Annotated in this window: 48 protein-coding genes and 1 pseudogene (2 of these 49 running past the window's edge); 33 read left to right on the top strand and 16 right to left on the bottom strand. The window is 62.6% G+C overall.

What is annotated here, in order from left to right; genetic code table 11:
* The 5 genes and pseudogenes from B0G73_RS13910 to B0G73_RS13930 form a co-directional block, all read right to left on the bottom strand.
* Positions 1-1,200, bottom strand: partial view of an FAD-dependent oxidoreductase gene (locus B0G73_RS13910; protein WP_106281616.1) — the 5' portion only. The gene continues 531 nt to the left of window position 1, outside the view; 1,200 of the gene's 1,731 nt are visible here — the first part of the coding sequence; its start codon is at positions 1,198-1,200; its stop codon lies off the left edge, out of view.
* Positions 1,201-1,290: 90 nt separating this feature from the next.
* Positions 1,291-2,283, bottom strand: a complete 993-nt coding sequence (locus B0G73_RS13915; RefSeq protein ID WP_106281617.1) for a DedA family protein/thiosulfate sulfurtransferase GlpE — start codon at positions 2,281-2,283, stop codon at positions 1,291-1,293.
* 340 nt (positions 2,284-2,623) lie between these two features.
* On the bottom strand, positions 2,624-2,875 hold the full coding sequence (locus B0G73_RS13920; protein ID WP_007178686.1) for a hypothetical protein: 252 nt from the start codon (positions 2,873-2,875) through the stop codon (positions 2,624-2,626).
* A gap of 274 nt (positions 2,876-3,149) precedes the next feature.
* Entirely contained in the window at positions 3,150-3,758 is a 609-nt protein-coding gene (locus B0G73_RS13925; protein ID WP_106281619.1) for a DinB family protein, read from the bottom strand.
* 257 nt (positions 3,759-4,015) lie between these two features.
* Positions 4,016-5,697 (bottom strand): annotated as a pseudogene (locus B0G73_RS13930) (methyl-accepting chemotaxis protein).
* Positions 5,698-6,004: 307 nt separating this feature from the next.
* Between B0G73_RS13930 and B0G73_RS13935 the strand changes: the two are divergent.
* Positions 6,005-9,568, top strand: coding sequence for an ATP-binding protein (locus tag B0G73_RS13935; RefSeq protein WP_106281620.1), 3,564 nt, complete (start codon positions 6,005-6,007; stop codon positions 9,566-9,568).
* A gap of 22 nt (positions 9,569-9,590) precedes the next feature.
* Here the strand turns inward: B0G73_RS13935 and B0G73_RS13940 are convergent, their stop codons facing one another.
* Together B0G73_RS13940 and B0G73_RS13945 are read right to left on the bottom strand one after the other, a co-directional pair.
* On the bottom strand, positions 9,591-9,992 hold the full coding sequence (locus B0G73_RS13940; RefSeq protein WP_106281622.1) for a RidA family protein: 402 nt from the start codon (positions 9,990-9,992) through the stop codon (positions 9,591-9,593).
* 102 nt (positions 9,993-10,094) lie between these two features.
* The gene (locus B0G73_RS13945; RefSeq protein ID WP_106281624.1) at positions 10,095-11,495 is read right to left on the bottom strand and encodes a GntP family permease; all 1,401 of its coding nucleotides are present in this window, start codon (positions 11,493-11,495) and stop codon (positions 10,095-10,097) included.
* Between the two features lie 311 nt (positions 11,496-11,806).
* On the opposite strand from B0G73_RS13945, the gene B0G73_RS13950 reads away from it, so the two are divergent.
* The 20 genes from B0G73_RS13950 to B0G73_RS14045 all read left to right on the top strand — a co-directional run bounded on the left by B0G73_RS13950 (position 11,807) and on the right by B0G73_RS14045 (position 36,545).
* The gene (locus tag B0G73_RS13950; protein ID WP_106281626.1) at positions 11,807-13,288 is read left to right on the top strand and encodes a sigma-54-dependent Fis family transcriptional regulator; all 1,482 of its coding nucleotides are present in this window, start codon (positions 11,807-11,809) and stop codon (positions 13,286-13,288) included.
* 87 nt (positions 13,289-13,375) lie between these two features.
* A complete protein-coding gene (locus B0G73_RS13955) occupies positions 13,376-13,636 on the top strand; it encodes a hypothetical protein (protein WP_106281628.1) in 261 nt (86 codons plus the stop codon).
* A gap of 423 nt (positions 13,637-14,059) precedes the next feature.
* Positions 14,060-14,263, top strand: coding sequence for a hypothetical protein (locus B0G73_RS13960; RefSeq protein ID WP_106281630.1), 204 nt, complete (start codon positions 14,060-14,062; stop codon positions 14,261-14,263).
* Positions 14,264-14,502: 239 nt separating this feature from the next.
* Entirely contained in the window at positions 14,503-15,702 is a 1,200-nt protein-coding gene (locus B0G73_RS13965) for a serine hydrolase (RefSeq protein ID WP_106281632.1), read from the top strand.
* 134 nt (positions 15,703-15,836) lie between these two features.
* Positions 15,837-16,127 (top strand): H-NS family nucleoid-associated regulatory protein, encoded by a 291-nt coding sequence (locus tag B0G73_RS13970; RefSeq protein ID WP_106281634.1) that lies wholly within the window; start codon positions 15,837-15,839, stop codon positions 16,125-16,127.
* Between the two features lie 614 nt (positions 16,128-16,741).
* A complete protein-coding gene (gene fae / locus B0G73_RS13975; protein WP_106281878.1) occupies positions 16,742-17,266 on the top strand; it encodes a formaldehyde-activating enzyme in 525 nt (174 codons plus the stop codon).
* 88 nt (positions 17,267-17,354) lie between these two features.
* The gene (locus tag B0G73_RS13980; RefSeq protein ID WP_106281635.1) at positions 17,355-18,392 is read left to right on the top strand and encodes an aldo/keto reductase; all 1,038 of its coding nucleotides are present in this window, start codon (positions 17,355-17,357) and stop codon (positions 18,390-18,392) included.
* Positions 18,389-19,828 carry an NAD-dependent succinate-semialdehyde dehydrogenase gene (locus tag B0G73_RS13985; protein ID WP_106281637.1) on the top strand — a complete coding sequence of 480 codons (1,440 nt, stop codon included), beginning with the start codon at positions 18,389-18,391 and terminating at the stop codon, positions 19,826-19,828. The genes B0G73_RS13980 and B0G73_RS13985 overlap by 4 nt, the downstream gene beginning before the upstream one ends.
* Before the next feature lie 122 nt (positions 19,829-19,950).
* Positions 19,951-21,333, top strand: a complete 1,383-nt coding sequence (locus tag B0G73_RS13990) for an MFS transporter (protein WP_106281639.1) — start codon at positions 19,951-19,953, stop codon at positions 21,331-21,333.
* Positions 21,334-21,770: 437 nt separating this feature from the next.
* Positions 21,771-22,331 carry a fimbrial protein gene (locus B0G73_RS13995; protein ID WP_106281641.1) on the top strand — a complete coding sequence of 187 codons (561 nt, stop codon included), beginning with the start codon at positions 21,771-21,773 and terminating at the stop codon, positions 22,329-22,331.
* Between the two features lie 96 nt (positions 22,332-22,427).
* Complete coding sequence (locus tag B0G73_RS14000; RefSeq protein ID WP_106281880.1) at positions 22,428-23,150, top strand: fimbria/pilus periplasmic chaperone; 723 nt, start codon at positions 22,428-22,430, stop codon at positions 23,148-23,150.
* A gap of 131 nt (positions 23,151-23,281) precedes the next feature.
* Entirely contained in the window at positions 23,282-25,924 is a 2,643-nt protein-coding gene (locus B0G73_RS14005) for a fimbria/pilus outer membrane usher protein (protein ID WP_106281643.1), read from the top strand.
* Between the two features lie 339 nt (positions 25,925-26,263).
* Positions 26,264-27,415: a fimbrial protein gene (locus tag B0G73_RS14010; RefSeq protein ID WP_106281645.1), complete on the top strand. Its 1,152-nt coding sequence runs from the start codon at positions 26,264-26,266 to the stop codon at positions 27,413-27,415.
* An 8-nt stretch (positions 27,416-27,423) separates the two neighbouring features.
* Positions 27,424-28,404, top strand: coding sequence for a fimbrial protein (locus B0G73_RS14015; protein ID WP_146144176.1), 981 nt, complete (start codon positions 27,424-27,426; stop codon positions 28,402-28,404).
* Between the two features lie 847 nt (positions 28,405-29,251).
* Positions 29,252-29,821 carry a fimbrial protein gene (locus B0G73_RS14025; RefSeq protein ID WP_106281650.1) on the top strand — a complete coding sequence of 190 codons (570 nt, stop codon included), beginning with the start codon at positions 29,252-29,254 and terminating at the stop codon, positions 29,819-29,821.
* Between the two features lie 90 nt (positions 29,822-29,911).
* On the top strand, positions 29,912-30,655 hold the full coding sequence (locus tag B0G73_RS14030; protein ID WP_106281652.1) for a fimbria/pilus periplasmic chaperone: 744 nt from the start codon (positions 29,912-29,914) through the stop codon (positions 30,653-30,655).
* A gap of 226 nt (positions 30,656-30,881) precedes the next feature.
* Positions 30,882-31,946, top strand: a complete 1,065-nt coding sequence (locus B0G73_RS41760; protein WP_308706136.1) for a fimbria/pilus outer membrane usher protein — start codon at positions 30,882-30,884, stop codon at positions 31,944-31,946.
* Positions 31,910-33,493: a fimbria/pilus outer membrane usher protein gene (locus tag B0G73_RS41765; RefSeq protein ID WP_308706142.1), complete on the top strand. Its 1,584-nt coding sequence runs from the start codon at positions 31,910-31,912 to the stop codon at positions 33,491-33,493. Before B0G73_RS41760 ends, B0G73_RS41765 begins: the two co-directional genes overlap by 37 nt.
* 213 nt (positions 33,494-33,706) lie before the next feature.
* The gene (locus B0G73_RS40015) at positions 33,707-34,756 is read left to right on the top strand and encodes a fimbrial protein (RefSeq protein WP_146144177.1); all 1,050 of its coding nucleotides are present in this window, start codon (positions 33,707-33,709) and stop codon (positions 34,754-34,756) included.
* A 187-nt stretch (positions 34,757-34,943) separates the two neighbouring features.
* Positions 34,944-36,545 carry a peptide chain release factor 3 gene (locus tag B0G73_RS14045; RefSeq protein ID WP_106281655.1) on the top strand — a complete coding sequence of 534 codons (1,602 nt, stop codon included), beginning with the start codon at positions 34,944-34,946 and terminating at the stop codon, positions 36,543-36,545.
* Between the two features lie 123 nt (positions 36,546-36,668).
* Here B0G73_RS14045 and B0G73_RS14050 read toward each other — a convergent pair whose 3' ends face one another.
* Positions 36,669-37,538, bottom strand: a complete 870-nt coding sequence (locus tag B0G73_RS14050; RefSeq protein WP_106281657.1) for a LysR substrate-binding domain-containing protein — start codon at positions 37,536-37,538, stop codon at positions 36,669-36,671.
* A gap of 390 nt (positions 37,539-37,928) precedes the next feature.
* Here B0G73_RS14050 and B0G73_RS14055 point away from each other — a divergent pair, with 390 nt between their 5' ends.
* Positions 37,929-40,295, top strand: a complete 2,367-nt coding sequence (locus tag B0G73_RS14055; protein WP_106281659.1) for a GNAT family N-acetyltransferase — start codon at positions 37,929-37,931, stop codon at positions 40,293-40,295.
* A 115-nt stretch (positions 40,296-40,410) separates the two neighbouring features.
* Here B0G73_RS14055 and B0G73_RS14060 read toward each other — a convergent pair whose 3' ends face one another.
* Positions 40,411-40,956, bottom strand: a complete 546-nt coding sequence (locus tag B0G73_RS14060) for a hypothetical protein (protein WP_106281660.1) — start codon at positions 40,954-40,956, stop codon at positions 40,411-40,413.
* 131 nt (positions 40,957-41,087) lie between these two features.
* A complete protein-coding gene (locus B0G73_RS14065; protein WP_106281662.1) occupies positions 41,088-41,876 on the bottom strand; it encodes an IclR family transcriptional regulator in 789 nt (262 codons plus the stop codon).
* A gap of 273 nt (positions 41,877-42,149) precedes the next feature.
* Between B0G73_RS14065 and B0G73_RS14070 the strand changes: the two genes are divergently transcribed.
* From B0G73_RS14070 to B0G73_RS14110, 9 genes are all read left to right on the top strand, one after another.
* Complete coding sequence (locus B0G73_RS14070) at positions 42,150-43,199, top strand: sugar ABC transporter substrate-binding protein (protein WP_106281664.1); 1,050 nt, start codon at positions 42,150-42,152, stop codon at positions 43,197-43,199.
* 8 nt (positions 43,200-43,207) lie between these two features.
* Positions 43,208-44,728 (top strand): sugar ABC transporter ATP-binding protein, encoded by a 1,521-nt coding sequence (locus tag B0G73_RS14075; RefSeq protein WP_106281666.1) that lies wholly within the window; start codon positions 43,208-43,210, stop codon positions 44,726-44,728.
* 49 nt (positions 44,729-44,777) lie between these two features.
* Positions 44,778-45,773 carry an ABC transporter permease gene (locus B0G73_RS14080; protein WP_241975011.1) on the top strand — a complete coding sequence of 332 codons (996 nt, stop codon included), beginning with the start codon at positions 44,778-44,780 and terminating at the stop codon, positions 45,771-45,773.
* A gap of 25 nt (positions 45,774-45,798) precedes the next feature.
* Positions 45,799-46,131 (top strand): UxaA family hydrolase, encoded by a 333-nt coding sequence (locus B0G73_RS14085; protein WP_181196545.1) that lies wholly within the window; start codon positions 45,799-45,801, stop codon positions 46,129-46,131.
* 42 nt (positions 46,132-46,173) lie between these two features.
* Positions 46,174-47,493, top strand: a complete 1,320-nt coding sequence (locus tag B0G73_RS14090) for a UxaA family hydrolase (RefSeq protein WP_106281670.1) — start codon at positions 46,174-46,176, stop codon at positions 47,491-47,493.
* A 117-nt stretch (positions 47,494-47,610) separates the two neighbouring features.
* The gene (locus B0G73_RS14095) at positions 47,611-48,651 is read left to right on the top strand and encodes an aldo/keto reductase (protein WP_106281672.1); all 1,041 of its coding nucleotides are present in this window, start codon (positions 47,611-47,613) and stop codon (positions 48,649-48,651) included.
* A 7-nt stretch (positions 48,652-48,658) separates the two neighbouring features.
* Entirely contained in the window at positions 48,659-49,489 is an 831-nt protein-coding gene (locus B0G73_RS14100; protein WP_106281674.1) for an amidohydrolase, read from the top strand.
* Positions 49,490-49,533: 44 nt separating this feature from the next.
* A complete protein-coding gene (locus B0G73_RS14105; protein ID WP_106281675.1) occupies positions 49,534-50,277 on the top strand; it encodes an SDR family oxidoreductase in 744 nt (247 codons plus the stop codon).
* Between the two features lie 56 nt (positions 50,278-50,333).
* Positions 50,334-51,182: an ureidoglycolate lyase gene (locus B0G73_RS14110; protein ID WP_012428702.1), complete on the top strand. Its 849-nt coding sequence runs from the start codon at positions 50,334-50,336 to the stop codon at positions 51,180-51,182.
* 243 nt (positions 51,183-51,425) lie between these two features.
* On the opposite strand, the gene B0G73_RS14115 is transcribed toward B0G73_RS14110, so the two are convergent.
* From B0G73_RS14115 to B0G73_RS14125, 3 genes are all read right to left on the bottom strand, one after another.
* The gene (locus B0G73_RS14115; protein ID WP_106281677.1) at positions 51,426-52,778 is read right to left on the bottom strand and encodes a pyridoxal-dependent decarboxylase; all 1,353 of its coding nucleotides are present in this window, start codon (positions 52,776-52,778) and stop codon (positions 51,426-51,428) included.
* A gap of 58 nt (positions 52,779-52,836) precedes the next feature.
* Positions 52,837-53,139 carry a helix-turn-helix transcriptional regulator gene (locus B0G73_RS14120; RefSeq protein WP_106281679.1) on the bottom strand — a complete coding sequence of 101 codons (303 nt, stop codon included), beginning with the start codon at positions 53,137-53,139 and terminating at the stop codon, positions 52,837-52,839.
* Between the two features lie 121 nt (positions 53,140-53,260).
* The gene (locus tag B0G73_RS14125; RefSeq protein ID WP_012428699.1) at positions 53,261-53,695 is read right to left on the bottom strand and encodes a PaaI family thioesterase; all 435 of its coding nucleotides are present in this window, start codon (positions 53,693-53,695) and stop codon (positions 53,261-53,263) included.
* Positions 53,696-53,964: 269 nt separating this feature from the next.
* On the opposite strand from B0G73_RS14125, the gene B0G73_RS14130 reads away from it, so the two are divergent.
* Complete coding sequence (locus tag B0G73_RS14130) at positions 53,965-55,587, top strand: methyl-accepting chemotaxis protein (RefSeq protein ID WP_106281680.1); 1,623 nt, start codon at positions 53,965-53,967, stop codon at positions 55,585-55,587.
* 112 nt (positions 55,588-55,699) lie between these two features.
* On the opposite strand, the gene B0G73_RS14135 is transcribed toward B0G73_RS14130, so the two are convergent.
* Complete coding sequence (locus B0G73_RS14135) at positions 55,700-55,903, bottom strand: cold-shock protein (protein ID WP_007178724.1); 204 nt, start codon at positions 55,901-55,903, stop codon at positions 55,700-55,702.
* 218 nt (positions 55,904-56,121) lie between these two features.
* Here B0G73_RS14135 and B0G73_RS14140 point away from each other — a divergent pair, with 218 nt between their 5' ends.
* Positions 56,122-56,397 carry a hypothetical protein gene (locus B0G73_RS14140; protein ID WP_106281682.1) on the top strand — a complete coding sequence of 92 codons (276 nt, stop codon included), beginning with the start codon at positions 56,122-56,124 and terminating at the stop codon, positions 56,395-56,397.
* 86 nt (positions 56,398-56,483) lie between these two features.
* On the opposite strand, the gene B0G73_RS14145 is transcribed toward B0G73_RS14140, so the two are convergent.
* Both B0G73_RS14145 and B0G73_RS14150 read right to left on the bottom strand, forming a co-directional pair.
* Complete coding sequence (locus B0G73_RS14145) at positions 56,484-56,807, bottom strand: HNH endonuclease (protein ID WP_106281684.1); 324 nt, start codon at positions 56,805-56,807, stop codon at positions 56,484-56,486.
* Positions 56,808-56,870: 63 nt separating this feature from the next.
* A protein-coding gene (locus tag B0G73_RS14150) for an AGE family epimerase/isomerase (RefSeq protein ID WP_106281686.1) crosses the window boundary here: on the bottom strand, positions 56,871-57,671 show its 3' portion. The gene runs 309 nt beyond the window's last position; only the last 801 of its 1,110 coding nucleotides appear in the window; the start codon falls outside the window, past its right edge — the gene reads right to left on this strand; the stop codon is at positions 56,871-56,873.

Genomic DNA, 57,671 nt, shown 5'->3' on the forward strand with positions numbered 1-57,671 from the left:
GCCCACCAGCACGACTTCCTGGCGCTTGCACAGCTTGGCTTCCACCGGCGAAGCCCAGTAATAGACGCCGCGCCCTTCGAAACGGTCGAGCCCTTCGAGCGCAGGACGCCGGTAGACCGCGCCGCTCGCGATCACAATCGCGCGCGCCGTGATGTGTCCGCCGCACTTCAGTTCCAGCCGATGCGGCCGGTCCGCGCAATGCAGCGCCTTCACATTGACCGGAATCGCGACGTGCGCGCCGAATTTCTGTGCCTGCACGAACGCGCGGCCCGCCAGCGCCTGGCCGGAGATGCCGGTCGGAAAGCCGAGGTAGTTTTCGATCCGCGAGCTCGCGCCGGCCTGGCCGCCCGGCGCGCGGCTGTCGAGCACGATCACCGACAGGCCTTCGGATGCCGCGTACACCGCAGTGGCAAGCCCGGCCGGTCCGGCGCCGACGATCGCGACGTCGTACACATGCGCATCGTCGAGATCGGGCAGCAAACCCAGGCACGTGGCGAGTTCCGGCATGCTCGGGTGCCGCAGCACCGAGCCGTCCGGACAGATCACCAGCGGCATGTCTTCTTTTTGCGCGGCGAATTGCTCGATCAGACGCAGCGCGTCTTCGTCGCGTTCGTCGATCACGGAATGCGGATGGCCGTTGCGCGACAGGAAGCCTTGCAGCATGACGAGCCGCGCGTCGTTGCTGTTGCCGATCAGAATCGGCCCGCCCGCGCCCTTTTCGATCAGCGACACGCGCCGCAGGATCAGTGCGCGCATGATGCGCTCGCCGAGTTCCGCTTCGGCAACGATCAGCGCGCGCAGCCGCTCCGGCGGAATCAGCAACGCTTCCACCGGACCGATCGCCATGCCGTTGACCAGCGCGGGCCGTCCCGACAGTTGACCGACTTCGGCAAGGAAATGCCCGGCGCCATGTTCGTTGATCAACACTTCGCGCCCAATGCCGTCGCGCTGATACACCTTCACGCGTCCTTCGAGCACCACGAACATGCCGGGACCGGTGCGGCCGGTCTCGAACAACAGTTCACCGGACTTCCAGTGGCCGATCTCGCCGAACTTGCGCAGACGGCCGATTTCGGCGCACGTGAGCGCGGGGAACATCTGATGCATGCGCGTCGAGAGCGACGAAAACGGCGCGTCGGCGACGACGTCTGGTTGTGGCACGTCCGGTTGCTGCACTTCAGGTTCTTGAGTCGAAAGCATTGAACCGCTCCTTCGGTGTTCATTGATGGATCGAACGAGAGGCGAAGCGGCGCGGCGCCCGAAGGCGCGAATCACGATGCGCTGCTTGCGCTACACGGCCTTCGGCGCGACGCCTTCGACCGCCACTTCGGGCGGCGGCATGTCGGGCAGCGATTCCACCGGCTTGCCCGAGTCGCGCCAGGCTTCCATGCCACCGCGCAGCGGCAGCACGTCGGAGAAGCCGGCTTCGTTCAATTGCTTGGCCATCCATGCCGCGGAAATCTCATTCGGGCAGGAACAGTAGATCACCAGCTTCTGATCGTGCGGGTAGGTCGCGACGATCTCGTCGAGTTGCCGCTCGTCGGCGAATTGCGAGCCCGGAATGATGAACGGATCGAGCGCGCGCTTCTCGTGCGAACGGATATCGAACAGCACCGGCGTTTTGCCGGCCGTCACGAGCGACGCCAGTTCGTCGACTTCGATGCGCGCGGTCGCGAGCTTCGAAATCAGCTGACGCCGGCGGATCCAGCGATACGCGGCATACGCCAGTAACAGGCCGACGGCGACCAGCGCGGCTGTGCGCCCAAGGCGTCCGGCGAGCGCAAACAGCATGTCGATCTGCTTGGCGAACAATGCGCCGATGATCAGGCCGGTGCCCGACCACAATGCAGCGCCGATGCTGTCATACGTGAGGAAGGTGCGGTAGCGCGTGCCCATGGCGCCCGCCATCGGAATCGACACGATCGACAGTCCCGGCACGAACTTGGCCACCGCCAGCACGCGCACGCCCCAGCGGCCGAAAAAGCGCTCGGTCTTTTTCACGCAGGTGTCACGCGAGAGCGACAGCCGGCAAATCGTTTTGAGCGTATTGCCGCCATACATGCGGCCGGCCAAATACCACGCGCTGTCGCCGATCAGCGTGGCGAATATCGACAGGATGAGCACCGGCGCCAACTGCGTGCCCACAGAACCGGGATGCATGGCGGCCATCGCCCCGAACAGCACGAGCGACGGCATGGCCGGAACCGGCAGCCCGATGGAGGCGGCGAGCACGTTTACGAACACGAGCGCCGGCCCATATTGCTCGACGAGATCATGTAGCATCGGCTTACATCCGCGGCCCTTTCGGGCGCGGCGCAGGTAGGAAATGCAAAGGAGAATGCAAGGATTATGGACGCATTTTCAAGACGTGCAAACGCCCTGAAAAGTAGCCCTTTACTTGGGTATGGAAAGCGCTATCTCAAGTGCACTGAGCCACCTGAAAGACGCATTGGCACCGCGACCTGAACAAACCGAAATAGATGGGAATGTCGCGCGGTATGCGGGAGCGGAAATAATGCCCGATTGACGTCCGCAGACGCCAGCCCAGCAAGCAATTGGAGAACGGCGATGCTAAGGCGTCACGCGGCATTCGCACCAGAGATGCAATGCCGCGTGACGGATTTCATTGACGATGATTGTGCTGTTCGCCCGGCAACTCTGCGCCGTGTGCGCGAATGGCAGCAATCAGTTCGGCCGGCGTGATTTCGTAGCGCACTTCGCGGTGTATGCCTGGCTTGCGCTCATCGACTTCGATCAAAAGAATGCCTTTGCCGTCTTCTGTCGATTCGAGGCGCAGCGAGCGAAGTTCGCGCGCCGTTGCGTCGTCGTATTCGGTGAGCAGGGCCATTGACCCGGAAGACCCGGTAGTGCGCATCGAAGTTGTCCTCGTTCCGTTGATGATCGAACTATTGTACGGGCAGGATAGGGCGGCGTCTGTCGCGCCGCAGTCACGTTTGCCCGTTCGCCTGCCTGCATGGCTTGCGCCGCCGAGCGCGTTGACTGGCGCGGCGCTCCCGGCAGCGCCCATCGTGACGTGCTGCCGTGACAACCAGTTTAACGCGACTCTCCGTAACGACGGATGCATTTTTCGTGCCCCGTGCCGGTGCGAATCTTCTCCCTGACTGTCACGCAGTTGACGCGCGTTCCGGTTAGGGGAATTCGGCGCGGGGCGGCGCGGTTTGCGACTCGCGCATCGTGTCCAGATCGCCGAGTTCGGAAACGCGCAGCGGTGCGTCGGCGGCGAGAAAGAACTCGTCGAGCTGCGGCGGGGCGGCCTCTGTGCCGCTCATCATCGCGTGAGCTTGTCCGCGATGATGAATCTGATGGACGAAAACATGCGGCAGTACGCTGCCGATCTGCTCGCGTTGTATCCCAACTGACGGTCCCCGGTCGATCCGGACTTCGCGTGGCAGATCGTCGTCCGTCAACGATTCGCAGAAGGCCAGCAGTTGCTGATCGCTCCGCGCCTGTGCATCCCACAGGTCGGCTGCGCGCGGATAGGGCAGTTCGTTATCGAAAATGGTGAGACCTGCGCCGCCGCCGATCAGCGCGTCGAAGTAGTAACGGTCCACTAGCAGGATGTGATTCAACGTGAGCTGCAATGACGGGAAGAAGCTCACCCTGCGTGCGGCGAACGCTTCGTCGGTCAATGTGAGGCAGGCGCGGTAGAGACGCAGGTTCGACCATGCGTTGTTGCGCGCCATGGCGGTGAGGTGCGAAGACAGCGGATTGATGCGTGGCGGGTCGGAAGGAATCACGTCGGCCTCCGGTGGTGGGAATCGGCATGGGAGGACGCGCTTGCGCGTCTTCGTGGCGGCACGTAACGCGTGACTCAACTACGTATATACCAGCGCGCTAGCGCCAGCCCAAAAAAAATAGGCCCGTCCACAGAGGGGGCGGGCCGCTAAACGCCGTTGTTACTCGGGTCAGCCTGCCCTTGCAAACAACTGGGCGCTGACGGTGCCATCGTGCTGCGTCAATACTGGACTGTCGAGGTGGGAGTAACGCCGATCTATCAGATCAATGTGGCTTCTTCCTGCTCGGCATCGTCTGCGATGACTGGCGCGCGGTGTCGTTTGATCTCAGGCGCGGGCGTCGGCGCTGCATCGACGGTGAACGCCTGACGCTTTGTGCCGGCGGCGCGTCGAGCCGGCGCTGCGTCGGCGACGGTGAACAGCCGCACGGCTTCATCCAGCACGTCCGCCTGTTCCGCCAGGCGCTGCGCCGTGGCCGCGGCCTGCTCGACGAGCGCGGCGTTCTGCTGCGTGGCGCCGTCCAGATGCGAGACCGCCTGATTGACCTGGCGAATCCCGTCGGCCTGTTCGCTGCTCGCGTTCGCCACGTCGACGATGATCGACGACACGCGACCCACTGCCTCGTCGATTACGCGCATTTGCGAGGTTGTCCGTGCAACCAGTTCGGTGCCGGCCGCGACTTCGGATGCGCTTGCTTCGACCACGGACTTGATTTCCTTCGACGACGCCGCGCAGCGCTGCGCCAGCATGCGCACTTCGCCCGCGACGACGGCAAACGAACGACCTGCTTCGCCCGCTCGCGCCGCTTCGACGGCGGCATTCAACGCGAGGATATTGGTCTGGAACGCAATGCCGTCGATCACGCCCGCGATGCCGCGGTGATGCCCGCCATGGTCTGCTCCACCTGGCCGGCAATCTTGCCGCCGGCCGCGGCGGCTGCTTGGGCCTCTCTCGCCAGATCGAGCGCGCGCACGGTGGCATCGGCGTTGGCCTGGACGGTCGTGGTCAGTTCTTCCATGGTAGCGGCGGTTTCTTCGAGCGACGCCGCCTGCAATTCCGTGCGTCTCGCAAGATCGACATTGCCGCTGGATATCTCGCGCGCGTTGTCCAGTATGCCGGTGATCTGGGCGCGCACGTCGTAGACGATTGCCGCGAGATTCGCTTTCAACTGATTCAGCGCCTGTAGCACGTCGCCGAGGTCGTCGTGGCGCGCGACCTGCAGATCGGCCGTCAGATCGCCGGCGGCGAGACGCGTGGCGAATCCCGACATGTCGTTGATTGGCGCGGCGAGTTGCCGCGTCAGCATCCGCCACGAGGCGATACTCAGCGACGTGGCGACGCCGAACCCGATCCAGAACGGCGCGGGCGGCGCGCCTTGCCATGCGGCGAGGCCGGTCAACAGCAGCGCCAGCGGCGTGATCGCGTAGCCGATCGCCGCGCGCGTCGCGACCGGCAGACGCATCAGCGCCTCCAGACGCCCCAGCACGCCGGTGCGGACCATCACGCCGCGGCGCAACTGCACGCCGCGAGACTCGCCGCGGCGCATGCGTGCGTAGAGCGCCTCAGTGGCGCGCACCGCGGCGCGCACCGGTTTCACGCGCACGCTCAAATAGCCGACGACCGCGCCTTTCTCGACCACCGGCGTGACATTGGCGTGCACCCAGTAGTGATCGCCGTTCTTGCGACGGTTCTTCACGAGCGCAGTCCAGGGACGGCCGTCGCGTATCGTCGCCCACATGTCGGCAAAGGCTTCGCGCGGCATGTCCGGATGGCGGATCAGGTTGTGCGGCTGGCCGATCAGTTCGTCGCGCGTAAAACCCGAGACCGCGATGAAGGCCGGATTGCAGTACTGGATGCGACCGGTCAGGTCGGTCGCCGAAACAAGCATGTGTGACGACGGAAATTCGTACTCGTGCCCGCTGACAGGCTGGTTGTTGCGCATGGCTTTCCTTGCTGAGCTAGCCCGCGCGTGGGCGCGGTGCTTACATGTTTGCAAGGAATAACGGCAATTGACCCCTTGCCCTTGAGGGTTTCCCAGTAAACCACTCAGGTTTAGGCAGGCCGACGCCGTTAATACAGGGTTGTTTGACGCGTCGTGGATGGCGGCGTGAAACAGTGCCGGATGCGTCGCGCTATACCTTCAAAAGGACTACACTGCGCCGGTATAAGGACTGCGGACGCATCCAGTCCCGGTTTCGCAGCGGTCTGCCTGCGCGAATTTGCCACCCACGCGCCACACTCGCGAGCTGATGCAGAAAATCCTCGACCGTACTCAAGAGTCATTGGCGCAGGCTTTCGCCACGCTCGCGCAGAGCGCGAAGCGCCAACAGCGGCTCTACCTGGCGACGATCGGTTCGCTGATGCTGCTCGTGCTGATCTTCGCGCTGGTGCTGACTGTCGTCGCTGGGCTCAAGCAACTTGAGTATCGCCGGGTCCTCGCGTCGCAGAACGCCACCGACATCTCTCTGCTCATCCACCAGGAGGAGTCGTTCCTGCGGCGCGACGCGTTGACGCTCGACTATTACTATGGCCCATCCGGCGGGCGGAGCGCCCCGGACGCCATACAGCAGGCGATCCTGAAGACCGGCGTGGCGCTCGGCAAGACAGACGGTGTCGACTCGAATTTCGACATCGTGGTCGGCGAAACCACGCGCAACGCCTGGGGCTCGCAATTGAGCGAAAAACTCGGGCGCCTCTACGAAGCGGCGCAATCGACGCTCGTGACCCAGCAGGCTTTTGAAATCCGGCAACGGGCAACGCTGATCGGGCTGAATGAAGACTACGCAGCCATTCTGCCTTCGCTGACCCATCCGCTCGCGGACCCGGCCAGCGGGCACGACCAGGCCGCAATGCCAGCGCCGCAACCGCCGATCGTGAGCTTGCTGCGCGAGACGCTCGAGCGTCAGATCGAGGCGCAGACCGGCAGGCGCGTGCCGGCAAAAGGCGAGCGTATCTGGCTCGGACCGTACCGTGATCCGCTGCAGAATCGCCAGGTGGTTTCCGTGGTGAGCGCCTACTATGACGGCGACACGCCGACCGTGCTGATCAGCACGAGCCTTCCGCTGGACGCGCTCGCGTTGCGTATGGCGCCGCCTGACCACGAGGGCGTGAATCTGCTGATGACGGCGGACCACCGCGTCGTCGTGTCGTCGATGCCGCTAGACGCATCGATCATCAAACTGGTGCAACAGGCAGCCGCCGCGACTCCCACCCGGATCTTTCACTACGGCCGCGAGGGCGTGATTTTTCACGAGCCACTGGGGCTGGGCTTCGGCCTTCTGGTCGGCTACGTGCCGTGGGGCGCGCTGGCCGCCGCGCTCGGCTGGCAACTGACGGTGCTAGGCTGCCTGACAGCGCTCATCCTGATAGCAATCGTGCTGACGGCTCGCTATTTCGGGCTGCGGTTGCTGCGCAATTCGTTTGCGGAGACTTCCCGCGCACTGCAAAGCGAGATGCTCAACCACATTCTGGTTAGCGCGACGCCGGTCGGCTTGTGCATTGTCCGGCAGAGCGACTATTCAGTCCTGACCACCAACGCGCTGGCGATCGAGTTGCTCGGGATCGAGGCCGACGGCAGCCGGCTCCCGCGGCATATCGTCGGCGAATTCCTGGTTCAGGCGCCGGATCAGCCGTCGGCCATGTCGTTTGCGCGAGTCGCTGCCTTCGTCGTGCCCGCGCGGCCGGTGCAGATATCGCCTCAGATGCCGCCTCAGTCTTCGCATCCATCCACAACGACGCAGCGAAACGAGCCACAAACCTCGCCGCCGCCAGATCAGGACGGCGGCGCGTCCTCACGGTTTCTGCAATTCATTTATGCGCCGGCACGTTACGCTGGCGAGAACGTGCTGTTTTGCGCGATTCTCGACGTGACCGCGCAGACCATGCTCGAACAGCAATTGCGGCAAGCACAGCAAACGTCCGAGGCACTGATGCGTGCGCGGACGAATTTCTTCGCCGCCATGAGCCACGAAATCCGTACGCCGTTGAACGCGCTGCTCGGCAATCTTGAACTGTTGGCTCGCACGCCGGGCCTCGAGGCGCATTCGCAACGGCTCGCAACGCTGGGCCTTGCCGGGGGTGCGCTGCGCCGCGTCGTCAACGACATTCTCGACTTTTCGAAGATCGATGCCGGCGCGATGTTGCTGGTCACGGAGCCGTTTTGTCTGATCGACGATTTCGAAAGCATTGCGCTCTCCTACGCGCCGATGCATGGGAATCGCTCGATCCGTTTCTATGCGATCTTCTCTCCGACCCTTGAGCAGACGTTGATCGGCGATCGCATGCGCATCGCGCAGATCGTCAACAACTTGCTGAGCAATGCGTTCAAGTTCACCTCAGCGGGCAAGATCACGCTGCGCGCCGAAGTAACCGACGATTCGCCGGACCGCGCGGTATTGGTTTGCCGGGTCTCGGATTCGGGCGCCGGGATGGACGAGCAAACGCTGGCGCGGCTCTTCAAACCGTTTGCGCAAGGGGAGCAGAGTGCTTCGCGGGGAGCGGACGGCACGGGTCTTGGCCTGGTGATCTGTGCGCGCCTGTGCGCGCTAATGGGTGGGCAGATTACCGCTGAGAGTGTGTCCGGCGTGGGCAGCGCATTTCGCATATCGATTCCGCTCGCCAAGCCTCCCATCGATTCGCGAGCGCCGGCAACGGTTCGCGAGGAGCACGGAACGATGCTCATCCTGTCCGTGGAGCAGGAAGTCGGTGAAAACCTCAACTGCTGGTTCCAGCGCGAGGGTTGGGCAAGACACCTCGTGTTCTCATCGGCCGCCGCGCAGGCGTGGTTGCGCGCGAACCGGCCGGACGTGTTAGTCGTCACCGGCGAATACGATCTCGATGTGATTGCCGCTCTGCGCGCGCTGCAGCCGGTCGGCGTCGTGTGGATCACGCGTGGCGGTCCGCACCATCCCGAGGCGCGCGGCGACGGCGTGTTCGAGGTGACTGAATTCAGCCGCTCGGCGATCCGGTCGGCGGTCGATCTGGCGCGCGGGGACACGATTGCCGTTGCCGCTCCAACTCCGGCGTCCGCAATGGGCGATTCGGCGGGGATCTATCCGGCGCTGCGAGGTCTGCCCGTTCTCGTCGCGGAAGACAACCCCTTGATCCAGAATCTGATCGACGAACAACTGGTCGAGTTGGGGTGCGCGCCGACGATCGCGCACGACGGTAAAGAAGCACTGAGAATGTTCCAACAGGGAAGTTTCGAAGTGGTGCTGACCGACATCCACATGCCGGAGATGGATGGCTACGAGCTGCTGGCCGCCTTGCGCAAGTTGAATGCGACCGTTCAGGTGCTGGCCTTCAGCGCCGTGGCCGAACATGAAGAGGCGCGCAATTGGCGCGAGCACGGCTTTAGCGGATATGTACCCAAGCCGGCGTCGCTCAGCGAATTGCAAGCCGCGTTGCTGGCGGTGGCGCCGGCGCCGGCGGGGGCACAGGCATCGGCGCCGGCTGTACCCGAGAACTTAGCGCCAGCCGAACCGATGGTTCCCGCTTCCAGCGCCGCGAGCACGCTCAGCACGGACGACAGGGCGCGCTACCGGGCGATGCTCAAGGAGCACTTGCAAAAAGATCTGCCCAGGCTGCTTGCGATCGTCGAAGCGGAAGACGTGCAGGCGTTGGCCGGCTGGGCGCATAGCGCGAGCGGCGCGTTTGTCGTCGTGCAGGAACCTCTGTTCGTCGACCAATGCCGGCGGCTGCAGCGGCTATGCAGCGACAGCGGACGCTGGACCACCGAGATGGACGAACTCGCAATCTCGCTGCACGACGCCTTATCCGATCACTACGGACTCGACGAGGAGTCGACACATTGACACGCCATTCGGCTCGGCGCGCTCAGCCCGGCCGGTTGGCGATGAAATCGATCTCGACCAGCGCATCGCGCGCAAGCCCGGTGACGCCAATACAGGTTCGTGCCGGCAGCGCACCGGCAGGAAAGTAGGCGCGGTAGATCTCGTTCATCGGCGCGTAATCGCGTTTGAATTCGGTCAGGAAGATGCGTGCCGCCACCACGTCTTGCAGTCCGAGGCCCAGCCCCTGCAGCACCAGCACGAGATTGTCCATCACACGCTTGGTCTGGGCGACCACGCCTTCGGGAAGCGGCGCGGTGTCGTCGGTCGGGCAGGTCGGCATCTGGCCGGTCAGGAAGACCCAGCCGTCGGCCTCGGCAGCATGCGAGAACGGGCCGACCGGCGTGGGTGCTGTGGGAATCATCCAGAAAGAGGGCGCTGAGCTCATGACAGGGTGTGCTGGGTAAGAACGGTTGTCGGGATGACAAGGTAACCGATCAAAAGTCAGGACGCCGGCGCGTTGCCGGCAGCCTGCCCAACACGCGCCCGCTCAGACCAAACCAGTCGCGTAATAAACCGCGATCACAAAGAACACCGCCATCGTCTTGATGACCGTGACCGCGAAGATGTCGCGATACGACTGTCGATGCGTCAAGCCCGTCACCGCCAGCAGCGTGATCACCGCGCCGTTGTGCGGCAGCGTGTCCATGCCGCCGCTCGCCATGGCGACGACCCGGTGCAGCACTTCCATCGGAATATGCGCCGCTTCCGCGCCCTTGATGAAGGTGTCCGACATGGCCGCGAGCGCGATGCTCATGCCGCCCGACGCCGAACCCGTGATACCCGCCAGCGAGCTCACCGACACGGCTGCGTTGACGAGCGGATTGGGAATGCTCTTCAACGCGTTGCTGACCACCAGAAAGCCCGGCAACGCGGCGATCACGCCGCCAAAACCGTATTCCGACGCCGTGTTCAACGAAGCCAGCAGCGCGCCCGCCACCGCAGCCTTGGTGCCGATCGCGAAGCGTTCGCGCACGCGGTTGAACGCCGTCACGACAACCATGATGATGCCGACGAGCAGTGCGCCTTCCACGGCCCAGATGGCGACCACGGCCTTGATCGTCGTCGTGACCGGTGCGTGAATGCCCGGCAGAATGTCCGGCGCAACCGTGTACGACGCGCCGTACCAATTCGGAATCCAGCGGGTCAGCAGGAAGTTCGCGACGCCCACCAGGACCAGCGGCGCAACCGCCAGCAACGGATGCGGCAGTTGCTTCGATTCCACGCGATCCGGCTCGTTGACGAGTTCCGTGCCGTAGCCTTCGCCGGTCGCCATCGCCGCACGGCGGCGCCATTCCAGATACGTCAGGCCGACCACGATGATGAACAGCGAGCCGATCACGCCGAGTGCGGGCGCAGCCCACGACGTCGTCTTGAAGAAAGTGGTCGGGATGATGTTCTGGATCTGCGGCGTACCCGGCAGCGAATCCATCGTGAACGAGAATGCGCCGAGTGCGATCGCGCCGGGCATCAGGCGCTTCGGAATATTGCTCTGGCGGTACAGCTCGGCGGCGAACGGATAGACCGCGAACACCACCACGAACAGCGACACGCCACCGTAGGTGAGCAGTGCGCATACCGCCACGATCACCGCATTGGCGCGCGAGCGGCCGATATAGCGGATCGCGGCAGCCACGATCGACTCCGAGAAACCCGACAGTTCGATGACCTTACCGAACACGGCGCCCAGCAGAAACACCGGGAAATAGAGTTTTACGAAGCCGACCATCTTCTCCATGAAGATGCCGGTGAAAACCGGCGCGACGGCTGCCGGATCGGTCAGCAGAACGGCGCCGAGCGCGGCGATCGGCGCAAATAGAATGACGCTGTAGCCGCGATAGGCGGCAAACATCAGAAACGCCAGCGCGGCGAGGACGATGACAAAGGACATTGAGTCTCCAAAGCTTGGTTGTTCTACATGGTCGCCGTCTCGAAGGTGCGGCGGCACGGCGCCCGCAAACGCAGGTTCCGTGCCATATCGGCGGCAACGGCCAGCCGCCTGATTTCGCACACCGAAGTTCAAAACGTGATCGCGGCGATTGTACCCAAACGTCTCTAAAACGGGACGCAAAATAGCTGAAATTGTGCCAAACCGAGGTTAAACCCTTATGCCGTGGGCTTGCTGGCGATCTCGTCGATGAGATAAGCTTGTCTACGAAATGAGACAAGCACAATAAAACGATAGCCGGAGACAGCGACAGCATGATGAACGACTGGGCGGGCTTGCCTGCCACTTACGGCGACGTACTGCGCCGGGCGATGGATTCGCTCTTCCGCACGTTCGAAAATTTCAGCGAAGGGACGTTTATCGTCGATGCCGACGCGCGCGTGGTCTGGATCAACAAACGCTACGCGGCGCGCTTCGGTTTTTCGGACCCGGACCAGGCCATCGGCCGCGATTGCGAAGCGGTGATTCCGAACAGCCTGATGCGCGAGGTCGTCAACACCGGCAAACCGATTCTGCTCGATATTCTGGAAACGGACCGCGAACCGCTCGTCGTCACGCGTTTGCCGTTGAAGGACGATGCGGGCGCCACAGTCGGCGCCGTTGGCTTTGCGCTCTTCGACGAACTGAAGGCGTTAACGCCGCTCTTTTCCCACTACTCGCGTGTGCAGGAAGAATTGATCGCGACGCGCCGGTCGCTCGCGCAGGCGCGGCGGGCCAAATATACGTTCGGCAGTTTCGTCGGCACGAGCGCGGCCAGTCTCGAAGTGAAGCGCCAGGCGCGCCGCGCCGCGCAGCTCGAATCGCCGGTGCTGCTGCTCGGCGAAACCGGCACCGGCAAGGAGTTGCTTGGGCATGCCATCCACGGCGGCTCGGCGCGCGCGAATCAGCCGCTCGTGACGGTCAACGTCGCGGCGATTCCCGATACCCTACTCGAAGTCGAATTCTTCGGTGCGGCGCCGGGCGCCTACACTGGCGCGGATCGCAAAGGGCGCGTCGGCAAGTTCGAGCTGGCGAACGGCGGCACGCTGTTCCTCGACGAAATCGGCGATATGCCGCTGCCCTTGCAGGGCAAGCTGCTGCGCGTGTTGCAGGACAAGGAGTTCGAACCGCTCGGCTCGAACCGGATCGTGCGCGCCGACGTCCGGATCATTGCGGCGACCTCGGCCGATTTGCCCGCGCTGGTCGCGGCCGGGCGATTCCGCGCTGACCTGTTCTATCGGCTGAACGTGCTGACGATCCATGCGCCGCCGTTGCGCGAACGGACCTCGGATATCGAGGCGCTGGCTTACGCCATGCTTGAAGATTTGTCGACCCAGGCGCGAGGCGCCAGTCACTTCGAATTGCAGGACGACGCGCTGAGGTTGCTGTGCTCGTACGGCTGGCCGGGCAATGTGCGCGAGTTGCGCAACACGCTGGAGCGTGCGGTGATGCTGTCCGACAATGAGCGGATCGATGCGCGGGCGCTGGCGCCGTTTATTGGCGCGGCGCACGGCGGCGGCGCGTACCGTCTGAATGCGCCCTTGCCCGAGATGGCTTCGACAGCGCATGCGGCAAACGCGCAGGCTAGTGCGCCTCAACCGGCCTCATGGAGTGAGGCGATGGCGGCCTTCGAGAAGCGCTTCCTGAGCGACGCTTTGCGCGCCAACGGCGGCCGCGTGATCGAGACTGCAAACCAGATCGGCATGGCTCGCGCGACGCTCTATAAGAAGATCGCGGCGTACGGCATCGACGTGTGACAACGTTCCGCGACAGCGATTGACGCAGCGTAATTGACGCGTGGCACAATCCCGTGATCGAAAAACAAGACGTGATCGGGGTTTCAAATGAAATGCAATCTCTCCTTCTACGCGCGGCGGGCCTGCGCCACGCTGGCGGCCGGCGCCATGGTCGCGATGGGCGGTTGCAGCAGCAGCGCGCCGCTGTTTTTGCCGGACGGCCGCGCGACGACGCTGGTGCAGTGCCCTGCCGGTTCTGACTCCTGCTCGCAGCAGGCCAGCGCGAGTTGCGGCGGCGCGTTCGATGTCGTGCGTCAATCCACTGAGAACGGCACGCTCAACCTGATCTACGCCTGCCGGGGGAAATAAGGGTTCGCCGGCGCAAGGCCGGCTCGACCAGCGCCTCAAGCTTTCTTCCTCAGTCGCGCTAAAAGCGTATGGCCGTCGTAAAGGCCTGCATCTGATGCAGGTTCTATCCGCGGTTATGATGCGCAATGGATATTAATACCGCGCTTCATCTATTCCTTGTCGCCGGACGCAATTAAAAACATGCGGATTCACGTCGAATAGCCAGGTCGGTGCGGCACCTAACGGAACGCGAAGTTGAGCGGCAGTATTGTCTTTTCAGTGGCCCAAGATTCAAGCAGCAGGCAGCTTTTGCCGGTTTCGCCGTCTATGCGGAAAGTGCCAGGAAGGATTTTCCGTTTAGACCGAAAACCGAAAATAGTGCGGCACGCTTTGTGCTTCGCGTTACGCATTGAAAATAGTTCAACGAGTAATCCGGGGAAAGCAATGAATCATCACCAACTCGAAAAAGATATTGAACATCTTGAACACGTAATCTCGCATATCTCCGCGGCAGACCACATCCCGCTCTCCTATTGGCGAAACCGCATCGATTCCGTATCCGGCGCGGCGCTGGTGCCGGCGCAGGCGAACCGGGTCAAACGGCTCAACGCCGCCCTCTCGGCTCTCGAGCAGCGCCTGAAAGCCTGAACGCCCGGTGCAGTGGATGGCTGTGACGTACCCTTCTGGTAACGTTTTTTGCAAAAATGGGGAAACGTGACGGCCATGGCCATGTAAGCGGCACGGCGCAGCGCGACGTCTCGACAGGATGGCGAGCCACGTCATTTTGTTGCGCACGCGCTGGCGCCGCTTTACGCTCACGGGGCCGCGCGGACTGATGGCGCGCGTCAGGTGAACAGGCCGCCATTCCCTCCACGATCAGGACAAACATGCAACGAGCAGGACTTTCCGCGTCTCGGCTGACGGCACTGACCAACGCCATGCAAGGCTATGTGGAACGCGGTGAAGTGGCGGGCGTGGTGTCGATGGTCTGGCGGCGCGGCGAGATTGGCTATTTCGAGCCGCTCGGCTGGCGCGACGACGCGGCGCGGTTGCCGATGGAGCGCGATACGCTGTTCCGCATTGCGTCCATGACCAAGCCGGTCACCAGCGCCGCGATCCTGATGCTGATCGAAGAAGACCGGCTCGCCCTCGACACGCCGATCTCACTCTGGTTGCCGGAATTGTCCGCGCCGCGTGTGCTACGTGATCCCGCCGGCCCGCTCGATGAAACCGACCCCGCCAGAGCGTCGCTCACCGTGCTGGACCTGCTGACGCACCGCGCCGGCTTCGCCTACCACTTCACCGCGACCGGGCCCCTTGCCGAGGCTTACGCCGCCGCTTTCAACGGATTCGAAGCGCGCATGAACGGCAACGCCTGGCTTGCCCGCATCGCAAGTTTGCCGCTCATGTTCCAGCCCGGGTCACGCTGGCACTACGGCGTTGCCACCGACGTGCTCGGCGTGCTGATCGAACGGGTGAGCGGCATGCCGCTCGGCGAGTTTTTCCGGACGCGGATCTTCGAGCCACTCGGCATGCGCGATACCGCTTTCTGGGTGCCCGACGCGCAACTCGGTCGGCTGGCCACGGCTTATGGCGTCGAACAGGGCTCAGGGCAGCGAATCATCGAGGACCATCCGTCGTCGAGCCGATGGGCGGATCCGGCCCGCTTCCAGAGCGGCGGCGGCGGCCTGGTTTCCACAGCGCACGACTATCTGCAATTCGCGCAACTGCTGCTCGGCCGCGGACGAGTCGGCACGACGCGTTTGCTGTCGCACCGCTCAGTCGATCTGATGCGCTCCAATTTTCTGACGCGCGACCAGCGCCGTGTGTCGGCTTTCGGTCATGCGCTATGGGCAGGCCAGGGGTTCGGCCTCGGCTTGTCCATCGTCGACGATCCGGCACAGCAGTTGCCGCTTGGCTATCGTTCGATGGGCTCGTTCGGCTGGCCGGGTGCGTATGGCACAAGCTGGTTCGCCGATCCGGTGGAAGATCTGATCGGTCTGATGCTGATTCAAAGGCGCTCCGTCGAACCGTTCTCAATGACAGTGGATTTCGAACGCCGCGTGTACGATGCAATTGACGATTGAGCGAACCGGCCGCGTCCGGGCCGGCTTCTTTTAAGCGTGTTACCCGCTCGCGGCGTCGGGCTTCTCTATCCGGCAATTTATTCGTCTGATAGTGTCCGCACTTCAGTTCTCGTCTAATGATCGGAGCACCCGTCATGGCCTCGTACAAGCAGTTGACCGCCCAGCTAGAAAAACTCCACAAGGAAGTCGCGGCGGCGCGCGAGAAGGAAATCGCGCAGGCGATCGCCGAGATCAAGCAGAAAGTAGCCGAATACGACCTGACGGCGGAAGAACTGGGTTTCACCAGCAAAGGCACGACGGCCCGCAAGACGCCTTCGGTCGCCAAGTATCGCAACCCGAAAACCGGCGAGACCTGGAGCGGCCGCGGCCGCTCGCCAGCGTGGCTCGTGGGCAAGAATCGCGAGCGCTTTCTCATCGAAGGTTGAAGTGCGTTGGCGCATGACGTCTCCACCCGTCATGTGCCGGATTATTTAAAGTGATGTCGCGTGCGGAGTTTTTCGCACCTTTCGCGCGCGACGAGGCAAGTCCCGAAAACACTCACCTTTCGCGTGGACCTGGCGCGTGAACCATAGGCGCGGATGCGCGGCTCGCGACGGACCGGTTGTTTCGGTCAGCCTGGTTTTCTCGAATCACGCACCTTGCGACAAGCTTGCTACCGCAGGCCGCGGTGACTGATCCATTTCCTCCGAAACCCGCGCTAGCCCTTGCTGGTAGGGGTTCCCAGGCTGTACGAAGAATCGCTGCAGCCATCGCTTGGGCCTCTTTTAGTCGCGTCTGGTGCGTACGTCGCTGTGCGGAGTGTCGCGGCGCAGGTGCGCGCCCGTTCGTCGATACGCTCACCTTTCGCAGCGATTCCACAGTGCTGCCGTGATAGTCCCGAAAACCCTCACCTTTGCGCGCCTCGCTACCCGCGAGCCACTGCGCTCGGGGCTAACCCGGAGTTGAGTTCCTCTCATACCCCGCATCAAAACTCATCGATACATGGTCGCGGATGCCGAACCTCACAATCGGCCATCCACTCAACCTCGACGGAAAGACCATGAGCGCATCGACGGACAAACAACTCTTTATCGGCGAAGGATTCGAAGGCCCCGGCGTCAATCTCGCGCACATCAACGTACTGGTTGGCCCGCGCAACGGCCCGGCTGGGCAGGCGTTCGCCACCGCGTTGGCCACGCCCTCGGCGGGTCACGCGCCGTTCGTCGTGATCGCGCGTCCGGGCGTGCCGACCAAGCCGCTCACGCTCTATGTGAACAAGGCGCAGATCGGCAGCGACTTCCACGGCAACGCGACGTGGGGCGCTTCGCAAGCCGGTATCGCGAAGGCGGTGGCCGAGTCGCTGGAGAACGGCACGCTGCCGCCTGAAGCGGAGAACGACTGGGTGGTGGTATCGGCGAACTGGGTCAACCCGTCGACCGACGATCTCGACGCCGTCTTCGACAACAACTACCGCGCGTGCAAGAACGCGATCCTCGCGGCGATGAAGGGGCTGCCGCATCGCGATGAAGTCTTCGCCGCCGCGCGCGACGTATCGAACCCGTTCTACACACCGAAACAACGTTAATGCAGGCAGCGCGGGTCGGTCGCGCGCCCTGCAATGCGCAACTAACCGTCCGCGCCGCTGGTTTTCAGGAAGGAAGGAGACACGCACTATGGAATACATTCGCCTCGGCCAATCCGGTCTGAAGGTTTCGCGTCTGTGCCTCGGCACGATGAACATGGGCACGCCGCAATGGAAGCCGTGGATTTTCGACGAAGCGCAAAGCGAGCCGATCGTTCGTCATGCGCTCGAAGCCGGCGTCAACTTTATCGACCTCGCCGATTTCTATTCGACCGGCGTCGGTGAAGAGGTGGTGGGCCGAATACTGAAGCGTCTCACGCGTCGCGAGGAAATGGTCGTGGCCACCAAGGTCGGCTACGACATGGGCGCGTATCAGAACGCCGGCGGTCATTCGCGCAAGCACATCATGGACGGCATCGACGGCTCGCTGACGCGTCTCGGCATGGATTACGTCGATATCTACATGCTGCATTTTTTCGACGTGAATACGCCGGTCGAAGAAACCATGGGCGCGCTCAACGATATCGTGCGCGCCGGCAAGGCGCGCTATATCGGCGTGTCGACCATGTACACGTGGCAGTTCGCCAAGATCATGCAGGTCTGCGAGCGCAACGGGTGGCACAAGCCGATCAATATGCAGTTGCAGTTGAACCTGGCATACCGTGAGGAAGAACGCGAAATGATTCCGTATTGCCAGGATCAGGGCGTCGGCGTGTCCGTGTTCAGTCCGTTGGCGCGTGGCCTGTTGACCTGCGATCCGAATTCGACGCGCAATCAGACCGACTTCTTCACCGAGCAAATGTATGGCGATGTGGCTTCGCGTGAAATTGCCGCGTCGGTGGCTCGCGTGGCCGCGCGGCGTGGCGTTTCCGCCGCGCAGATCGCGCAAGCTTGGGTGCTGAATCACGGCGGTGTTGCAAGCATGCTGGTCGGTGCGGATACGCCGGCGCAGTTCGACAGCGCGCTCGCCGCGCTCGGCACGACGCTTTCGGCGGATGAACTGTTCGAGCTCGAACGCAACTACACGCCGTGCGATCTGATCAACGACTACACCGCAGGCAAACGCATCGCGCGCGAACCGCGCCTTGCGCAGGGCATGTTCGTCGAAACGCTGGAGAAGGCCGCATGAACGAATTTCTCCGCACCGGACATTACATTGGCGGCGAATGGTACGAAGGCGCCGACACGTATGCTGTTTTGAATCCCGCGACCGGCGAGGTCGTCACGCGAGTGGCCAAAGGTGGCGCGGCCGAAGCGGCACAGGCCATCGCGGCGGCCGAGCGCGCGTTTCCCGCATGGCGTGCGCTGACCGCGAAAGAACGCAGCGCCCGCGTCAAACGCTGGGGCGAGTTGATGCTGGAGAATCGCGACGCGCTCGCCGAACTGCTGACGCTTGAGCAAGGCAAACCGCTTGCCGAAGCGCGCGGCGAAGTCGGTTACGCGGCGAGCTTCTTCGAATGGTTCGCGGAAGAAGCGAAGCGGGCCTACGGCGACGTGATTCCGAGTCCAAATCCAAACGCGAAAATTATCGTGACGAAGGAACCGGTCGGCGTGGTCGCGGCAATCACACCGTGGAATTTCCCGCTCGCCATGATCACGCGCAAGGCCGGTCCCGCTCTCGCGGCCGGTTGCACGATGGTGCTCAAGCCATCGGAAGAAACGCCGTTGTCCGCGTTCGCTTTGGCGGTGCTGGCCGGGAAAGCGGGCATTCCACCCGGCGTGTTCAATATCGTCTCCGGCGACGCCGTGGCGATCGGCGGCGCGCTCACGGAATCCGACGTGGTGCGCAAGTTGTCGTTCACCGGTTCGACGCGTGTCGGCAAGCTGCTGGCGAAGCAGTCGGCGGACACGCTGAAGAAGTTGTCGCTCGAACTCGGCGGCAACGCGCCTTTCATCGTGTTCGACGACGCGGACCTCGATGCCGCCGTGCAAGGCGCGATGGCTTCGAAATTCCGCAACACCGGGCAGACGTGTGTGTGCGTCAACCGCTTCTACGTGCAGGACGGCATCTACGATGCGTTTACGTCCGCGTTGACGCAAGCAGTGCGCAAGATGCGCGTCGGCAACGCGTTGCAAGGCGAGGTCGAACAAGGTCCGTTGATCAACCAGGCTGCGTTGAAGAAGGTCGAAACGCACGTGGCCGACGCGTTGCAAAAAGGCGCGAAGGTGCTGACCGGCGGCAAGCCGCACACGCTCGGCGGCACTTTTTACGAGCCGACTGTTCTGGTCGACGCCAACAGCTCGATGCTGATCGCCGGCGAAGAAACCTTCGGACCGGTTGCCGCGTGTTTCCGCTTCAAGAGCGAAGCGGAAGCGATTGAAGCGGCCAACGACACACCGTTCGGCTTGGCGGCGTATTTCTACACGCGCGATCTGGCGCGCGCGTGGCGCGTCGGCGAAGCGCTGGAAAGCGGCATGGTCGGCATCAACGAAGGGATTGTGTCCACGGAAGTCGCGCCGTTCGGCGGCGTCAAGCAGTCGGGACTCGGCCGCGAAGGCTCGAAGTACGGGCTCGATGAATACACCGAACTGAAGTACATGATGATGGGCGGCCTCGGACGCTGATCTTCACACCGCGCGTCCGCGCCGTACGTCATGCCCATGCATGACGCACAGGCGGACGACGCAATCGGTGCGCGGCGGCATGCCGACCGCGCCCGGCGATCCATACTAACGAAGGAGACAGCGTGAGCAATCAGGATATGCAGGCGGCCACTCTCGGCCTCGCCCCCACTTTGCCGGCGTCAGCGGCATCCGCGCACGGCCCCATTCCTCTCGACGACGTTCCGCTGAACGCCTTTCACGTCAAGATCGCCGGGCTGACGTTCGGCGCGCACTTCACAGAAGGTTTCGCGCTCGGCACGATCGGCTATGCGCTTGCGTCGCTGAATCGGCAGATGCCGCTCGACGCCTTCTGGATGGGCATGATCGGCAGTTCCGCGTTGATGGGCATCTTTATCGGCAGTCTGGTTTTCGGCTGGCTGTCGGATCGCATGGGACGGCAGAAGATTTTCCTGCTGAGCTTCATCATCATCACAGCGGCTGCGTTCGCGCAGTTCTATGTGCGTTCACCGCTCGAGTTGTGTTTGCTGAGGGTGTTGATCGGCTTCGGCATGGGCGGCGACTTTGCGGTGGGGCATGCGATCCTCGCGGAGTTCTCGCCGCGCAAACATCGCGGCACGTTGCTTGGCTCGTTCAGCGTGGTGTGGACCGTCGGGTATGTGGTGGCGAATGTGCTCGGCATGCACTACGCCGATGCATCGCCAGATGCATGGCGCTGGCTGCTGGCGTCGGCGGGTGTGCCGGCGTTGATCGTTCTCGTGCTGCGCATGGGCACACCGGAGTCGCCGCGCTGGCTGCATGGCAAAGGACGCACGGCGGAGGCGAAATCGATCGTGCTGAAGCACTTCGGTGCGAACGTCACTCTGGACGGCGGCCACGACGAGCACGCGCAAACGGCGGGCGGTTTCATGCGTCTATTCAAGGCTGATCTGATTCGCCGCACGATTTTCAACTGCGCGTTCTTCGTGTGTCTCGTCATTCCGTACTTCGCTGTTTATACGTTTCTGCCGACTATTCTGAAAGCGATTCACTTGAACAATGACTCGAGCGCGGATTTTCTGTTGAACGGATTTCTCGTGCTTGGCGCGTTGATCGGCATCTGGCTCACGATCAAACTTCCGCGGCGCACGTTCTTGATCGGCTCGTTCGCGGTGACTTGCGTATCGCTGATTGCGTTGAGTGTGCTGCCGGAGTCGGCGACGCTCGGCATGATCGTCGCTTTCGGAATTTTCACGCTCACCATGTCGGCGTTCTCGAATCTCGTCGGCGTGTTTCCGCCGGAGTGCTTTCCGACCGAAGTGCGCGCGTGCGGCGTCGGACTCGCGATTGCGTGCAGCCGGCTTGGATCGGCCGTCGGCACGTTTCTGCTGCCGCTCGGCATCGTGCATTTAGGCTTCCATATCACGATGATGGTGCTCGCCGCGGTGTTGCTGATCGGCATGGTGGTGTCGATCGCGTGGGCGCCGGAAACGAAGCATTTGACTTTGAACGAAGCGAGCGGCGCCTAGTTCGCTGGAACGTTGAAGAGAACCCGCCGCGTCGGCAACGATGCGGCGGGTTTTTGTTTTTGGGCTTGAAACCATGGCACTAGTCGGCATGGCACGGCATTCGGCGATGGCTTCCGTGGTTATGATGTCTTGCGTGGCCGATTGCCGCGCTCTGTCAACGCGTCACCACCGGTTGACCGGCATTGCGCGCCTCAAAAGCTCGCAATGCCCGCACTCTCGCCCGTTCTCGACGCGCCATGTCTCTCGGTCGAATCCGAAAAGAGGCGATTTGTCCCAGATACTTCTTATCTAGGAAGCCTTAATATCCTAACTCGTCTTAACGAAGCAAAGTGAGAACCATATAAATGGTATTTGCTTGGCTAGGAAATAGGAATCCTTGGGTAACTCCAAGATCTCCGTTGAATCCCGTTTTTTTGTAATTGTTAGGAATAGAAGCAATGAAATCAATGATCTCCGCAACCGCGATCGCCGCCAGCGGTCTGTTCTGTCTGGTACCGCTCTACGCTAATGCGGCGGACGGCACGATCACCTTCACTGGCAATGTTACGGACACGACCTGCTCGATCAACGGAAACGCAAGTGGCACACCGGCAGACAAGACGGTCACGCTGGCTGATGTTCCGACCGGGTCGCTCACACAGGTAGGCAACACGGCTGGTACAACGAATTCGGCCGATCTGCAATTTGTCCTGACGGGCTGCAGCGGCACGGCTACCAAGGTGATTGCCGGCTTCGAGAACGGCCCGACAGTCGACCAGGCGACGGGTTTTCTGTCGAGCAGTGGCACTGCGAAGAATGTGGAGGTCCAACTCCTCAACGCACAGATGCAGGTCATCAACGTTACGACGGGCGCGAACAACGATATCGGCTCGAACGGCGTGACCATCGATGTCGACGGGGCGACGACTCTGCAGTATTACGCGCGGTATTACGCGACGGCCGCTGCCGCGCCCGGCACGGTCATCTCATCGGTTCAGTACACGATGGAATACCAGTAAGTGTGGGTCTCGGGCGCTCGCCATGCGAGCGCCTTTTTGCACGCTTATTTTGAGAAATTTGACGGGCCGATCGTGATAACGCTGTTCAGAAATTCGATGATGGGAATCGGCCTTGCCTGTGTGCTACTGGCTGGCGATGTACGGGCGAGCGTGACGATTGGCGGCACGCGCGTGGTGTATCCGCTTGAGCAGCGCGAAGTCACGGTGAAGCTGGAAAACGACAGCCGCTCGCCCTCGCTCGTGCAGGTCTGGATCGACGACGGCAAGGCGGATGCCAAACCCGGTGAGGTCAAGGTGCCGTTCGTGATTACACCGCCGATTTTTCGCATGGATCCGAAGAAGGCGCAGACGTTGCGCGTGATGTACACCGGCGAGCCGCTGCCGCAGGATCGCGAGTCGGTCTATTGGCTCAACGTCCTGGACATTCCACCGAAGGCAAAGACTGCCGCGGACGTCAATACCCTGACTCTGGCCTATCGCACCCGTATCAAGGTTTTTGTACGACCCGGCAAGCTGCCTGGCGAGCCGGAAGACGCACCCGCGCAACTTAGCTGGGAGATCGCCGCGTCGACGGACGGCAAGGATCAGGCCGTCAGCGTTTCGAATCCGACACCGTACTACGTGTCGTTCAGCGAGATTCACGTGGAAAGCGGTGGCCATACCTTCAGCAGCCAACGGGGCGGCATGGTCGCGCCGCATGCGTCGGCGGTCCTGCCGATCGCGAAGATGAACGCCGTCGCGGCCGGCGCGAAGGTGCACTACGTCGCGATCAGCGACTACGGCGGTCCGATTCGCGGTGACGCCGCACTCGGCGACTAGGCCACCACGTCTTCAATCGGGCGGCAAGCTGCCGCCCCTGGCTAACCCATTCTCGTACAAGGCGTGCGTTGCGCTGACAACGCACAGGGACGACGCACGCCTGTTGCAGGATATTGAACACCGCTCAGAACATGAAAGCTTCATTCCGTCGCGCGTCGTCTGTTCGCGTAGGCGAACTCTCCGGTGCGTTCAGGCTGCACCCCATCGCGGCACTTGCAGCAGTGGCGTTCGCGATGTCAGGGGCTCAGCCAATAGACGCGCAGGCGTCCGAGCAAGGCGGACCGGCGGCGGTGGAGTTCGACACGACCTTTCTGCGGACCGACGCGAATGCAACGGTGGACGTGTCGCGCTTCGCGCGCGGCAATCCGGTATCCGAGGGTGTGTATTCCGTCGATCTGTTCGTTAATGGCATTCGCGTTGCACGCCAGCATGTGCGTTTTGTGGCCGCGCGCGGTACGGTCGACGCGCGTCCTTGCTTCAACCGGGCCATGCTGGAGAAGCTAGGCGTCGATTTCGCCAAGGTTGCCGCGAGCGATGGGGCCAAGACGGCGGATGCCGGAGCGCCGGATGAATGTGTCGACCTCGCGGCAACCGTGCCCGACTCCACGATGGACTTCGACTTTGCGGACCAGAAGATCACGTTAGGCGTGCCGCAAAAGTATATGCGCAATGTAGCGCGCGGTTACGTCCCCCCTGAGATGTGGCAAAACGGCGTCAACGCAGCTTTCCTGAGCTACAACGCCAACGCGTATCACAGCGGCGGATCGGGCTTCGAGTCGACCCAAAGTTACCTTGGACTGAATGCCGGCGTGAACATCGGCGCGTGGCACTTTCGTCATCAGTCGTCTGCGACCCAGCAAACCGGCGCACCCACCCAGTTCGACAACATTGCCACGTACCTTCAGCGTGACATTACCGCGCTGAAATCGCAGTTGACGGTCGGCGACGGCTACACGACCGGCGATGTATTCGACAGCGTGCAATTCCGCGGTGCGCAGATTGCCACCGACGATCGCATGCTGCCCGAATCGCTGCGAGGCTATGCGCCGATCGTGCGTGGCACGGCGGAATCGAACGCACGCGTGACGGTTCGTCAGAACGGCCAGGTGATCTATGAAACCACCGTCTCGCCGGGCCCGTTCGAAATCAAGGACCTTTACGCGACCGGCTACGGTGGCAATCTGGATGTCACGGTGACCGAAGCCAACGGCCGCGCGAAGAGCTTTACTGTGCCTTACGCCTCGGTTGCCCAGTCGTTGCGGCCTGGCACGACACGGTTTTCAGTTACCGCCGGTGAGCTTCGTACCTCCGCGCTCGAGAACAGCCCGTATTTCGCGCAGTTCACCTTGCAGCGAGGACTCACCAATCTGATCACCGCATATGGCGGCGGCGTGGCCGCCAACGACTATCTCGCTGCGGATGTGGGCGCGGCGCTGAACACGAAGTTCGGTGCGCTCTCAGCCGACGTGACGGCTGCACAGACCCAGATTCCCGGTCAAGGTACATCGCGCGGCACCAGTTGGCGTATCGGTTATAGCAAGTTCATCGACCCGACCAACACGAATATTGCCATCGCGGCATATCGGTATTCGACGGCCGGCTACATGAGCCTCACTGACGCCGCCACGCTGCGTGACCGCGCAATGCGCGGCGACGATCTGAACTCGGTTTATCGGCAGCGCAGCCGTTTTCAGATCACCCTCAATCAGAATTTCAAGCTATACGGTACGGTCTTTTTGAACGCTTCCGCGCAACAGTATTGGAATCGAAGCGGTAACGATCTGTTCTACCAGGCAGGTTACACCAATAGTTTCAGGTACGGCACGTACAGCATCAGTGCGGGACGCACGCGCAGTTCGGACGGTTCGATGTCCGACCAGATCATGTTGAGCACCACGTTGCCGCTCGGCCGCGGCCGCTATTCGCCGCTGATGTCGACGAACTTCAGCAGTTCGGGCGGAAACACCAGCCTCCAGGCCAATGTGAGCGGCTCGCTCGGCGAGCGCAACCAGTACTCGTACAACGCGTATGGGACGTATGGCGCGGCTCAAGGCAACAGCACGCTGAGCACGGGCGCCAGCGGCGCCTATCGTGGACCGTATGCCCAGTTGACGGGATCGGCTAGCGCGGGAACGAGTTCGAGCCAGATCTCCGCCGGCGTCAGCGGCTCGATCGTCGCGCATCCAGGCGGTGTGACTTTCTCGCAGACGGTGGGCGACACGTTCGGCGTCGTCGAAGCGCCGGGTGCGGCGGGCGCCAGCGTGACCAACTCGCCCGGCGTCAAGCTCAATGGTCGAGGCTTCGCTGTGGTGCCGTATCTGACGCCATACGGCATGAACACGGTGGAAATCGATCCGAAGGGTACATCGACCGACGTCGAGTTCGAGTCGACTTCGGAACAGGCGGTGCCGCGATTGGGTTCAGTGGTGCTGATCAAGTACAAGACGGTGAGCGGCCGCGCCGCGTTGATTCGCGCGCCGCAACTTGGCGGCAATGCGCTGCCGTTCGGCGCGGACGTGGTCGATGCCAACGGGCGCACGGTGGGTGTGGTTGCCCAGGACAGCCGGATATTCGCGCGCGGCCTCGATGATAACGGCACGCTTTTCGTCAAGTGGGGTGCGGTTGGGGCGGAGCAGTGCAAGATTGATTATGTGTTGCCGAAGCCGAGCGGTAAGGCGGGCGCGGTGTATCTGTCGGTGGAAGGGCATTGCGCGGGCGGCATTCAGTCGACGCAGGACGACGCACGCTTGGACCAACCCAATCAAACGAATTGAGAAGGTGAACAGATGTTCGGGATGAGATCGACCAGGTATGAGCCCAGTGACGGAGATATCTCTGGCGAGCAGGCGGCAAGTGGCGTTAGTCAATGCGGCGGCCAGTCGTCGGTTGGGCGGATGTCGGTGCATGTTGCCCATCGCCTGCGGCCCGGATTCAGCCGAGCAGGGCATTGCACGCCGACAAATGGAGCTGTCGGCGCAGATTCAGATGCGCTCGCGCCGTATCTGACGCCTCATGGCATGAACACGTCGGGTACTGATCCGAAGGGTTCATCAACCGGCGTTGAGTTTGAGTCGGCGCCCGAGCATGCAATAACGCGGTGTGGGGCGGCGGCTATGCTGAAGTACAAGACGGCGACAGGACGGGCGGCGCTGATTCGCGTGCGGTGCCCGGACAGAGAAGCGCTGCCGTCCGGCGCGGAGGCGCTGCATGCCAACAGCAATCATGTCGGCGTGGTTGCAGAAGCGACGAGATGCGATCAGGCCAAAAAGTCGCCGGTAACCGGCTTTGTCAGCCGGTACTTGAAATCGCCGACGGCTGCGAGCATGTGGATGTTGCTCGTGTCGAGCTTATGCATGTCAGAGGCGAAGGCCGACTGTTCGTGGTTAAACGGTCAGACCACCGAAAATTACACGTTTAACATTCCTGCCCTGACCGTCTCGCGCGACGCCGCCGAAGGCCGGGTCCTTTACACCAGTGAGCAGTATGCGTCTCCGTCGACTCAAAGTTTTGCAACCTGTTCGGGAAACACGCCGGCTAATCGGACAGTCACAGGCGGGGCGCAGGTGAGATCCAATCCCTATACGTTTGCAACCAATGTGCCGGGTATCGGCATGCGGTTTTTTCACGACGCGGGCGGCTCAAAAAGCTATTGGGGAGCCGGCAATCAGGAATACTTTAATGGATCGTGGGGGTGGAGCGGGGCGATGTTGGGCGTTGAGGTGGTAGTTACCGGCCCGGTAGCTGCCGGCACCATCGACGGAGCGCTGGTTGGGACGTTTCGGCTCGGCTCGTTGACCGTGGCAAATCTTAGAGTGACGCCTGCCAGCGTCGCGGCTTCCACCTGTAGTGTGGTCACGCAAACTTTGCCCGTGACGCTCCCCACCGTCCGTCCGAGGACTTTCCTGGGAATTGGTTCAACGGCTGGTGCGCAAGTCTTTTCGATTGACCTTGACTGTACCGGGCCGAACGCAGCGGTCTTCGTAACGCTAACAGACAACACTTCGCCTACCAACCGGTCAGGCATCCTGTCGCTCACGCCGGAGTCAAGTGCTCAGGGGGTTGGATTGCAGATCCTAATCCGCGGGAATCCTGTAAGTTTTGGTGCCGATTCTGCGGTTGCGGGCAATCCCAACCAGACGTTCGCCGGTACGGCAGGTGTTGGGCTATTGAACATTCCGCTGATAGTCCGCTACATGGCGACAAGTATGCCTGTCGGTGCGGGGACGGTAGGCGCGGTTGCTACTTTTACAATGTCCTATCAGTAAAGGTGGACATGATGCGTAAACAGATTTTTGCTCCCCATTGGTTGATGCGCGTCCTTGTCTTATTGGCATTGGCGGCTGGGTGGTCGGTGCATGCGTATGCCGAGTGCCCGACCTCGTCGGGCTTGCCTGCGACATTCACGTATGGCTCGATAGCCGTCTCCGACTCAGCCGCCGTGGGCGATGTGATTCCAGGGACGGTTCAGAGCTTCACCTTCATCGGAAAGTGCTCGGCGAGTTCGCTTTTCAACCAACCGATAGTCGCGTGCCCAGCCAGCGGCACAGCAGTGCCCGGTATGACGGGGGTTTATCCGACGAACGTTGCGGGAGTCGGTATGCGGATGCGCGATGCAAACGGCAAGCCGATGGTAGGAACGGGCTCCTGCTCCACCGATTCCCAGATCGGAACCACTGGCGCCGATGGTAGCTTCAATGTTTCGGGAACGTTTGAGCTTGTCAAAACGGGACCAGTCACTGGCGGGTCAATTACGGGCGCGTCCTACAACAGCGGCATCCTGAGGACCGGCACCACACTCAACAACGACGCGGCCACGCTGTCGGTCGCGAACAACACGCCCGTGCGAGGTGTCACGTGCTCGGTGACGTCCGCAAGCGCTAACCAGACAATTCCGCTCGCGACGACCAGTCCGGCGGCGTTTCCGACGGGCGGCTCGGTCGACGCCAAAACACCGTTTTCTCTGGGTCTCAACTGCCAGTCCGGGGTTAAGGTAGCAGTGACATTTAGTTCGACGTCCGGCAATTCAGGCGTCGCGTCAGTTTTGGCAAACGCAGGTTCGGCGACGGGCATCGGTGTGCAACTGCTGGACGCGTCGCAGTCGCCGCTCGCGCTGGATGCCGCTCTTTCGCTTACGTCGAGCACGACAGGTAACATGTCGTTTCAGTTTTTCTCACAGTACTATCGGCTGGGGGGCGCGCCTGTGGTTGCCGGAACGGTTCGGGCGACCGCTATCTTTACGATGAGTTATCAATAGGTGCAAAGAAGTGGCTCCGAGAATTCGGACAATTCGTTAGTTCAGGTCGCGATGCCGGCGGCCAGCAACCGGCAACACTCCATTAAACGTGCGGCTCGGTTGTGATGCGGGCCTGCGTGTCTACGCGACCGTGTCGGTTAGCAACACGATTTCGACGTTGGCCTTGACGCCGGATTCGACCGCACAAGGCATCGGTTACCAGATTCTTTACTCAGCGAACGCTATCGTCTTCGGACCCGATTCCGCCGCGGCTGGACATGCCAATCCGTTCGCGGTTACCGCGGGCCAGACAGACGGCGGCATCGTGGATCGTCCCTCACAGCACGTTGCTTCCGATCCGGGAACGTGAGCGTCGGTTCAGCGAATGCGAAGGCGACGCTCACCCTGTCGTATCAATGACTTCGTTGGCTCTATGCGGCTGGTCTCAATCGTCCGGTGGCGCTACGACGACGGCGTGAGCAACCTGCTCGTCACCCGGGCTTCGGCACCATTTCCCGCATCTTTCCTGCTGAACGTCCACGCTTTTTTTCAGGCCTAGGAGTCTAGGACTGTTCTTAATTGAGCATGCGTGACTCGTCGCAAAAAAACCTTTGTGAACCCCGCGAAGCCATGCCAGGCATGGGAAAGCGTCGGCGTCGAGTTATTAACCGTATCTCAATAATTTAAGACTCGTCTGAGCGACTGCCAGAGCGCACTTTTTTAAGATTCTATTCATGGTGATCGAAGCTTCAGTGGATGCAAACACGGAGTCAAGCGAAAGCAACGATAACCGCAGCGGTTCGACGTGACGACACGAAGTGACCGCTGATTTCGAAACCTTCAATGAATTGAATCTCAGGAGCATTAAATGAAACAACGTTTTATTTCCGGACTTTTCGTGGTTGCTGTCGGCGCAGTCGCCATGCTGTCGATGAAGGCCCATGCCGCGGACGGCACGATCACGTTCACCGGCAGCGTCTCCGACACGACCTGCTCGATCAACGGCGTGTCCTCCGGTAACCCAGCCGATATCGCCGTCACGTTGCCGCCGGTTCCGGCAGGTGCGTTGGCATCGGCAAACGCAACAGCCGGCACGACTAGCGCCGGCGCCATCCAGATGAAGTTGACTGGCTGTTCCGGTGCTGCAACCAAGGCTGTCGCGCGCTTTGAAAACGGTCCGACGGTCGATCAGGCGAGCGGTTATCTGGTGAACCAGTCGACGATCACCCCGTCACAGAACGTCGAAATCCGCTTGCTGAATGCGAACATGCAACCGATCAACATCCTCACCGGCGCCAACAACGACATCAGTGCCAACGGAGCACCCATCTCGGCAGGCAGCTCTACGGTGAACTACTTCGCTCAGTACTTTGCAACCGGCAAGGCGCAACCAGGCTCGGTGACGTCGTCGGTCCAGTACACGATGCAATATCAATAAGTAGCAAAGAAACGGCGTTTGTTGCGGCAAACGTCATTTTTATGGACTAGTTTTAAGATTAGTCGTCGTCAAGCTTGAAAAGGAACGGTGATGAAAACGATACGTCGATGGATGACAGTGGCGGGTCTTGTTAGCGCGTTGTTCGCGGGCGCGGCGCACGCGAGCGTAACGATCGGCGGCACGCGGGTCGTGTATCCGTTGGATCAGCGGGAAGTGACGGTCAAGCTTGACAACGATAGCCGCAACCCGTCGCTCGTGCAGGTGTGGATGGACGACGGCAACGCCGACGCGAAGCCCGGCGAGTCCAAGGTGCCGTTCGTGATCACGCCGCCTATCTTCCGGATGGACCCGCAGAAGTCGCAGACGTTGCGAGTGATGTACAGCGGCGAAGCCTTGCCGCAGGACCGTGAGTCCATCTATTGGCTGAACGTTCTGGATATTCCGCCCAAAGCCGCGCACACCGCTGATGCCAATACGCTCCAGTTCGCATTCCGCACGCGGATCAAGGTCTTCGTGCGACCGCCGAAGCTGCCAGGCCGGCCCGAGGAGGCGCCGCGTCAACTCGACTGGAAGGTCGTCCCCGCGCCGGTCGGCAAAGGGCAGGCGCTAGCGGTGTCCAATCCGGGCGCTTACTACGTGTCGTTCAGCGCGATCGACGTAACGGCCGATGGTCACACCTACAAGAACGACAATGGCGGCATGGTCGCGCCGCACGGCACGCAGATCATTCCCGTGCCGCAGATGGCCGGCGTGCAGGCCAGCGCCAAAGTGCACTACGTTGCTATCAGCGACTTCGGCGGCCCGATTGAGGGCGATGCGACGCTGAGCCAATAACGCGAGGCTTGCCCTCGTGTCCTTCCAGGGCAGCTTCACGCTGCCCGATCCCTTTCCAGTTCGAGCTTCTCCCTATCGCGCAAGCCGCGATACGCGTCAACGCGCGCGGCCTCATTTCCTTATCTCGTAATTCAGAGCCGTCCTAGGGATTCCTATCTCGTAAATCCATAACATCGACTTGTACCTCATCAAGAGGCCGAAGTTTTCTGCAAGCGGTGTTACGGACATGAAATCCTCGCGTCAAATCCAATCGAATTCTCACTTCAACGACGATCACGGTTCGTTCGGTCTCAAGCCGGTCACTGCCGTCGTGCTGTCGGTCTTTGCGGCGTTGGGTTATATGGCGCAGGAAAGTGCCAGCGCGAAGGATGCAACTCAAGCATCCAGTGCCGTCACGTTCGACACGACGTTCCTGCAGACCGACGCGAAACAGACCGTCGATGTCTCGCGCTTTGCGCGCGGCAACATCGTGTCGCCCGGCGTGTATTCCGTCGACGTGTTGATCAACGACGTGCGCGTTGCCCACGACAACGTGCGCTTCGTCGCGGCGCGAGATGGCGAGAGCGCGCGTGCGTGCTTCGATCGCAAGACGCTCGAAGGCTATGGCATCGATTTCGCGAAGGTTGACGCCGAGCACAAGGACGGCGCCACGAAGTCCACGGCGAGCGATTGCATCGACGTTGCGGCGACCGTCCCTGAGGCGAGTATCGAGTTCGACTTCAGCGAGCAGAAGCTCGCGATCACCGTCCCGCAGAAATACATGCGCAACTCGGCACGCGGTTATGTGTCGCCCGAGCTATGGGAGAACGGCGTGAACGCGGGCTTTCTCAGCTACAACGCGAACGCCTATCAGTCGAACAGCAACGGCACGCATTCGACGCAGGAGTATCTCGGCCTGAACGCCGGCGTGAACATCGGCGCGTGGCACTTCCGTCACCAGTCGTCAGTATCGGCGGCGACGGGTCAGGCGACGCAGTTCGACAACATCGCCACTTACGTGCAACACGATGTCGCGAAGCTGCGCTCGCAGGTGACGCTCGGCGATGCGCAAACGACGGGTGACGTATTCGACAGCGTGTCGTTTCGCGGCGCCCAGATCGCAACCGATGACCGCATGTTGCCGGAATCGCTGCGCGGTTACGCGCCGATCGTACGCGGCACGGCGGATAGCAATGCGCGCGTGACGGTGCGGCAGAACGGTCAGGTGATCTACGAGACGAGCGTGTCGCCCCGGGTCCGTTCGAGATCAAGGATCTGTACGCAACCGGCTATGGCGGCAATCTCGATGTGACCGTCACCGAGGCGGACGGCCGCACGAAGAGCTTCACCGTGCCCTACGCAGCGGTGGCACAGTCGCTGCGGCCGGGCACGACGCGTTTTGCGGTGACGGCCGGCCAGTTGCGCGACGAGTCATTGCAAACGAAACCTGCTTTCACCCAGTTCACGATGCAGCGCGGCCTGACCAATCTGGTCACGCTGTATGGTGGCGCAATTGCATCGAGTGGATACATGGCCGCCAACATGGGTGCGGCATTCAACACGAAGTACGGCGCGATCGCCACCGATATCACGGCCGCGCGCACCGACGTGCCCGGCCACGAATCGCTGCATGGCAATAGTTTGCATATCGGCTACAGTAAATTCATCGATCCGACTTCGACGAATATCGCGCTGGGCGCTTACCGCTTTTCCGACTCGGGCTACTTGAACTTCGCGGACGCCGCTTCATTGCGCGACCTCGCGGAGCACGGCCGTAACGCGAACGCAGCCGACCGCCAACGCGGCCGCCTGCAATTGACGGTGAATCAGAGCCTGAGCAATAACCACGGTTCGGTGTTTTTGACGGCGTCGTCGCAGCATTACTGGAACCGGCCCGGCAGCGATGTGTTCTATCAGGCCGGCTATTCGAACGGCTTCAAGTTCGGCACATACAGCGTGACGGCGGGCCGCACGCGCAACTCGGACGGCACGTTGTCGAACGAGATCATGCTCAGCACGACGATTCCGCTTGGCCACACGCCGCACGCACCGGTGCTGACGACGAACCTGAACGCGGGTAACGGCGCAGCCACGATGCAGGCGAATATCAGCGGATCGGCGGGCGACCACAACCAGTACTCGTACAACGCGTATGGGACGGCTGGGCAGGGTTCGTCGTCGGGGGCGAATGTGAACGGCGGTGTGAGCGGCGTGTATCGCGCGCCTTATGCGCAGATGACGGCGTCGGCGAGCGCGGGAGCCAACTCGGCGCAGGTGTCGGCAGGCGTGAGCGGCTCGATCGTCGCGCACCCGGGCGGCGTGACGTTCTCGCAGACGGTCGGCGATACGTTCGGCATCGTCGAAGCGCCGGGTGCGGCGGGCGCGACGGTGTCGAGCGCGACGGGGGTGAAGGTCGATCGTCGTGGCTATGCCGTGGTGCCGTACCTGACGCCGTATGGCATGAATACGGTGGATATCGATCCGAAGGGCTCATCGACCGATGTGGAGTTCCAGTCGACGTCCGAGCATGCGGTGCCGCGGCTGGGGTCGGTTGTGATGCTGAAGTACAAGACGGTGACGGGGCGGGCGGCGCTGATTCGCGCGCCGCGGCTGGGTGGTGAAGTATTGCCGTTCGGCGCGGATGTGCTTGATGGCAATGGCAATCATGTCGGTGTGGTTGCGCAGGATAGCCGGATTTTTGCGCGCGGCCTTGAGGATAAGGGGACGTTGACTGTCAAGCTGGACGAAGTGGCGGGACGCGAGTGCCGGATTGAGTACATGTTGCCGAAGTCGGCAGCCAGAACGGATGCAGCATATGCGTCGGTAGAAAGCCACTGTCTTTCGGTCGCGACAGACTAACAGACGCAAGAGGTTAATAGCAGTTGATCCTGAGGTGGGACCAGTAAGAGGGGCATCTACTATGCATGCCAGGCATTCGCAGTGTCGCTCGATGGGTCCGCGAGAGGATGAGGTCAATTCTGACCGAAGTGGGGCTATATGGTGGCTAGAATGCAGGAGCGGTACCCGTCGGCAGTGGCAAATTATCAGGAACTCGCTTGAAGGAGGCGTGCGATGCAAACTGTCCGTCATTTAGAAGCTACCAGAACCGGTTCGGTTAGAACATCTGCGGTGACTGGCTTTATGAGTCGACATTTGAGGTCACTGACGATTGCGACCGCCTGGGCGTTGCTTCTGTCAGGCATGTGCGCATCAGAGGCGAAAGCCGACTGCTCGTGGTTGAACGGCGAGACCACCGAAAATTACACGTTTAATATTCCAACCCTGAGTATCTCGCGTGACGCCGCCGTCGGCACCGTCGTTTATGCGGCCCCTGTCCAGCCCGCAAATCCGCCGAGCGCTAACTTTGCGACATGTTCGGGAAATGTACCGGCTAATCGCACTGTCACCGGTGGTGCGCAGGTGTCCGCCAATCCCTATACGTTTGCGACCAACGTACCTGGTATCGGCATACAATTTTTTGACGAATACGGCGGCGCGAGACGCTTCTGGGGAGCCGGTAGTCAGGAAATCTACAATGGACAGTGGACGTGGGGCGGAACGATGTTGGGCGTTCAAGTGGTGATTACCGGCCAGGTAGCTACCGGCACGATCAGCGGCGCGTTGGTTGGCACGTTCAAGCTCGGCTCGTTGACCGTGGCAAATCTTAGAGTAACGTCTGCCAGCGTCACGGCCTCCACCTGTAGTGTGGCCACCCAAGCTTTGGCCGTGACATTGCCGACCGTCAGTCCGAGCGCTTTCCAAAACGTTGGCTCAACGGCCGGTTCGCAGCCCGTTTCAATCAGCCTTAACTGCGGCGCGTCGAACGCAAGGGTGTACATAACGCTAACAGACAACACATCGCCTACCAACACGTCAAGCATCCTGTCGCTCAAGCCGGGATCAAGTGCTCAAGGTGTTGGATTGCAGATCCTGAGCGGCGGAATCCCTGTAAATTTCGGTGTTGATTCTGCGGCTGCCGGCAATCTCAACCAGTGGTTTGTCGGTACGGCAAGTGGTGGTTCAATGAACATCCCGCTGACAGTCCGCTACATCAAGACAAGTACGCCTGTGAGTGCGGGGACTGTGGGCGGCGTGGCTACTTTTACGATGTCATATCAGTAGCTCGGCGTTGTTACGGACATCCGGGCGAATATTTGCTTTTAATACTTGTGTCGAATGACGTGTATCATCGCCACTTCCTTGGGGTTTTGCCGGCTGCGACGCCCCCGTCCTACCCCAATAATTCGGCAAGCGGCGATCAGGGTGTTCCCAGAACGCGAGTGTTTGCCACGGCCTTTTTCAGCAACCGATGTCAGTCTCCGAACTCAAACGCCGCCGCACGTTCGCGGTCATTTCCCACCCGGACGCGGGTAAGACCACGCTCACGGAAAAGCTCCTGCTGTTCTCGGGCGCGATCCAGATCGCCGGCACCGTGAAGGGCCGCAAGAGCAACCGCTACGCAACGTCCGACTGGATGGAAATCGAAAAGCAGCGGGGCATTTCGGTGGCGAGCTCGGTGATGCAGTTCGAGTACGGCGACGCCGTCATCAACCTGCTCGACACGCCGGGCCACGAAGACTTCTCCGAAGATACGTACCGCGTGCTGACCGCGGTCGACGCCGCCGTCATGGTGATCGACGGCGCGAACGGCGTCGAAGCGCAAACGCTCAAGCTGCTCGAAGTCTGCCGCAGCCGCAAGACGCCGATCGTCACCTTCATCAACAAGCTCGACCGCGAAGTGCGCGAGCCGCTCGAACTGCTCGACGAAATCGAGCAGCATCTGGGCGTCGCCGCCGTGCCGTTCACGTGGCCGATCGGCATGGGCAAGGACTTCCAGGGCGTCTACGATATTCAGCGCGATCAGGTGCGCATTTTCCGCGCGGGACAGGATAAGGCCGGCGGCGAAGTGGAAACGCTGCAAGCGCCGAGCGACGAAGAAGGCGAGCGCCGCTTCGGCCACGCCTGGATCAAGGCGAAGGAAGAGATCGATCTGATCTCCGGCGCGTCGCCTGATTTCCATCGCGAGCAGTTCCTTGCCGGTCAGCAATCGCCGGTGCTGTTCGGCTCGGCGATCAACAACTTCGGCGTGAAGGAAATTCTCGACGCGCTGGTCGACCTGGCGCCGCCGCCGTCCATGCGCATGACCGTGCAGCGTCCGGTCATGCCGGACGAGCCGAAATTCACCGGCGTCGTGTTCAAGGTGCAGGCGAACATGGATCTGGCGCACCGCGACCGCGTGGCGTTTATCCGCGTGTGTTCGGGGCATTTCGAACGCGGCATGGCCGTGAAGGTGACGCGCACGAACAAGACTTTCCGTGCCAATAACGTGGTGACGTTCCTGTCGCAACGTCGTGAGACGGTGAGCGAGGCGTATCCGGGCGACATCATCGGTATTCCGAATCATGGCACGCTGAGTCTCGGCGATACGCTGACCGAAGGCGAGCAGTTGCAATTCGTCGGCCTGCCGTTTTTCGCGCCGGAAATTTTCCAGACCGTCGAAGTGGTCGATCCGATGCGCGCCAAGCAGCTCGGCGAGGCGCTCAAGCAACTCGGCGAAGAAGGCGCGATCCAGGTGTTCCGTCCTGAAGTGGGCGGCCTCATGATTCTCGGCGCGGTCGGTCAACTGCAGTTCGAAGTGGTGTCGCACCGTTTGTCGACGGAATACAAGGTCGACGTGCGCATGGCCCCGGCGCGCTACCGCATGTCACGCTGGGTAACTTGCGACGACGCAGCCGAACTGCGCCGCTTCACCGATTCGTACGCGGCGCGCATCGCGCTCGACGCTTCCGACGCACCGACGTATCTGGCTTCGCACGTGTCGGAGATCGAAGTCGCGCAGAAGGCGTGGCCGAAGATCGTGTTCAACGAGTTGCGCGAGCACTCGGGCGCGCCGTTCAAAAAGGCGATGTAAGTTCGCCGCACTGGTTTCGACCGAAAAACAAATCAAGGCAACGCAACGCAAATCGGAAGGCCCCGTCAAAAACGGGGCCTTCTGCATTAACGCCCGTGCCTTTGCCGCCAGGAGCATCAACGCTCACCCCAGCTTCAACACCTCTTCCCGCATCCACCCGGCCAGCGCCTGCACATGTTCCAGCCCGACATGCCGCTGGGGAATATCGAGCCAGTAACCAAACGGCCCGCTCACCTCGACGTCGGAAAACTGCGCGAGACTGCCGTCCGCCAGTTCCTCGACGATCATGTTCCGGTCGACGATCGCCAGCCCCGCGCCCTTACTCGCCGCGCGAATCGCCTGTTCCAGCGTCGAGAACTCGATGCCATTGTCCGCGTAACGCGCGGGCATGCCCGCCTTGGCCAGCCAGTTCGGCCACAATTCGAGCCGGGCGTCGTTGTGCAGCACATGGAGCGCCGGCATGCGTTCGAGCAGCGCGTCGAGCGGTTGGCCGAGCAGGCGCGGCGCGCCCACGAGCACGTGGCGCTCCATCATCAGCAATTCGGAGTGCGCGTCCGGCAGCGCCTGGCGGCCGAAGCGAATCTGGCAGTGAAGGTCGCCGTTCGCCTCGGTACGAACGGACAGTTCGACGTCGGGTAATTCCACCGCGAGCGAACCCAGCCGCGGCGAAAACCATTGCGTGGCGAAAGTGGGCGGCAGAGCGAGCACGAGGCGCCGTCGCCCTTTGGCTGCCGTGATTTGACGAAAGCCGCGCTCGATCGTATCGAAGGCTTCGGACAGGCAGGGCAGCAATTGCAGGCCCGCTTGCGTCAGACGAATGCCCTTGTGGTCGCGCTCGAACAGTTTCGCGCCCAGCGATTCTTCGAGCAGCTTGATTTGCCGGCTCACGGCGCCTTGGGTCACGCACAGCGCAATGGCGGCGCGGTTAAAGCTCATGTGCCGGGCCGTCTCTTCGAAGAAGCGCAACGCGATCAGCGATGGCAAGCGCCGCATAAATCACCTTCTGTTACTTTTAATCGTGCGCGATCCGGCCGGCGAGAGGGTCGGGCTGCGAACTGTAGTTGTGCTGCACCATTAGCCGTGCGTTGTCCCCAAACGAATCACTTTTGGCGCGTCTCCGGCGCACGCGATTCGAACCGCCATCGGCCAGCAATTTTTCAAGGCAAACCGCCATTCTGGCGGCTGGAAGATTGTCGCATTGGCGCTCGTTGTTTGTTTGATCTCGATAACAAAAATCCCCGGTGCGCCTTGGACTGCCGGCCGCGATCGGCTGCCGGCCGGGCGCTGAAGGAGAAGCGCCGCGCGAACGCTCAACTTCGCCTATGCTGACGAAGACGCGTGCCTGGCCACGGAGCCGGCTCGCTTACCTGCCCCGGAGCGCCTGTGACCGTTCGCAATCTCGACGCCTTGTTTCGACCCAAATCCGTCGCCGTGATCGGCGCCTCGGAGCGGCCCGGTAGCACCGGCGCGATGGTGTGGACGCGCGTGCTGGACGGGGGCTTCGACGGCCCGCTCTGGCCGGTCAATCCGAAGTACGAACGGCTCGGCGGCCACGCCGTGATCCACGATCCGGGCGATCTGCCGGAAGCGCCAACGGTCGCGCTGATCTGCACGCCACCGGCGACATGGCCCGGCATCATCCATAAGCTCGGCGGATTGGGCACGCGCGCGGCGATTATCGTCGGCGAGGTGCGGTGCGATGAGGACCGGCTCGCGCTGCGGCACGCGCTTTCGGCGGCGCGGCCGAATCTGCTGCGGATTGTCGGGCCGGGTAGTCTCGGCGTGGTGTCGCCGGCGCTGCGCGCGCATCTGGGCGCGCCGTCGTGCACGGTGAAGGCGGGCGGCGTCGCGTGGGTGTCGCAGTCGAACGCGCTGACCAACGCCGTGCTCGGCTGGGCGCACGCGCGCGGCCTCGGCTTCTCGCACGCGGTGGCGCTCGGCGGCGAGGCGGACGTGGACGCAGGCGACGTGCTCGACTATCTGGCCAGCGACCCCGGCACGCGCGCCATCCTGCTCGAACTGGATAGCGTGCGGGCGGCGCGCAAGTTCATGTCCGCAGCCCGCGCGGCGGCGCGCAACAAGCCGGTGCTGGCGCTGCGCTCCGGCCACGCCGATCCCGCCGACGCGCTCTACACCGCCGCGTTCCGCCGCGCCGGCATGGTGCGCGTCGACGCGCTCGACGACCTGCTCGACGAGATCGAGACCCTCGGCGTGGGCCGCGTGGCGGCGGGCGCCACGGCCACGCTGATTACGAGCGACCGCGGCCTGGCCACGTTGGCTCGCGACGCCTTCGCCGCAGCCGGCGATACCCTTGCGCCGTGGCCCGATGAGGCATCGGAGGCGTTGAAGCAGACCTTGCCGTACGCGGTCGGCGGCAACCCGCTGCAACTCGGCGACGACGCGCGTCCTGAGCACTTCGGCACCGCGCTCAAGCTGCTCGCGGATCATCGCAGCACCGGCACGGCCTTCGTGGTCCACGCGTCGACGCACGGCGCGCCGGTCGGCGAAGTGGCGCAGGCCCTGATCGCGAATCATCGCTTGGCGTATCGCGGCTTGCTCGCGTGTTTCTTCGGCGGCGTGGATGCCGCCACGCGCGACGCGCTGCACGCGCAGGGCATCCCGGTTCATACGACGCCGCAACGCCTCGCGCGCGCCTTCGCGCGGCTGGTCGATTACCGCACGGGGCGCGAACTGCTGATGCAAACGCCGGAGGGTTTGCCGGCGCAAATTCCCGAATGCATTGACGCCGCTCAGGCTCAGGCGCGCGAGGCACTTGCAGCAGGTGAGCACCAACTAACCGGCGAAGGGGCGGCGCGGTTTCTGGGGCGGTTCGGATTGCAGGTGGAAACGGACTCGTCCACCAAACCCGTCGTCGACATCGCTGTCGAACTCTACGACGACGGCAACTTCGGCCCTGTCTTGCGCTTCACGACGCCATCGGCCGACGGCGTGTCCGAACCGTTGTGCGTCTACGGGTTGCCGCCGCTCAACCCAATGCTCGCGCGCGACATCGTTACGCGTTCGCCGTACGCGCGGCTGGTTGCGCCGGAACCGGCGCTGGCCGCGCTGACGTCGCTCTCGCAAGCCGTGTGCGACGTCAAGGAGCTTGTCGGTCTCTCGCTGACGCTCAGGGTGTACCGCGATCACGTGATGATCGTCGAGCCCACGCTGAACCTGGCGCCGACACGCAGCCGCCTCGCGATCGTGCCGTATCCGCGCCGTTTCGAAGAAACGCTGGATTGGCAAGGAGTGCGAGTGACGGTCCGGCCCATCCGTCCGGAAGACGAGGCCGCGCATCATGACTTCGTTGAAGCAATGACGCCCGAGGATTTGCGTTTGCGATTTTTCGGCGCCGTGGGCAGCTTCGACCATTCGCAGCTGGCGCGCATGACGCAGATCGACTACGACCGCGAAATGGCGCTGATCGCCACCGTGCAGAGCGACGAAGGTTTCACGCGGACGCTTGGTGTGGTGCGTGCTGTCGCCGATCCCGACAACGAAACCGCCGAATTCGCGGTGGCGGTGCGCTCGGATCAGAAAGGCCGGCGCCTTGGGCAATTGCTGATGGACCGGATCATCAAATATGCGCGAGCGCGCGGCATTCATTGGCTGGTTGGCGAGGCGCTGCGCGAGAATGCCCCGATGATCGGGCTCGCCAAGGCCAGCGGTTTTACGATCACGCGGACGGAGGATCCGGGTGTGGTGGGGTTCAGGATGGCGCTGGATGAGGTGGCAGAGGCAAGCGCTTAGGCGGCGTGCCCAAAGTGCTGAGTTGAACGATCACCGCATCCAATGCATTCGAGACGGTGATCAAAGTGACGAGAGCTGCTGAAGGCCTCGCGCCGCGAGAAGAACCGGAGAAACCTCAGGCCGCCAGCTTCGCCGCCGCCTCATCAACCTGCGACCGCGTCACCGCCAACTCCTCCAACCACGCATCGCCATAAACCGCCCCGGTCTCACGCTCCAAACGCGCAATCGTCGCCGCGCAGCGACTCGCATCCTTCGGCGTCGCGATAAACGATTTCACCGATTCACCCGCCTTGAACGCATCGAACAACGGCACTCGAATATCGTCCGGCAGCGCGCGCGTCGTCCACTGATACGGCTTACCGTTGAACGTGAATTGCGGCGGCAGCACGCGCTCTTTCTTCGCGGCCGGAATCAGGCCGTACGTGCGCGCGGCTTCGCCGATCTGCTCCGGCGAAAACAGCTCGTCCGGGCTGATGTCGAATTGCTGAATGAACGTCTCGATGCTTTGCATCGCCGCCGCGCGGTCGTCGCGGCGCTTTTGCGCATGAGCGACGATGTCGCGCAGTTCGTCGGCTTCTTCAGGCGTGATCGTGAAGCTCGACTGCTTCTGCTGGAGTTCGGAAAAACGCTGGAATTCGGAATCGGTCAGAAGTTTCGCCATTGCTTATCGATGAGCGCGCATGAGCGAACCCATGCGGCGTGATTTTTGAGAGGGTCGCCATTCTAAACCATGTGCGCGAGCGGCCGATTTTCGACCGACCGCCGCTCAGGTTCGACCAGCCGCATCACGCGCTAGGCGGCGTTCTCGTGAAACATCGACAGTGCCTGGACCGTCTCGCGCAACAGCACGGTGGCGGCTTCGAGCGTCGGGGCAACATACTCGTCGATGCGCCGCAAGTACGGACAGGTAAGCACCGCGATCGCCTGGCCGGATGGACCCTGGATCGGAAACGTGAGGTCCGTCACGCCGAACGTCTGCTGGCTGTCCTTCTGCGAAAAACCCGCTGCGCGAATCCGCTCGCAAGCCTGTTCGAGCGCGTCACGATCGATCGTGACCTCGCCCTTCACTTTGGTATGCTCGGCCAGCATCTGTTCGCGCTGCTCGATGCTTTGAAACGCGAGCATCACGCGCCCGGAACCGGTGTCGATCAGGCCGACGCGCGAACCGAGGCGCACCGACATGCCCCACGTACCCGGACCATCCACTTGCGCGATCACCAGCAGATTGCCGCGGTCGTACACCACGAGGTGACACGATTGTTCGGCAGCATCGGCAAAGCGCTGCATGAGCGGGAGCGCTTCGGAGATCAGACGGTTCATCGGCGGATGACGGTGCGCGAGCGCATACAGCTTGAGGCTGAGCGAATAGCGGTCTCCCCCCGCCGAGCGCACCACGTACTGACGCGCGACCAGCCGTTCGAGCATGCGATACATTTCGCTCGCGTTGCGTCCGAGCAGCTTGGTGATTTCGGCGCGCGTGAGTCCTTCCTTCTGCTCGGCGAGCAGTTCGAGGATGTCGAGGCCTTTGTCGAGCGCCGGAGCGCGGTAGCGGTCGGCGTCGTCTTTGTCGTCTGCGTCCATCGTGAGGGAGGTTCCTTGGGCTGTTCTCATTATGTGGCGCGTGAGTGTACGTGCGGGACGAATCTCGCGGAGATGGCGCACGTCCAGGGAAAATACGGACGATCCCTGCAGTCTATATTCCTTGACTTCGAAAAGTCCATATATGAATAATACGTTCATTGGTGAATGAACGTCGCCAAGACTCGACAAGACTCGAATAAAAAAAGCGCAGGACGAAGTGCCGGCCTCAGACCCGGTTCACGCAGTTCCCACAACGCATATCTGGAGACAACCATGTCGTTCGCGAAAGGGCCGCTCACGGCCCGCCGTTTGTTCCGCACTTCGTTCTCCGTCGCGGCAGCCGCTGCGTGCCTCGCCGGCCTTGCCGCGACGGGCGCCGCGCAAGCCGCCGACGCCGGCAAGATCGGCCTCGGTCTGCCGCTGCTGACCTCGCCGTTCTGGCAGTCGTACAACAACTATCTGCCCAAGTACGCGAAGGAGAGCGGTCTCGACATCCTCGCGCCGGTCAATTCGAACGGCGATCCGGTCCAGCAGATCACGGACATGAACAACCTGCTGAACCTCGGCGCGAAGGGCATCGTGGTCGGCCCGCTGGATTCGGCGGCGATCAGCCGCGCGCTCGACGCCGCCGCGGCGAAGAACGTGCCGGTGGTCGCCGTAGACGTCGCGCCGACGCAGGGCAAGGTCGCGATGGTCGTGCGCGCGGATAATCACGCGTACGGCGAGAAGGCGTGCAAGTACATTGGCGATCACGTGAAGTCGGGCAAGGTCGTGCAGATCATGGGCGACCTGGCGTCGGTCAACGGACGCGATCGGTCTGAAGCGTTCCGCTCTTGCATGAAGGGTTATCCCGGCGTGTCGGTATTGGAAATTCCCGCGGCCTGGAAGGGCGATGTCGCGGCTACCGCGCTCGACAGTCTGGTGACCGCGAATCCCGACGTGAAAGCCATCTACATGCAGGCAGGTGGCGTGTATCTGTCGCCGACGCTGCAAACCTTGCGTCGCAAGCAGATGCTGTTTCCCGCTGGTGACGCAAAACACGTCGTGATCGTCAGCAACGACGGCATTCCTCAAGAGTTCGACGCGATCCGCCGCGGCGATATCGACGCGACTGTGTCGCAGCCCGCGGACTCGTACGCGAAATACGGCCTGTTCTATATCAAGGCGGCGTTGGCGGGGCAGACCTTCAAGCCAGGTCCGACCGATCACGGCAGCAAGATCATCCAGCTCGCGCCGGGCATTCTGGAAGACCAATTGCCCGCACCGCTCGTGACGAAATCGAACGTCGACGACAAAGCCTTGTGGGGCAACACGGTCAAATGAGCGGTCCAATGAGCGAACTCACGTCCTCGGTGCCCGTCGTCGAAGCGCTCGAGGTCACCAAACGCTTTGGCTCGACGGCCGCGCTGAACGACGTGAGCATTCGCGTCATGCCCGGCGAGTCGCACGCGCTCGTCGGGCGCAACGGCGCGGGTAAATCGACGCTGGTGTCGATTCTCACCGGCCTGCGCAAGCCCGACACCGGCGAGGTGCGTTTCAGCGGCGCGGCCGCGCCATCGATCGCGGATCGCGACGCCTGGCGCGAGCGCGTGGCATGCGTCTATCAACATTCGACGATCATCCGCGATCTGAGCGTGGCGGAGAATCTGTTCATCAACCGGCAGCCGTTGCGCGGCGGCGTGATCGACTGGCAAGCCATGCGGCGCGACGCGCGCACGTTGCTCGATCACTGGAAGATCGACGTGCGCGAAGATGCCCGCGCCGGCGATCTGTCGGTGGAAGCGCGGCAACTGGTGGAGATTGCGCGCGCGCTGTCGTACGGCGCGCGCTTCATCATTCTCGACGAACCGACCGCGCAACTCGACGGCGACGAGATCAAGCGCCTGTTCCGGCGTATCAGCGAGTTGCAGCGCGAAGGCGTGACGTTTCTCTTCATCTCGCATCATCTTCAGGAAGTCTATGAAATTTGCCAGGCCGTGACGGTGCTGCGCGATGCGCGGCATATCGTCAGCGCGCCGGTGTCCGCGTTGCCGCGCGAGCAGCTGATCGAAGCGATGACCGGCGAACGCGGCGGTCTCGCCGTCGCCGACGCTGCAGCGCGCGCCGCGTTGCCCGCCGATACGGCGGTCGCGCTTGAAATTAAAGAACTGGCCGGCGCCGATTACGAAGGCGTGTCGTTTACGGTGAAGCGCGGCGAAGTCGTCGGCTTGACCGGCGCGACGAGCAGCGGCCGCACGAGCGTGGCCGAAGCGATTGCGGGCCTGCGCGCGCCCAAGCGCGGCACGATCAGCGTCGACGGCGCAATCTTGCCACCCGGCGATGTGCCCGCGGCGCTCGCGCATGGCGTAGGCTGTGTGCCGAAGGATCGGCATCACGAAGGGCTGGTGCTCACGCAATCGGTGGCGGAAAACGCATCGATGACGATCGCGCGTCTGCTCGGCAAATTCGGCATCGCGCCGCCCGCGAAAAAGAACGCCTTCGGCCAGAAGATGATCGAGGCGCTCGGCATCGTCGCGCAAGGTCCGGAGCATGTCGTCTCGGGTCTATCCGGCGGCAATCAGCAGAAGGTGGTGATGGCGCGCGCGCTCGCCACCAACCCCAATGTGCTCGTGCTGATCGATCCCACCGCGGGCGTCGACGTGAAATCGAAGGAAGCGTTGCTCTCCGTCGTGGATCGCGTGCGCGAAGAGGGCAAGGCCGTGCTGGTCGTGTCCGGCGAACTCGACGATCTGCGCACCTGTGACCGCGTGCTGGTCATGTTCCGTGGCCGTGTCGCTGCCGAATTTCCCGCGGGTTGGCAGGACCACGACCTGATCGCATCCGTCGAAGGAGTCAGTCTTCATGAAGAATAGTGTGCCCAGTCCCACTTTCGGCGCCGTGCAAGGTCAGGCTCAGCCGCAGATGGCCGCGCCGGCGTCGCGAGGCAAACGCGCGCGCTCCGAACTCGCCCGGCTGCGTGAACTGGCGTTGTTGCCCGCGCTCGCTTTGTTGATCGTGATCGGCGCGTTTGTCAGCCCGAGCTTTTTGACGAAAGCGAATCTCATCAGTGTGCTGGGCGCGTCGGCGGCGCTGGCGCTCGTCGTGCTCGCCGAATCGCTGATCGTGCTGACCGGCAAGTTCGACTTGTCGCTCGAATCGACGGTCGGTATCGCGCCCGCCGTGGGCGCGATGCTGGTGATGCCGGCGGCGTCCGCGGGCTTCGGCATGCAATGGCCGGCGGCGGCCGGCTTGCTCGCCATCGTGGCGGTGGGCGCGGTGATCGGCTTCATCAACGGCTTTCTCGTGGTGCGTTTGCGGCTCAACGCGTTCATCGTCACGCTGGCCATGCTGATCGTGTTGCGCGGCATGCTGGTCGGCGCGACCAAGGGCGGCACGCTGTTCGATATGCCGCCGTCGTTCTTCGCGCTCGCGACCACTATCGTGCTCGGCTTGCCTTTGTCCGTATGGCTCGCCGCGGTGGCATTCGCGATCGCGGCCTTCATGCTGCGCTACCACCGGCTGGGCCGTGCGTTGTACGCGATCGGCGGTAATCCGGAAGCGGCGCGCGCGGCTGGGATTCGCGTGGAGCGCATCACCTGGGGCGTATTCGTGCTCGGGAGCATACTTGCCTCGGTGGGCGGTCTGATCGTGACCGGCTATGTCGGCGCGATCAATGCAAACCAGGGCAACGGCATGATCTTCACGGTGTTCGCGGCGGCGGTGATCGGCGGCATTTCGCTCGACGGCGGCAAGGGCACCATGTTCGGCGCGCTCACCGGCGTGCTGCTGCTCGGCGTCGTGCAGAACCTGCTGACGTTAGCCCAGGTGCCGTCTTTCTGGATTCAGGCGATCTATGGCGCGATCATTCTGGGCTCGCTGATGGTGGCGCGCGTTGCGAGCGGCGAAGGGCAGAACTGATGCACATGCACCTTGGAGAACTCATTTGATCAGCCGCCCGTTGCCATTGCAAACCGATCCACGCCTGATCCTGCTCAGTCCAACCGACAACTGCCTGATCGCGGCGGCGCGCCTCGACGGCGGCACGCAGATCGAGATCGAGGGCGAGCGCGTGACGCTCGCCAAAACCATCGAACTTGGTCACAAGGTGGCGCGCCATGAACTCGCGAAGGACGACAAGGTGCTGCGCTACGGCGCGGTGATCGGTCATGTGACAGAAGCCGTGGCACGTGGTGCGCATCTGCATACGCACAACCTCGAAAGCGATTACCTGCCGACGTACACGCACGACGCGGGCCACGAATTCGTCCATCACTGATGTGCGCACAACGAAGTGGCCTTGCGCCGCGCTGGAACGATCATGACTGACACTTCCGTATCATCTCCACCTGTCGCCACGCAGCAGCCCGCGCTTGAGGGTTATCTGCGCCGCGATGGCCGCAAGGGCATCCGCAATGTGGTCGCGGTGGCGTATCTGGTCGAGTGCGCGCATCACGTCGCGCGCGAGATCGTTACGCAGTTTCGCGAACCGCTCGACGCCTTCGACGATCCTTCCGCTGAACGCGGACCGCCTGTGCACCTGATAGGCTTTCCGGGCTGCTATCCGAACGGCTATGCGGAAAAGATGCTCGAGCGGCTCGCCACGCATCCCAACGTAGGCGCGGTGCTATTCGTGTCGCTGGGTTGCGAGAGCATGAACAAGCACTATCTGGTGGACGTGGTGCGCGCGAGCGGCCGTCCCGTCGAAGTGCTGACGATCCAGGAAAAGGGCGGCACGCGCAGCACGATTCAATACGGCGTCGACTGGATTCGCGGCGCGCGCCAGCAACTCGCCGCGCAGCGGAAAGTGCCGATGGCACTGAGCGAACTGGTGATCGGCACAATCTGCGGCGGCTCGGACGGCACCAGCGGCATCACGGCGAATCCGGCGGTGGGCCGCGCGTTCGATCATCTGATCGACGCGGGCGCGACCTGCATCTTCGAGGAAACCGGCGAGCTGGTGGGCTGCGAATTCCATATGAAGACGCGCGCGGCGCGTCCGGCGCTCGGCGACGAAATCGTCGCTTGCGTCGCGAAGGCGGCGCGCTATTACTCGATTCTTGGCCACGGCAGTTTCGCGGTCGGCAACGCGGACGGCGGCCTCACCACGCAGGAAGAGAAATCGCTGGGCGCGTATGCGAAAAGCGGGGCGTCGCCGATTGTCGGCATCATCAAGCCGGGCGATATTCCGCCAACGGGCGGACTGTATCTGCTCGACGTGGTGCCGGACGGCGAGCCGCGCTTCGGTTTCCCCAACATCAGCGATAACGCGGAGATCGGTGAGCTGATCGCCTGCGGTGCGCATGTGATTTTGTTCACCACGGGGCGCGGTTCGGTGGTCGGCTCGGCGATCTCGCCGGTGATCAAGGTCTGCGCGAATCCCGCGACGTATCGCAACCTCTCCGGCGACATGGATGTCGATGCAGGCCGCATTCTCGAAGGCCGTGGCACGCTCGACGAAGTAGGCCGCGAAGTGTTCGAGCAGACAGTGGCGGTCTCGTGCGGTGCGGCTTCGAAGTCGGAGACGCTTGGTCATCAGGAATTCATTCTGACGTACAAGACGTTCGAGCCGGTCGGACCGGCTTGCTTGCCGTCGAGCGCCGCAGCGCAGCATCGCGTGGTCGCGATCGAGCCGCACTGAGCGTCGCCGAGCCGCGCAGAGCGGCTCATTCGCGGTCATGGCTAGCGGCAGGCCGCACGCGCCGTGGGCAAACCTCGCCCATGCATGGTAAAACACGACAAACTGGAGACGCGTTCAATGACCGCAACGATCGGATCGAAGATCGGGCAACGGCGCCGCATCGGCCGCGGGCCGCTGCAGGTGACCGGTTTGGGACTCGGCACGGCGCCGCTCGGCGGCCTGTACCGCGATCTGTCCGACGAAGAAGCTCACGCCACCATCGCTGCGGCGTGGAACGCCGGCGTGCGCTATTTCGACACCGCGCCGCATTACGGCAACACGAAGGCCGAGCATCGTCTGGGTGACGTGTTGCGGCGCTATCCGCGCGGCGAATATCTGCTGTCCACCAAAGTCGGCCGCCGTTTCGTGCCGCGCACCACGCCTTTCGACGACAAGGAAGGCTGGCAAAACCCGCTCCCATTCGAAGCAATCTACGACTACACCCACGACGGCATTCTGCGTTCGTTCGAAGATAGCCAGCAGCGCCTCGGCATTGTCGATATCGACATTCTGCTGGTGCACGATATCGGCCGTGTCACGCACGGCGACAACCATCCCCATTACTGGCGGCAACTGACAGAAGGCGGCGGTTTTCGCGCGCTGGACACGTTGCGCTCTTCTGGCGCGATCAAGGCCGTCGGACTCGGCGTCAACGAAGGCGCGGTGATACTCGATGCGATGGCCGAGTTCGATATCGATTGCGCGTTGCTCGCGGGCCGTTATACGCTCCTCGAACAGACCACGCTCGACGATCTGTTGCCCGCTTGTGAAAAACGCGGCGTCAGCATCCTGTTAGGCGGCGCATTCAACTCGGGCATTCTGGCGCGCGGTGTCGAAGGTGATCTGAAGTTCAATTACGGCGAGGCGCCGCCCGAAGTGATCGAGCGCGTCGCGCGGCTGGAGGCGGTGTGCCGTGCGCACGGCGTGCCGCTGGCAGCCGCCGCCTTACAGTTTCCGTATGCGCATCCGGCGGTCGCCACTGTGTTGACCGGCGCGCGCAGTGCCGATGAATTGCGCGAGAACGCCGCGTCGTTCGAGAAGCCGATCCCCGCGGCTTTATGGTCCGCGTTGCGTGATGAAGGCTTGCTCGACAGCCGCGCGCCCGCGCCGGAGGATTGAGTTGACGATGCATATCGATGCCCACCAGCATTACTGGGATCCCGCTCGTGGCGATTACGAGTGGCTCACGCCGGAACTGAAAATCCTGTACCGGACATTTGGCCCGGAGGATCTCAAGCCATTGCGCGAACGCGCGGGCATCGAACGGACGGTGGTGGTGCAGGCGGCGCCGACCATCGACGAGACGCGTTATTTGCTGGACCTGGCGCGCCATGAGCCGTCGATTGCCGGCGTGGTCGGCTGGGTGCCGTTGTTGCTGCCCACCGCGCCGCAGGTGATCGAAGCGCTGGCGCATGAGCCGAAGTTCAAGGGCGTGCGGCCGATGCTGCAGGATCTGCCGGACGATACGTGGATCGCCAACCCCGATCTCGCGCCGGCCATCGAAGCGCTGATCGCGCACGACCTCGCGTTCGACGCGCTCATTTACGCGCGCCACGTCGAGCCGTTCGAAACCTTCGCCAAGCGGTTTCCGGCGCTGCGCATCGTCGTCGATCATGGGGCGAAGCCGCCGATCCGCTACGGACGCGCGGGCTACCAGAGCTGGGCCGACGCAATCACGCGGCTCGCGCAACTGCCGCACGTGCATTGCAAGCTGTCGGGCCTGGTCACCGAAGCATCGCCGGGCTGGACCGAGGAAACGCTGCACCCGTATGCCGAGCATCTGCTGAAGTCATTCGGTCCGGCGCGTTTGATGTGGGGCAGCGACTGGCCAGTGCTCGATCTGAACGGCGACTATCTGCTCTGGCATTCGGTGGCGAACACCTTGCTCACGTCGTTGAGCGACGGCGAGCGCGAAGCGGTTTTCGGCGGCAATGCCGCCGCGTTTTATCGATTGTGATTTCTGGAAGAGACAAGCAACAGCCCATTCAACTGGAGTCGTAGATGACACAAAGACTGGCCGGCAAGACGGCCTTGATCACGGCGGCAGGACAAGGCATCGGACTCGCCACCGCCGAACTCTTCGCACGCGAAGGCGCGCGTGTGATCGCCACGGATATCCGCATCGACGGACTCGCGGGCAAGCCGGTCGAGGCGCGCGAGCTCGACGTGCGCGACGACGCGGCGATCAAGGCGCTGGCCGCCGAAGTCGGCGCGATCGACGTGCTGTTCAACTGCGCGGGCTTCGTGCATGCGGGCAATATTCTCGAATGCAGCGAAGAGGATTGGGACTTTGCCTTCGATTTGAACGCGAAGGCCATGTACCGCATGATCCGCGCGTTCCTGCCGGCCATGCTGGAGCACGGCGGCGGCTCGATCATCAATATGTCGTCGGCGGCGTCGAGCGTGAAGGGCGTACCTAACCGCTTCGCGTATAGCGCTTCCAAGGCTGCGGTGATCGGGCTGACCAAGTCTGTTGCTGCGGACTTCATCACGCGTGGTGTACGCTGTAACGCGATCTGCCCGGGCACGGTGGCTTCGCCGTCGCTCGAACAGCGGATCGTCGCGCAGGCTCAGGCGCAAGGCGCGACGCTGGACGCCGTGCAGGCGGCCTTTGTCGCGCGTCAGCCGATGGGCCGCATCGGCAAGCCGGAAGAGATCGCCGCGTTGGCGCTGTATCTCGGGTCCGACGAGTCGTCGTTTACTACGGGCCACGCGCATGTGATCGACGGCGGCTGGTCGAACTGACGCACGGCGACCCAAGCCGAACCACGAACCGAACACCACTGAAAGGAAGTGCCAGGATGAAACTGCTTCGTTATGGGCCGAAAGGTCAGGAAAAGCCGGGCTTGCTCGACGCGCAAGGCAAGATTCGTGATCTGTCGAAAGTGGTCGCCGATATCGACGGCGCCGCGCTGACCGACGAAGGTCTCGCCAAACTGCGCGCGCTGGATCCGGCTTCGCTGCCGCTGGTCGAAGGCAATCCGCGCATGGGTCCGTGCGTCGGCAAGATCGGCAAGTTCATCTGCATCGGCTTGAATTACGCGGATCACGCGGCCGAATCGAATCTGCCGGTGCCCGCCGAACCGGTCATCTTCAACAAGTGGACCAGCGCGATCAGCGGCCCGAACGACGACGTTGAAATTCCGCGCGGCTCGAAGAAAACCGATTGGGAAGTCGAACTGGGCGTGGTGATCGGCAAGCCGGCGAAATATATCGACGAAGCCAACGCGCTGGATTACGTTGCCGGATACTGCGTGATCAACGACGTGTCGGAACGCGAATGGCAGATCGAAAAGGGCGGCACGTGGGACAAGGGTAAGGGCTTCGACACGTTCGGCCCGATCGGTCCGTGGGTCGTCACGCGTGACGAAGTCGCCGATCCGCAGAACCTGAGCCTGTGGCTCGAAGTGGATGGCCACCGCTATCAGAACGGCAGCACGAAGACGATGGTGTTCGGCGTCGCGAAACTGGTGTCGTACGTGTCGCAGTGCATGAGCCTGCAACCGGGCGACGTGATTTCAACCGGCACGCCGCCGGGTGTCGGCATGGGCGTGAAGCCGAATCCGGTGTTTCTCAAGCCGGGTCAGACGATTCGCCTGGGTATCGAAGGGCTGGGCGAGCAAACGCAGAAGACGTACGCGGCGGAGTGATTCGCGCCTGCGGGCTTCGCGGGGCATGAAGAACAGCGGTTCCTGCACCAATAAGCAGGAGGCGCTTTTTTGTGTGCGCCGCTGCCGCTTACGCGCGTCTCTCTCTATTCGCAGTCGCGCGTGCGGCGCGGCCTAACCATCGCCGCACTCGTTTTCGGCAGGCTGCTCAATCGGCGTGTTTGGCCAGCAGTCTTGCGCGCGGCGCCGCCAAATGATCGCGACGCGTGTATTTCACACGACTGCTCAATCGCCGTGTTCGGCGAGCAGTCTTGCGAGCAGCGCCACCAACTGATCGACGTGTGTATCCTCAGTGCGCCACGACGACACGCTGATGCGAAACGCCGGCCGGCCTTGCCAGACAGTCTGACCGAACCACGTTTCGCCCGATGCCTGCGCCGCTTCGCGAATCGCGACCGTTTGCGCGTCGGTCTTCGCACGTACCAGCACCTGATTCAGCACCACGCGGTTCAGCACCACGAATCCGGCACCACGCAGACCTTCGGCGATCCGCGCAGCCTGCGCGCAATGCCGGTCCACCATCTCCTGCACGCCGCTGCGTCCGAGCGAACGCAGCGCCGCCCAGATCGGAATGCCACGCGCACGGCGCGAGAACTCCAGGTTCACGTTCTTCTGCGCGTCGTGCGCGCCGGTCAGGTAGACCGCGTCGCTGTTCATCGCCGATGAAAGTGCCTGCGCGTCGCGGCAGATCGCCATGGCGCCGTCGTAGGGCGTGTTGAGCCACTTGTGGCCGTCGGTGGTCCAACTGTCGGCGCCGTCGATGCCATCGGTCAGCGCCCGTTTCGACGATGCCCGCGCCCACAGACCGAACGCGCCATCCACATGAACCCACGCGCCGGCGGCTTTGGCGCGCGGAATCACTGCCGCGAACGGATCGAACTCTCCGGTGTTCACTTCGCCCGCTTGCACGCAGAAGATCGTCATGTCGTCGAGCGGCGGTAGCTGCGCGGGATCGATGCGACCGTGCTCATCGACTGGCGCGCTGATCACGCGCTTCATGCCGAAGCCGAGCACGCGCAACGCCTTCTTGACGGTGATGTGCGCCATTTCGGAGATCACGACGCGCACCGGCGGCGCGCCGTCCAGGCCATCGTTGTCGAAATCCCAGCCCTTGCGCGCGAGCAGCGCGCGCCGTGCGGCCGCGATGCAAACGAGCGTGCATGCCGTGGCGCTGGTGCCGAAGCCGACCGCCGCTTCGCGCGGCAGATCCAGCGCGTCGAGCACCCAGCGCGCCGCGATTTTCTCCAACGTGGCCGCGACGGGCGAGTTGTCGAAAGTCGACGCGCATTGGTCCCACGCGCCCATCAGACGCTCGGCCGCCGCCGCGGCCGGCAGCACCGCGCCGATCACGAAGCCGTAATAGCGCGGATCGTTCGACGCGACCGTGCCGGGCGAACCGCTTTCGTCGAGCAGACGCAGCACGTCGGCGGGCGCGTGGCCATGTTGCGGGAAGGCTTCGTCGAAGGCGGCGAGTTGCGCGAGCGCGGCTGCGTCCGGAAAGACCCGGCGCTTGCCGATATCGGCGAGGTAAGCGTGCGCGCGCCGGTCGGCGTCGGCAATCAGAGCAAGTTCGTTCATAGGGGTCCCTCAAGTATCGATAACGTGATGGCGCGGCAGCCTCAAGAAGGCCACGCGCCTAGAGATTGGCGAGATCGCGGCCGAGCTTCTGCAATTCGGCGTCGATGCGCTTGTAGTACGTGAACTTGCCGATCCGCTGCGCACGCACGAGTCCCGCATCGGCGAGGATGCGCATGTGACGCGTGGTGGTGGCAGGCGCAATACCGAGCTTGTCGGTGATAAACGTGCAGCACACGCCGACCGTTTCGATATCGGCGTGGTCCTGATACGGGAAATGCCGCGTCGGCTCTTTCAGCCAGCGCATGACGGCGAGGCGGCTTGCATTGGCGAGCGCGTTGATGCGGGTAAGTTCGTCTGTCATGAAGCGGTGCGTGTGGAACGGAGCCATCAATCGATAACGTTTCGCATATTAGCTAAATGACAACGCATGGACAAGCGCCCCGAAGGCGGCGCTAAAGATGGTTCATCCAGGTGCCGTGACGTCAGCCCGCGTGTTCGTGCTCGCCGTTTTCGCTGATCCGGTTGACCGTGCCTTGTGCGACGGCAATCAGCTTTTCGCGGTTGCCTTCCATCACATACACGTTGCATTGGCAGGTCGCCTGATGCTGGCCCGCGTAGACGACCTTCGCGCGAGCGATCAGCGTGCCGTTGATGGCCGGCCGCAGGTAATTGATCTTGTATTCCCCGGTCACGACCTTCGGCCCGAGCAGCAGCGCGCCCGCGAAGGTCAGCGCGTTGTCGGCGAGATAGCTGATGACGCCGCCATGCACGAAGCCGTGCTGCTGCCGCAGTTCGTCGCGGATCGGCAGGCTCAGCGTGAGTTCGCTGGTGCTTGTCTGCATCAACTCGGCGCCTAACAGCATGCTGAACGGCTGGGCATGCAGTGCGCCGCGCGCCCGGTCGAGGAGGTCGGTCATTGTGATTCCTTCGGGCGTGGCCCGCGGTGGCAATCTGCACTGGCCTGCGTCGTGCAGTCCCTACCCACTCTAGGAAGCGCGCATGCACCGCGTCAAGGTGAATCGGCAATTCGTGCGGCGCATTGTTGCGCGAATTGATTGCAATGCTGACGTTGGCCGATGAAAAGGGGGCGTAAGGCGATCTTTGATGGAATTGGCCTCAAGCGCGGCGCGCTTATGCCGTTAACCCTGACGTAGCTCCCGTCATTCTTTGTCTTCAGGTATTCACGATGTTCAGCAAGATCAAGGTCGCATCCGGCCTGTTGTGTGTTCTGGCCGCGTTTTGCGTTTTCCAGCTTGTCACGATAGGTTTGGGATTCTGGTCGCTCACGCGTACGCATGACGACGTGGGCGATCTGTCGAACATCGCCCTGAAGCAGGTGGACGCGGTCAACGAAACGACCCAGCATTTGATGGACGCGCGCATCAACCTCTCGCGCGCCGGGACGCGCATGGTGCGCGGCGGCTCCGAGCCGGCCGATATCGTGCAGCACGCCCGTGAACAGTTGACGGCCGCCGACCAGTCGTTCGCGGCCTTCATGAGCGCGCCGAAGACCGGCGACGAAAACGGCGCCCGCGCCGCCGCGCTCGCCGAGCGCTACAAAAAGCTGCACGACGCGCTCGCGGAACTGGTGCAGTTTCTCGACTCGAACAACATCCAGGCCTTTCTCGATCAGCCGACGCAGTCGTTCCAGGACGCGTACCTCGGCGAGTTGCATAACTTCGTGCAGTTCGGCAACACGGCAAGCCGCGCATCGCTCGATTCGATCGACACGCGCATGGCGACCTTCCGTGCCGTCAGCATCGTGATCCTGCTGGCGCTGGTAGCCGGCACGTTCGCCGTGTACGCGGCGCTGCGGCGCGGCGTGGTGGCGCCGCTGGAAGAAGCGGGCCGTCACTTCGACCGGATCGCGCACGGCCGTCTCGACCAACCGATCGCCGCACGCGGCACCAATGAAATCGGCCGGCTGTTCTCGGGCCTTGCAAAAATGCAGGCGAGCGTGGCGCGCACGGTGCAGACCGTGCGCGAATCCGCCGACTCGATCCACCTCGGCGCCGACGAAATCGCGACTGGCAACGCCGATCTGTCGGCGCGCACCGAAAACCAGGCGGCGTCGCTTGAAGAAACCGCGTCGAGCATGGAGGAACTGACGGCTACCGTGCGCCAGAACGCCGAGCATGCCCGTGAGGCCAACGCGCTCGCCGAGACCGCGCTGGAGGCGACCTCGCGCGGCAGCGAAGTGGTCAACGAGGTGGTCGACAAGATGCGCGGCATTGCGCAGAGCTCGGACAAGATCGCCGAGATCATTTCGGTGATCGACGGCATCGCCTTCCAGACCAACATCCTCGCGCTGAATGCGGCCGTCGAAGCGGCGCGCGCGGGCGAGCAGGGGCGCGGCTTCGCGGTGGTGGCGGGCGAAGTGCGCGGCCTCGCGCAGCGCAGCGCGCAATCGGCGAAGGAAATCAAAACGCTGATCAGCGAATCGGTCGCCGAAATTCAGGGCGGTTCGACGCTGGTCGAGCACGCCGGCGCGGCGATGAGCAACGTGTCCGCCTCGATTTCGCGCGTCACGCAGATGATGGCGGAGATCAGCGCGTCGTCGCTCGAGCAGAGCACCGGCATCGAGCAGGTGAACCAGGCGGTCGTGCAAATGGATGAGATGACGCAGCAGAACGCGGCGCTCGTCGAAGAGGCTGCAGCGGCGGCGGCTTCGCTGCATCAGCAGACTCAGCAATTGAAACAGGCTGTTTCCGTCTTCGAAATTTCTGAAACTGTGTTGCGGATGCAACAAATCGACGAAGTGCAAGGGCAATCGGCTGATTTTTGGTTAGCCGGTATGCGCGCAATCTAGACCGCGAAAAGGCGCAAAAAGAAATCGTCAGACAAAGAAAATGGCCCGCCGAAGCGGGCCATTTTGCATTAGACGCAAGCGCCTAAGGGTGCCTCAACGTACCTGACGGTACTTAGGCCGGCTGGATGTTCGCAGCTTGCTTGCCCTTCGGGCCTTGCTTAACTTCAAACGTCACCTTTTGGTTTTCCTGCAGGGACTTGAAGCCGCTGCCTTGAACTTCCGAAAAGTGCGCGAACAGGTCTTCGCCGCCGTCGTCCGGCGTGATGAAGCCAAAGCCCTTTGCATCGTTAAACCACTTCACAGTACCTGTTGCCATTTTTAATCCAGTAAATGTTGTGTGTTGCATTCGCGACCGCTATTTCTCAACACGAGATCGAGCGCGAAGTAGGAGTTGTATCACGTCTTAATGACGGACGCCAACCAACCAGTATTCGGGTATTCCCCCGCCCCGGTCTTTTTGAGGCCTGGAAAGCAGTTGGAAGGCTGTTCCCGCAGGTAGGGTAAACTGCTCGTATTACTCTTCCAGGAAAAACATTGACACATTATTTGCAAGAAGAACTTACCTCGTTCTGGAGTCGTTTGACCCCCTATCTGGCGATATTGGAGTCTAAATCACCTCAGGAAGGCACCCTGGACCCGGTCGGCCGTATCACGGTCGACACTGAAGACCGCCAGGCTTTCGCCCTCCACGTCACCGATCAGAAGCCGCACGGCGACACCTCGGACACCCCCACCGGGCACAGCGCAACTTATATGCGTTTTAAATCTGCCGACAGCGACTGGAGCCCTTGGCAGCGCGAAGAGTACTGATCGACCGGGCGGTCGGCTTTTGTGCCCGCGTCCCATCGCGAGATCGCGGCCGGCGTTCAGCCGGCTTCGATCGGTCCGTTCGACGCTTAGTTTTTGCGCCCACTGCGGCGCGTGCGCCCGTAGAAATCATTCGGCTTGCTGCGAACCCAGCGCACGAAGGTGCGTACCGCCTCGTCGCTGAGGAGCGCCTCGACCGTCGAATAGCGCTGCGCCAGTTCGGCTTCCGTGAACAGCGCGTGGAGCTGGCGGTGGCAAATGCGGTGTAGGGCGGCGACTTCCTTGCCACCTTTTGTTTTCGGCACCCAGTGATGCAAGTCGCGCTGGCTCGCCGGGATCGGCCGCCCGCAGAGCGGGCAGATTTCGTCCACAGGCGGTGGTCGATACCAAGGTTCAGCAAGTTTCCTGGCCATGGCCTCACCAATGGCTAGCAGAGTCTCTGGCGCTCGACCGTTGTGTGGCCTGGCCGGCGGCGTTCACGCCGGCAGCGCCTCATAGGCGGTGGCGAGGTGATAGGGCGTGGTCGACGGCATGTCGGCGCGGGCCACTTCACCTGCCGGCGTTTTGCATTCGAACCAGCCCTGCGGACGCAGGAACCGTTGCTGGAACAGTTCGATTTGCCGGGGCAGCGCGGCGCGCGCCGCCGGTTCGCCATGGCTCGCCAGCGCGCGTAAATATTCGGTTTGGGCCCAGATCCGCTGGGTCGCGTCTTTGATCCGGCCGGTTTCGTCGAGCGAGGCGTACACGCCGCCGGTTTCCCGATCCACGCCATGTTGTTGCGCGAAGCTGAACGCGCGCGGCATGGTTTCGGCGAGACCCGAGCCTTCGAACACGGCGCCCGCCTGTTTCACCAGCCAGAACCATTCGAACTGGTGCCCCGGTTCCAGACGGTTGTCGTCCGCGCCGATCGGCAATTCGGCGATGCAGCCCGTCGGCGCATGCACGAAGCGCTGCGCGACCGCGCCGGCGAGGCGCCGCAGCGCGGCGTCGAAAGCGTTGTCGTGCGTGGCTTCGCGAGCCGCTAGCCAAGCTTCGGTCAGGTGCATCAAGGGGTTCTGGATCGGCGTGCCCGTCACGCTGGAGAAATCCGCGTTCAGCGCGGCGTTGAACAGATCGTCCGCGGCGGCGAAGTTCGACTGGATCAGCGCGGACGTGCGATGCACGATTTCCAGCGCGTCGCGATTGCCGGAGCGCCGCGCATACTCCGCGCAGGCAAACACCACGAACGCGTGCGTGTACAGGTCCTTGGTGGTGTCGAGCGGTGCGCCTTGCGCATC

The sequence above is a fragment of the Paraburkholderia sp. BL25I1N1 genome, assembly GCF_003002025.1.
Lineage (GTDB): Bacteria > Pseudomonadota > Gammaproteobacteria > Burkholderiales > Burkholderiaceae > Paraburkholderia.

What these genes read in the sequence shown, in the direction of transcription:
- B0G73_RS13915 (WP_106281617.1), bottom strand. Translation starts at nt 2,283, where the DNA reads ATGCTACATGATCTCGTCGAGCAATATGGGCCGGCGCTCGTGTTCGTA.
- B0G73_RS13920 (WP_007178686.1), bottom strand. Translation starts at nt 2,875, where the DNA reads ATGCGCACTACCGGGTCTTCCGGGTCAATGGCCCTGCTCACCGAATAC.
- B0G73_RS13935 (WP_106281620.1), top strand. Translation starts at nt 6,005, where the DNA reads ATGCAGAAAATCCTCGACCGTACTCAAGAGTCATTGGCGCAGGCTTTC.
- B0G73_RS13940 (WP_106281622.1), bottom strand. Translation starts at nt 9,992, where the DNA reads ATGAGCTCAGCGCCCTCTTTCTGGATGATTCCCACAGCACCCACGCCG.
- B0G73_RS13945 (WP_106281624.1), bottom strand. Translation starts at nt 11,495, where the DNA reads ATGTCCTTTGTCATCGTCCTCGCCGCGCTGGCGTTTCTGATGTTTGCC.
- B0G73_RS13950 (WP_106281626.1), top strand. Translation starts at nt 11,807, where the DNA reads ATGATGAACGACTGGGCGGGCTTGCCTGCCACTTACGGCGACGTACTG.
- B0G73_RS13955 (WP_106281628.1), top strand. Translation starts at nt 13,376, where the DNA reads ATGAAATGCAATCTCTCCTTCTACGCGCGGCGGGCCTGCGCCACGCTG.
- B0G73_RS13960 (WP_106281630.1), top strand. Translation starts at nt 14,060, where the DNA reads ATGAATCATCACCAACTCGAAAAAGATATTGAACATCTTGAACACGTA.
- B0G73_RS13965 (WP_106281632.1), top strand. Translation starts at nt 14,503, where the DNA reads ATGCAACGAGCAGGACTTTCCGCGTCTCGGCTGACGGCACTGACCAAC.
- B0G73_RS13970 (WP_106281634.1), top strand. Translation starts at nt 15,837, where the DNA reads ATGGCCTCGTACAAGCAGTTGACCGCCCAGCTAGAAAAACTCCACAAG.
- fae (WP_106281878.1), top strand. Translation starts at nt 16,742, where the DNA reads ATGAGCGCATCGACGGACAAACAACTCTTTATCGGCGAAGGATTCGAA.
- B0G73_RS13980 (WP_106281635.1), top strand. Translation starts at nt 17,355, where the DNA reads ATGGAATACATTCGCCTCGGCCAATCCGGTCTGAAGGTTTCGCGTCTG.
- B0G73_RS13985 (WP_106281637.1), top strand. Translation starts at nt 18,389, where the DNA reads ATGAACGAATTTCTCCGCACCGGACATTACATTGGCGGCGAATGGTAC.
- B0G73_RS13995 (WP_106281641.1), top strand. Translation starts at nt 21,771, where the DNA reads ATGAAATCAATGATCTCCGCAACCGCGATCGCCGCCAGCGGTCTGTTC.
- B0G73_RS14000 (WP_106281880.1), top strand. Translation starts at nt 22,428, where the DNA reads ATGATGGGAATCGGCCTTGCCTGTGTGCTACTGGCTGGCGATGTACGG.
- B0G73_RS14005 (WP_106281643.1), top strand. Translation starts at nt 23,282, where the DNA reads ATGAAAGCTTCATTCCGTCGCGCGTCGTCTGTTCGCGTAGGCGAACTC.
- B0G73_RS14010 (WP_106281645.1), top strand. Translation starts at nt 26,264, where the DNA reads ATGCTGAAGTACAAGACGGCGACAGGACGGGCGGCGCTGATTCGCGTG.
- B0G73_RS14015 (WP_146144176.1), top strand. Translation starts at nt 27,424, where the DNA reads ATGATGCGTAAACAGATTTTTGCTCCCCATTGGTTGATGCGCGTCCTT.
- B0G73_RS14025 (WP_106281650.1), top strand. Translation starts at nt 29,252, where the DNA reads ATGAAACAACGTTTTATTTCCGGACTTTTCGTGGTTGCTGTCGGCGCA.
- B0G73_RS14030 (WP_106281652.1), top strand. Translation starts at nt 29,912, where the DNA reads ATGAAAACGATACGTCGATGGATGACAGTGGCGGGTCTTGTTAGCGCG.
- B0G73_RS41760 (WP_308706136.1), top strand. Translation starts at nt 30,882, where the DNA reads ATGAAATCCTCGCGTCAAATCCAATCGAATTCTCACTTCAACGACGAT.
- B0G73_RS40015 (WP_146144177.1), top strand. Translation starts at nt 33,707, where the DNA reads ATGCAAACTGTCCGTCATTTAGAAGCTACCAGAACCGGTTCGGTTAGA.
- B0G73_RS14045 (WP_106281655.1), top strand. Translation starts at nt 34,944, where the DNA reads ATGTCAGTCTCCGAACTCAAACGCCGCCGCACGTTCGCGGTCATTTCC.
- B0G73_RS14050 (WP_106281657.1), bottom strand. Translation starts at nt 37,538, where the DNA reads ATGCGGCGCTTGCCATCGCTGATCGCGTTGCGCTTCTTCGAAGAGACG.
- B0G73_RS14060 (WP_106281660.1), bottom strand. Translation starts at nt 40,956, where the DNA reads ATGGCGAAACTTCTGACCGATTCCGAATTCCAGCGTTTTTCCGAACTC.
- B0G73_RS14065 (WP_106281662.1), bottom strand. Translation starts at nt 41,876, where the DNA reads ATGGACGCAGACGACAAAGACGACGCCGACCGCTACCGCGCTCCGGCG.
- B0G73_RS14070 (WP_106281664.1), top strand. Translation starts at nt 42,150, where the DNA reads ATGTCGTTCGCGAAAGGGCCGCTCACGGCCCGCCGTTTGTTCCGCACT.
- B0G73_RS14075 (WP_106281666.1), top strand. Translation starts at nt 43,208, where the DNA reads ATGAGCGAACTCACGTCCTCGGTGCCCGTCGTCGAAGCGCTCGAGGTC.
- B0G73_RS14080 (WP_241975011.1), top strand. Translation starts at nt 44,778, where the DNA reads ATGGCCGCGCCGGCGTCGCGAGGCAAACGCGCGCGCTCCGAACTCGCC.
- B0G73_RS14090 (WP_106281670.1), top strand. Translation starts at nt 46,174, where the DNA reads ATGACTGACACTTCCGTATCATCTCCACCTGTCGCCACGCAGCAGCCC.
- B0G73_RS14095 (WP_106281672.1), top strand. Translation starts at nt 47,611, where the DNA reads ATGACCGCAACGATCGGATCGAAGATCGGGCAACGGCGCCGCATCGGC.
- B0G73_RS14100 (WP_106281674.1), top strand. Translation starts at nt 48,659, where the DNA reads ATGCATATCGATGCCCACCAGCATTACTGGGATCCCGCTCGTGGCGAT.
- B0G73_RS14105 (WP_106281675.1), top strand. Translation starts at nt 49,534, where the DNA reads ATGACACAAAGACTGGCCGGCAAGACGGCCTTGATCACGGCGGCAGGA.
- B0G73_RS14110 (WP_012428702.1), top strand. Translation starts at nt 50,334, where the DNA reads ATGAAACTGCTTCGTTATGGGCCGAAAGGTCAGGAAAAGCCGGGCTTG.
- B0G73_RS14115 (WP_106281677.1), bottom strand. Translation starts at nt 52,778, where the DNA reads ATGAACGAACTTGCTCTGATTGCCGACGCCGACCGGCGCGCGCACGCT.
- B0G73_RS14120 (WP_106281679.1), bottom strand. Translation starts at nt 53,139, where the DNA reads ATGACAGACGAACTTACCCGCATCAACGCGCTCGCCAATGCAAGCCGC.
- B0G73_RS14125 (WP_012428699.1), bottom strand. Translation starts at nt 53,695, where the DNA reads ATGACCGACCTCCTCGACCGGGCGCGCGGCGCACTGCATGCCCAGCCG.
- B0G73_RS14130 (WP_106281680.1), top strand. Translation starts at nt 53,965, where the DNA reads ATGTTCAGCAAGATCAAGGTCGCATCCGGCCTGTTGTGTGTTCTGGCC.
- B0G73_RS14135 (WP_007178724.1), bottom strand. Translation starts at nt 55,903, where the DNA reads ATGGCAACAGGTACTGTGAAGTGGTTTAACGATGCAAAGGGCTTTGGC.
- B0G73_RS14145 (WP_106281684.1), bottom strand. Translation starts at nt 56,807, where the DNA reads ATGGCCAGGAAACTTGCTGAACCTTGGTATCGACCACCGCCTGTGGAC.